Source organism: Novosphingobium arvoryzae (assembly GCF_014652615.1).
Taxonomy (GTDB): Bacteria; Pseudomonadota; Alphaproteobacteria; order Sphingomonadales; family Sphingomonadaceae; genus Novosphingobium; species Novosphingobium arvoryzae.
Map to the genome: position 1 here is coordinate 1 of NZ_BMZD01000003.1, position 56,504 is coordinate 56,504.

Consider the following 56,504-nt stretch of genomic DNA (forward strand, 5'->3'; position numbering starts at 1 on the left):
CGTCATAGATCATCTGAGCGTGGGAGGGGCTCACGGACGGCACGTAAATGGCCTGATCCTTGGGCGTGATGTCGTTTTCAATGTGGTTTGCGTACCGAGGGAACGGCCATGCGGCATCGTTATGGATTTCACGGTCCATTTTAGGTCTCCGGAATTTGGGTAAATCAAGAAATTGATCAATGTTGGGATGCTGACTGGCAGCATCCCAACAGGGTCAGTTCAAGCCTAGCAGGCCGGGGTGAGCGTGGTCAGGCAACGGTCCTTGACCACGCCCTTGTCGTTGAGGGTCGGCAGGTAGACGCGGTACTCCCCGTACTTGTCGTACCAGCCAACATGGAAAAGGCCCTTGGGGTCAATCGACAACACGAAGTCAGTGGCGTTCTGTTCTGCGAGCAGTGCAAACAGGTCAGCAATGTCACGCGGGCGCATCAGCACGGTCACGACAGGCCCGAGGTTCGAGCCATGCGAAATCGTGAACGTCTTGTGCTTGTCGTGCTCGAAAGTCAGCGTCCGGCCGTCACTGGACACAATGATCGGAAGAAAGGTCTTCTTTTCATCCTCCTTGGCCTTGGCCCACTTGCAGACATAGTCCTCATGCACTTCCTGCACCTTGGCCTTGGAGAGAGTGCCGCAAGCCTTCGAGGTGAATTCGTCAATGCCCACCGGAAGGTGCTTGTGATTGGCCATGCGCTGCCAGACAAAGCGAGGGTCGATGGCGCAATCTTCCAGCGGCTTGTCATTCGGAACGACCTGCCAGATCAGCGTATCGATATCATCGACTGCTTCCATGCCGAACATGACGCGATCACCGATGCTGCCCAGCTGCTTGATGAGATCCTTGCCAGTCTTGGTGACGTTGTCATCCGAACCGCGCTCAGTGGGCAGCATCAGGAACCGGCCGGGCTCGGACAACTGACCGATATTGATGCCCTTCGCAGGGCGAGCAACGATCACTGCCGAAGTGTCCGTATAGCGGCCCGAAACATGCAGATGCGTGCCACGCTCATCGTCGCACAGGGCAAAGGCGCGAGTGACCTTGTGCTTTTCGCCAGAGCTCGAGCCGTCAACGGTATAGATGCTGCTCTTGCCTTCGCGAACAAGGCTGCTGATCTCACAGACCTTGGCGACGAATTCAGACATCGGGTCAAGGCCGGCGAGTGCTTCGGTATCCACCTTGAGCACCAGTGCCTTGGCTTCATTTGCCGAGACATCCAGTTCGCCGATCATGGACACCTTGTCGTTCTGCTTGTGGCCAACCATGAACACGTAGCCATCGCGGGCAAACTTGGCATCGTAATCGATGGTATCGAGCGGTTCGGTCAGATCGATGGCCTTCTTGATGGCAGCAACCTTGGCGTCACGCTTGGCTTCGTTGTCGGCGTTGCCATTTTCCGTGTCATTGCCGCCATCCGTCTTGGCAGCATTGGGATCATTGCCACGGGCAATGTCGAGCGCGGCTTCGAACCCGCCAGCCTTCTTGAGCAGCGCAACAATCGCATCCTCGGTCATGCTGTCGAGCTGGTCACGGTGCTGGTCAATGTATTCCAGCACCTTTGCATAGCGCGAAACATTCGAGGCATCGGAAGCGCGGGCAAACGAGAACACGAACTTGACCACAACCGTGAACGGGCTTGCGCCTTCACGGGCTTCGGCCTTGAGCTTGGCAGCCTTGTCCCAGTCTTCCTTGGAATAGCCGAGATAGTCCTCGATCTTGGCGAACTCCTCAGCGGAAATGTCCTTGCTGTCGCCCGCGAGATAGGCAGCAACACGGGCTTCGAGATCGGGAAGGGCGTTGTTGAAGCGGTCAACTTCGGCGTTGTAGTCGTCAAGCTGCGAGGCAAACCATGCGCGGGCAAAATCTTCGGCAGCTTCGGAAGCCGCGAAGTGCCAGAGCAGGTAGCAGTTTGCAGCGGATTCCATTGCCGCCGTCTTGTACAGCTTGTAAGCCGACTGCGCCTTGCTCACAAAGGCAGTGAGCTTGGCAGCGTCAATGCTGGTTTCGAGGGTTTCATTTGCGATATTCATGACGTGTTTCCCTTCGTCAGTAGAGCGTGTCACTCGGATCACGCATCAGGCCGGTTGGCGCTGACGGGGGCACAATTCTCATAAGGAGCCGCTTGGATTCTTGTGCGACATTGACCTTTGGAAGATGCTGTTCGTAACGTTGGGGCCAATGGTTTCGCTGCAACGGGGATGGGATGGCTGGGCAATGATCCGTTACGATAACGAGCTGTATTATTTCCAATATGCGCCGCCAACGGATCGTTTGGAGGATGCAACTAAGGGCAAGCGGCCCTCAGTGCCGTTTACGGGTGCGCAGCCTTGGCAATGCTCGGTGTACTACTTTTGGTGGCTTTTTCTGCGTGAAAACGAAGCCTATCGAACGGCCTGCGAGACCCGTGGCCAAAGTGAGCTTCGTGCACTGTATTTTGATTTCGGAGATGTTCACGACACTGATTTTCCAACATGGTGGTTGGAAACTGGCCGTGATCTGTTTTGCGAACCTCGCTCGGAAAGCGTTCAAATCGTCAAGCAGGGAGAGCTGCGTTACAGCTACGATGCAGATGACCGGCTGCTCCTAACCATTGATCGAGGCAGCGATATTGAGCGTGTTTTGGCAGAAGTGCGTAGCCTGTTGCGCAAATCTGAAAATAAATTACGCAACAAGGGAGCAAGCCAAGCTCTCTACCAGGTCTTCACGAAACCCGTACTTACGTCACTGTACCAGCATCATAAGGTGTACACTCTGCGCAAATCAAAACCTGATGCTGCGCTATACGAAATAGGCGATGAAGCTGGCGTTATGACCTCTCTCTCACCCAGCGACACCGAAGCCAAAGCAATGTTGGCATCAGTGACAGGGCGCATCGTCCGGCAGGCCGAAAGGATAATTGAATACGTGGGGCAAGGTGTTTTTCCGGTGATCACGGAGGAGCATGAGAAGCTTGTGCCTGCATTTCGTGAGGCCCTCAAAAAATCTAGCCAAAAGCGTGTTCAAGAGGTCACTGCCGGGCCTTATGAAACGACCTTTGGTATCCGACGTCAATTCCTGTGACATTTGAGCGAGCTCTATAACTCGGTTGTCCATATCAGCCCCTGACCATACAATGGGAATGGTCAGGTCCAAATCCATAACACCTTAAGGAACTCAAGATGAGCAAACTTGCTGAGCTGATGGCCAAGAAGGCCGAGCTGGAAAAGCAGATTGAAGCTGCCAAGCAGGCTGAGCAGGCCGATGCGATCAAGCAGATTGTCGAGCTCGCAAAGGCCTATGGTATTTCCTACGCAGACCTGAAGCCGCACATGACCAAGCGCCGCAAGCGCCGTGCTGTTATGGACGCAAGCTGATAACGGATGAACACTGAACGGGCGCTGTAGTCTGCGATTTTAAGCGTCATACAGTGCCCGCAACCCTTGCCTCGCTGCTCGTGTAGCGGGCCCACAGCACACCCAGCCTGCTCGCCGCTGTAAACGCAGATTTGACGGTGGACCTTTAATTGGGCTTGTCGTTGAAGGTCCGGGGAGGGCTATCTGGGCACGGACTTTTATGCCTTAGATGGCAACGGTGCTGTAGCATGGAGCAAGATAATCCAAGGTTATCAGATGCTTGGAATATTTTAACTACACACAAAATCTACACACATTATAAAAAGCTATTAATATCAAATAATTAGATAAAAACGCTATATACTCAAAATCGGTTGGAGAGATCCGTGCCAGTTCGAGTCTGGCCAGGGGCACCAGTCGCCGATAGCGTTGCAGCGGGCGCGATTGCGCTCTAGCGTGCGCGCCATGATCAAGCCTATCTTCACCCCCATCGCCCTTGGTGCCGCCGCGCTCGTCGCGCTTGTCTCGACCCCTGCCGCCGCCGATCCGGTGCGCGCCAAGGTTCAGGCCGACCTGCCGGAGCTGATGGCGATCTATCGCGACCTGCATCAGAACCCGGAACTGTCGTTCCAGGAAGTTCGCTCTGCCCGGATCATGGCCGATGCTGCGCGCAAGGCCGGGTTCGAAGTGACGGAGAAGGTCGGCAAGACCGGCGTGGTCGCGGTGCTGAAGAACGGTCCCGGCCCGGTCGTGCTGATCCGCGCCGACATGGACGGGCTGCCGGTGGTCGAACAGACCGGGCTGGCCTATGCCTCGAAAGCGCGCGGGGTTTCGACCGCGGGGGTGGAAAGCGGGATCATGCACGCCTGCGGGCACGATACCCACATGGCCGGATGGATCGGCGCGGCACGCGCTCTGGCCGCCAACCGCGACCGCTGGTCGGGCACGCTGGTGATGATCGGGCAGCCGGCAGAGGAGATAAATTCCGGCGCAGAAGCAATGCTTAAGGACGGATTGTTCACGCGCTTTCCCAAGCCGGATTTCGCGCTGGCATTCCACGATACGGCGGACCTGCCCTCTGGCACGATCGGGGTGAAGCCAGGGTTCGCGCTGGCCAATGTCGACAGCGTGGACATCACGGTCAAGGGGCTGGGCGGCCACGGCGCCTATCCGCACACCACCAAGGACCCGATCGTGCTGGCCAGCGCCATCGTGATGCGGCTGCAAACGCTGGTCAGCCGCGAGGCCAGCCCGTTCGACCCCTCCGTGGTGACGGTGGGCAGCTTCCACGGCGGGGCCAAGCACAACATCATTCCCGATGAAGTGAAGCTGCAACTGACCGTGCGCAGTTATTCCGACGAATCGCGCAAGCTGCTGCTGGACGGGATCAAGCGCATTGCTGCGGGCGAGGCGCAGACGGCGGGCGTTCCGGCAGACCGGATGCCGGTGGTCACGGTCGATCCCAATCCGGGCCTCGCCACCTGGAACACGCCCGATTTCAGCGAGCGGATGTCCACCTTCTTCAAGGGCCGGTTTGGCGCCGCGCGCGTCGTGGAAACCCCGCCGTCGATGGCGGGTGAGGATTTCGGCGCGTTTGCCCGCACCGATCCCGAACGGATCAAGACGCTGATCTTCTGGGTGGGAGGGCGTCCGCAGGAGGAATTCGACGCGGCCAAGCGGGAAGGGCGCGTGCTGCACGGGTTGCACAGCCCGTTCTGGGCGCCAGAGGCGGATCAGGTCGTCGCGACCGGGGCCGAAGCGCTGGCCAGTGCGGCGATGGAGCTGATGCCCAAACGCTGAGGGCAGTTTTGCGAATTATTCTCATTAAGTTGATCGCTTTTGGCGATTAATCTTCGCGGAATTTCCTGATGGAAAGGACCGGCGGCGCGGCCCATCTAGGGTGCGTCGAATTTCCACCAACAGGAGAGTTATCATGGGACTCAAGGGCTCCAAGACCGAGGAAAACCTCAAGGCCGCGTTCGCTGGTGAAAGCCAGGCCAACCGCCGTTACCTGTACTTCGCCCAGAAGGCCGACATCGAAGGTCACAACGACGTTGCCGCCGTGTTCCGCTCGACCGCCGAAGGTGAAACCGGCCACGCGCACGGCCACCTCGAATACCTCGAAGAGTGCGGCGATCCGGCCACCGGTGAACCGATCGGCGACACCGTTGCCAACCTGAAGGCGTCGATCGCCGGCGAAACCCACGAATACACCGACATGTATCCGGGCATGGCCAAGACCGCGCGCGAAGAAGGCTTCGACGAAATCGCGGACTGGTTCGAAACCCTGGCGAAGGCTGAAAAGAGCCACGCCGGCAAGTTCCAGAAGACGCTCGACGGCCTGCTCGCCGACGCGTGATCATGACTGCGGGCGGCGGGGGCAGCAATTGCACTCGCCGCCCGTAATCTTTTTTGACTGAACGATCTGATCGTTGTCGTGAAATTTACAGGGGAATTCCGCGATGGAAGGCAGCCTTGAAGCGCCCACCCGCCACCCGATTCCGTGGCAGGACGAATCATGGTACGACGAAGCCGCGCTCGAGGCCGAGCTGCGCCGCGTCTATGACATTTGCCACGGCTGCCGTCGCTGCTTCAACTTGTGCGACAGCTTCCCGATCCTGTTCGACGCGATCGACGAGGCGCCCAACGAGGAAGTGGAGGACCTGACCCCGGTCCAGCTCAAGGCCGTCGTCGATGCCTGCACGCTGTGCGACATGTGCTTCATGACGAAGTGCCCCTATGTGCCGCCGCACAGCTTCGATCTGGATTTCCCGCACCTGATGCTGCGCTACCGCGCGGTCGAGCATCGCAAGGGGCAGACCTCGTTCGCCGATACCCAGCTGGCCGAAATGGACCGCAACGGGCGGCTCGGCACGGCGCTGGCGGGCCTCGCCAACTGGGCGACCGACCAGGACAACGGGTTGACCCGGCCAATCATGGAAAAGGTCGCCGGGATCGACCGGCGCGCGCACCTGCCGCCGTTCATGGAAACGCCGCTGGTCAACCAGGCCGCCGGGATCATCCCCGCGCCGAACCCGGATGGCCCGGCGTTTGGCAAGAAAGTGGCCGTCTATGCGGGCTGCCATGACAATTTCAACGACGGCACCCCCGGCCTCGCGCTGGTGAAGGTGCTGGCGCACAACGGCGTGCGCGTGCGGATCGAGCATCCCGATTGCTGCGCCATGCCCAAGCTGGAAAATGGCGACCTGGCCGCTGTCGCCAGCGCTGCCCAGCGCATTTCCGCGCATTTCGCGCCGCTGATCGCGGATGGCTGGGATGTCGTGCCGCTGACCACCAGCTGCGCGCTGATGCTGAAGTTCGAATGGCCGCTGATCGAGGTCGGCAACGACGCCGTCACGCAGCTGTCGAAGCACACGTTCGACGTGTCGGAATACATCGTCGCGCTCTCGAAGGAGACCGGCCTTGCCCCGATCGAGGCGATGCCGGCGTCGATTGCCGTGCATTTTGCCTGCCACGCCCGCGCCCAGAACATGGGGCCGAAGGCGATGGAAATGCTGCGCCTGATCCCCGAAGCCAAGCCCGCGCTGACCGAGCGCTGCTCTGGCCACGGCGGCAAGTGGGGCATCTTCAAGGAAAACTTCGACCGTGCCGTGAAGGTGGGCAAGCCCGCCGCGCGCAACCTGGTCAAAGGCAACCCGGACATGATCGTGTCCGAATGCCCGCTGGCCGGTCCGCACCTGAAGCAGGTGATCGCTGCCAACGGCGGTGAAGTGCCGGAGCGTATCGGTCATCCGATTGAAATCATGGCGAAAGCCTACGGTCTGTAAAGAAATTTACGCAACCGAATGAACTTGTAAGGATAATTGCAATGCCCCGCGATCAGCGTAGCATCACCGCTGCCGACATCATGCCGCTGGACCAGTACGAGCTGATCCGCGCCGACAAGAAGCAGGAAGCGATCGAGCGCAAGAAGCTCACGCGGCTGGCGGTCGGTCCCTATGCCACGGTCCTGTTCGAGAACTGGGATTCGATGTGGCTGCAGATCCAGGAAATGCTCCGGATCGAGAAGGGCGGGGACGAGCAGCTGGTCGACGAGCTGGCGGCCTATGACCCGATGGTGCCCAAGGGCAGCGAGCTGACCGCGACGGTGTTCTTCGAAATCGGCGATCCCGAACGGCGCGATGCGTTCCTGCGCACGATTGGCGGCGTGGAAAACCACATCAAGATCCAGGTCGGCGGCCATGAAATCGCGGCGCGCGCCGAAGGCGATACCGAACGCACCCGCGCCAGCGACAACAAGGCCAGCGCGGTCCACTTCTTCCATTTCGATTTCACGCCGGAAGCCATCGCCGCGTGGAAATCGGGCGAGGGCAGCGCGCTGTTCGTGATCGACCATCCGAACTATGGCCACGCCGCGCTGATCAGCCCGGACGCTCGCGCGTTCCTGAGCCGGGAATGCTTCTGAACTAGTCCACGTCTCCGGAGCCGCCAGAGCGCGCCCTTGACGATTCCAGCAGCGCGGCGGCCTGATCGGCGGTCGGGCTGGTGGGGGCGGGGGTTCGGCTGGAAGCATCTTCCCGCTCGTCGTTCACCGGAATGCCGCGCAGCCTGGCACTGCTGCCGGCCGCGCCGGGTGGCGGCGTAAGGTAGGGCGGAGATCCGCGCATCGGCCCGACCTGCGGGCCGCGCGGCGGCCGGCCTGCCAGCATCGGCGGTGGATTGGGGTCGGTCGATGCGCCGCTGTAACCGGAATTCTCTGGACCGTCGCTGCCCCAGCTGCCCTTGGTGCGGGTGGTTTCCGGCTGGCCGACGTCCTGCGTGCCGATCACTTCGGCTTCGGTTTGCTCCAGCTGGTTGCGGGCTTCGCGCTCGGCCAGTTCCTGCGCGATCTGCGATTGCTCCCCGCCCGCGAACAACGCGATCAGCCCGGTCAGCACGACCGTGGCTGCGGCGAAGTGCTTGAGCAGCTTGGGTGAAATCGGCAGGGGTTGAACCGGACGGCGCATGCGAAAGCTTATCGCACCAACAGGTTAACCATGCGTCGCGCGCTTATGGTTACCATGAAATTAACGGCCGCCGGCGCGAAAGGGGCGCGCCGACGACCGTCGTTACTCCTCCCCAGGAGTTGGTAGTGGCCCAGGAGTTTAGTGGGCGTCAGGCGTAGGAGCCGAGCCGATGATAGAGCGCGCTGATCCGCGCGAGTTCTTCGGGTTCCTCGGTCGAGCGGGCGTGGCTGGCGAGCGCCTGGCGGAGCAGGCGGAAATCGTTGTTGGAGAGCAGCGCGCGGGCCCGGCTCGGCTCGCGGATTTCGTTCATCTGCGCGGTTTCCATGGGGGTATTCCTTCGTTGCTGCGGAGCGGACCCTCTTGTCCGCCTCCCCATCCTGATAGGCCTGGGTGGGCTGGATTGAGTAGTGAAAATTACAAATCATGTTGTGTGGATGGCGCTGAAAATCCAATATTTCTTGTCAAGTTGTAAATAATATGACAAATGGGCGGGATGAGCGATCCGACCATCCTTGCCGGACCCAGCGTTCGCCGCCTGCGCCGCCGCGAAGGGTTGACCCAGGCCGCCATGGCGTCGCGGCTCGGCATTTCTCCCAGTTATCTCAATCTGATAGAACGAAATCAGCGCCCGCTGTCGGCGCGGTTGGTGGTGGTGCTGGCCGAGCAGTTCGACTTCGATCCGCGCAGCCTGCGGCAGGACGAGGCGGTGGGCGGGGTTGACGGGCTGCGCCGCCGTCTGGCCGACGAACGCTTTGCCGATCTGGCCATCGACCGCGACGAGATTGCCGAATGGCTGGCGGCCGCACCGCAGGCAGCGCTGGCCTTTGCCCGGCTGTTCGATGCCAGCGGCAAGGATGTGGCGGCGGCCTCGACCGATCCGATGGACCTTGTCCGGCGTGAAATCGAGCGCTGGCGCAACCACTTTGCCGACCTCGATGCCGCGGCCGAGGCGCTGGCCGACGAATTGCGCCTGTCGAACGCCGATATCGGTGCGGCGCTGGCCGAGCGGCTGCGCCAGAAGCATCAGCTTTCCGTGCGGATCCTGCCGGCCGACGTCATGCCGGATGCCTTGCGGCGGCTAGACCTGCACGCGCGGCAATTGCAGCTGTCCGAAGTGCTGGACGGCCCTTCGCGCAATTTCCAGGTCGCGGTGCAGCTGGCGCTGCTGGAACAGCGCGACGAGATTGCCGCGATTGCCAATGGTGCCCAGTTCACCGACCGGGCGGCCTGGCGGTTGTTCCGCCGCCATCTGGCGGCCTATTTCGCGGCCGCGCTGCTGATGCCCTATGGCCGGTTCATGCGGGCGTGCGAGGCGACGGGGTATGACCTTGACCTGCTGCAGCGCCGCTTTGGCGTGGGCTTCGAACAACTGGCCCATCGCCTGACCACGCTGCAGCGGGTCGGCCAGCGGGGCCTGCCGTTCTTCATGGCCCGGATCGACCGCGCCGGGCAGTATTCCAAGCGTTATGCCGGGGCGAGCGGAACGCTGCTGCTGGAAAGCGAGACGAGCTGCCCGCTGTGGGCCGCGCATGAAGCGTTCGAGCGGGCGGGGCGGACTTGTGTGCAACTGGTCGAGGTGCCGGACGGGGCGGGCCAGCCTTCGCGCTGGCTGACGCTGGCGCAGACCGTGGAGCGCAGCGGGACGCTGGGGGCCGGAACGGCGCGCTTTGCCGTCGTGCTGGGGCTGGAAGCGCGGCTGGCCGGGCAGCTGGCGCAGGCCCGCGGATTGTCGCTGGATCCGGTTCATGCGGTGCCGATCGGGCCGGGCTGCGCGCAGTGCCACCGCGCGTCGTGCCTGCAACGCGCCCTGCCGCCGCGCGGCGCGGCGCTGGAATTCGATGAGCGGATCAGGGGCCTGACACCGTTCAGTTTTCGCGGATAGGTTTCGGCAACCAAGATCTGTAAAATTTACCGACATTTCACCCTTGGCCATTAGGCCGGGGCGGACCATTCACACCGAAGGCCGCCCAAGGGACGATGATCCGCCTATTCAAACACTATATCCCGCACGCGGTGATCCTGCTGGGACTGATCGACCTGGTGCTGCTGTGCCTGGCTGGTGAGATTGCCTGGCGGGTCCGCGCCGGCCAGATCGGGATCGATGCGGGCGAGACACTGACCCGTCTGTGGCAGCTCTCGGCGTTCTCGGTCATTATCCTGACCGCGATGATCGCGGTGGGGGTCTACGGTTCGGACGCGCTGCGCTCGATGCGGTTCGCCACGGCGCGGCTGCTGGTAGCGATCTCGCTGGGGGTGATCGGCCTGGCCTTTGTCGATTTCCTGCTGGGCGGGCACAATTTCTGGCGCTCCACGCTGGCCTATACGATGGGCATCGCGATTGTCATGCTGGTGCTAAACCGGCTGGTGATCGGCGGATTGCTGGGCACGGCCGCGTTCCGGCGCCGGGTGCTGGTGCTGGGGGCCGGGGCGCGGGCGGACCGGCTGCGCAAGCTTTCGGAACGGCCGGAGAGCGGGTTCGTGATCGTCGGCTATGTGGCGATGACCGATAGCCCGCCGGTGGTCGAGGAATCCATTGCGCGCGGGGCGATCCACAACCTGACCCGCCATGTCGAGAACCTGGATGTCAGCGAAGTGGTGCTGGCGCTGGAGGAGCGCCGCAACGCCTTGCCGCTGGCCGACCTGTTGCGGATCAAGACGACCGGGGTTCACGTCAACGATTTTTCCAGCTTCATCGAGCGCGAGACGGGGCGTGTGGATCTCGACACCGTCAATCCCAGCTGGCTGATCTTTTCGGACGGGTTTTCCTCAGGGCGGGCGCTGTCGAGCGCGGCGAAGCGGATTTTCGATATCCTGGCCAGCGCGCTGCTGCTGGTGCTGACCGGCCCGGTGATCGCGCTGTTCGCGCTGCTGGTGAAGCTGGACAGCAAGGGTCCGGCGTTCTTTCGCCAGACCCGCGTCGGGCTCTACGGCCAGAATTTCGACCTGATCAAGCTACGCTCGATGCGGACCGATGCCGAGGCGAACGGGGCGCAGTGGGCGCAGAAGGACGATCCGCGCGTCACCCGGCTGGGCAAGTTCATCCGCAAGGTCCGGATCGACGAGTTGCCGCAGGCCTGGGCGGTGCTGAAGGGCGAAATGAGCTTCGTCGGCCCGCGCCCGGAACGGCCGGAATTCGTGGCCAATCTGGAAGAAAAGCTGCCTTATTACGCCGAACGCCACATGGTGAAGCCGGGGATCACCGGCTGGGCGCAGATCAATTACCCGTATGGCGCCTCGATCGAGGATTCGCGGCACAAGCTGGAATACGACCTATACTACGCCAAGAACTACACGCCGTTCCTTGATCTGCTGATCCTGTTGCAGACGCTGCGCGTGGTGCTGTGGCACGAGGGCGCGCGCTAGGATGACGCTGGCGGGTTCCATCTGGCCCGGCGTTGCGGCGCTGTTGTGGCTGCTGGCCGCGGCGGCGTGCGGCGTGGTCGCGACCTGGCTGTGGCGGCTGGTCGAGCGGTTCGGACCTGCCGCCCGCGCCCTTGCGGTCGCGCTGGCCGCGACCGGGTTCTGGGCGCTGGGGTGCGGTCTGCTGGGGCAGGAAGCGGCGATCACCGCTATGGCCGAATCGGGTCGCAACCTGGGTTGGCTGTTCGCGCTCTATCGCCTGTTCGCGGTCGATGGCCGGCTGGCCAGCGTGCAGCCGGTGCGGCCGATGCTCTATGCGCTGGGCTTCGTCGAACTGGTGCAGGCCTTTGCCCACGCGCTGTTTGGCGCGGCGAGCGCGGACCAGGCGCCGCTGGCGGCTTATGCCTTCCAGTCGCTGACGCTGCTGCACCTGCTGCTGCAGATCGGCGGGCTGGTGCTGGTGCACAACCTCTATGTCGGCGCGCGGGCGGAAACGCGGCTGCTGCTGCGCTGGCCCGCCGGGGCATTGCTCACGCTCTGGGGCTTTGACCTCAACTATTACACGGTCGCCTATCTGTCCCATGGGATGCCGGAAATGCTGGGGGCGCTGCGTTCGGTCGCAGTGCTGGCGGCGGCGTCGACGCTGGCTATCGGGGCCTTGACGGGCCGGGCGCAAGTCAACCTGCGGCCCTCGCGTGCGGTTACGTTCCAGTCGCTGTCGCTGATGCTGATCGGGGGCTACCTGATCGCGATGGTGGCGCTGGCCCAGTGGCTGTCATGGTCGGGCGGGAACCTGGCGATGTCGTTGCAGCTGGGCGTGGTATCCGCGGCGACCGTGCTGGGCGTGGCGGTGATCGCCTCGGCCCGGATGCGCGGATGGATGCGGGTGATGGTGGCCAAGCACCTGTTCCAGCATCGCTATGACTACCGCAGCGAGTGGCTGCGCTTTACCCGCACGATCGCCAAGCCGGGCGGCAGCGATGCCAGCCTGGACCAGCGTGTGATCCGCGCCGTGGCCGACATGACAGACAGCCCCGCCGGCCTGCTGCTGACCGCGGGCGAGGGCGGGCGGCTGGAATTGGCGGCGCGCTGGCAGTGGCCGACCGCCGAAGTGCCGGGACTGGCCCTGTCGGCGGCGCAGTGCCGCTTTTTCGAGCAGCAGGGATACGTGGCCGACCTGGACGAGCTGCGCGCGGGCCGCGCCAGTGCGGAGGCCACGGCAGCCGTGCCGCAATGGCTGCGCGATGAGCCGCGCGCCTGGGCGCTGGTGCCATTGCTGCACTTCGAGCAGCTGGTGGGGATGATCGTGCTGGCCCGGCCACCCCATCCGCGCAAGCTGGACTGGGAGGACTTCGACCTGCTGCGCGTCGCCGGGCAACAGCTGGCCAGCTATCTGGCCGAGCACGCCGGACAGGCAGCACTGGCCGAAGCGGGGCGGTTCGAGGACTTCAACCGCCGTATCGCCTTTGTCATGCACGACATCAAGAATCTGGCCAGCCAGCTCAGCCTGCTTGCAAGGAATGCGGAGCAACATTCTGATAATCCTGAATTCCAGCGGGACATGATGATCACGCTGCGAAATTCGTCGGACAAGCTGCACGCGTTGCTGTCGCGCCTCTCGCGCTATGGTTCCAGTGCCATCGAAACGCTCCAGCCGGTCGCTGCCGATCAGATTGCGGCGCGGGTCGCGGCGCAGTTCCAGGCGTTGCACAACGTCCAGCTGGTGGAAGCCGCGCCGTGCCGGGTGGCCGCGCAGGCGGATTCGCTGGAACAGGTGCTGGTCCATCTGGTCCAGAACGCGATCGATGCCAGCCCTGCCGGCGCGCCGGTGTTCGTGCGGGTGGCCTGCGAAGGGCTGGGCGGGGTGATCGAAGTGCTCGATTCCGGCACCGGGATGAGCCCCGAATTCATCCGCACCCGCCTGTTCAAGCCGTTCGACAGCACCAAGTCCGGCGGGTTCGGGATCGGCGCCTATGAAGCGCGCGAACTGATCCGGGCGATGCGCGGGCGGCTGGACGTGGAAAGCTGCGAAGGGCTGGGCAGTCGCTTCACAATTCACCTGCCGCTCTACGATGCCGCCGAACTGATCGACACCCTTGCCGCGAAACGAGTTGCCTGAAATGTCCGATGCCAAGTCCAAGGTGCTGCCCAAGCTGCTGATCGTCGAGGACGATCCGGGTCTGCAGGCGCAGCTGAAATGGGCCTATCCCGAATTCGACGTGGTGATCGCCGGCGACCGCGCCAGCGCGCTGGCGGCGCTGCGCGCGGACGAACCGCCGGTGGTGACGCTGGACCTGGGCCTGCCGCCCGATGCCGATGGCACCAGCGAGGGCTTTGCGGTGCTGGATGAAATCATGGCGCTGAAACCGGACACCAAGGTGATCGTGGCCAGCGGCCACGGCGCGCGGGAATCCGCGCTGCGGGCCATCGCCAAGGGGGCCTATGACTTTTACCAGAAGCCGGTTGATATCGAGGCGCTGGGCCTGATCGTCCGTCGCGCGCTGGAACTGCACCGGATCGAGGCCGAAAACCGCCAGCTTGCCGCGCGATCGGGTGAGGACAACCGCGTGCTCGGCCGGATGATCACGGGCGCGCCGGAAATGGTCAAGGTGGCCCGCACGATCGAACGGGTGGCCAACACCAACGTCTCGGTCATGCTGCTGGGGGCCAGCGGCACCGGCAAGGAATTGCTGGCGCGCGGACTGCATGACGCCAGCGACCGCGCGGGCGGCGCGTTCGTGGCGATCAACTGCGCGGCGATTCCCGAAAACCTGCTGGAAAGCGAGCTGTTCGGGCATGAGAAGGGCGCCTTTACCGGGGCGGTCAAGACCACCGAGGGCAAGATCGAGCTAGCCCACGGCGGTACGCTGTTCCTTGACGAAGTGGGCGACATTCCGCTGCCCTTGCAGGTCAAGCTGCTGCGGTTCCTGCAGGAACGCGTGATCGAGCGGATCGGTTCGCGCAAGTCCATCGCGGTGGACACCCGGATTGTCTGCGCCACGCACCAGGACCTCGAAGCGATGATCGGCGACGGGCGGTTCCGCGAGGACCTGTTCTACCGCCTGGCCGAAATTGTCATCCGGATCCCCAGCCTGGCCGAGCGGCCGGGCGATGCGGGGCTGCTGGCCCGCGCGTTCCTGACCCGCTTCGCGCGGGAAATGAACCCGGCGGTCAAGGGCTTTGCCGCCGATGCGCTGGCCGCGATCGATGCCTGGCAATGGCCGGGCAATGTGCGCGAACTGGAAAACCGGGTGAAGCGCGCGGTCATCATGGCCGATGGCAAGCTGGTGTCGGCTGCCGACCTCGACCTTGCCGAACCGGACGAGGCGGGCGAGGCAGTGCTGAACCTGAAGGCCGCGCGCGAGGCGGCCGACCGGCGCGTCATCCGCCATGCGCTGGCCCGCAGCGAGGGCAACATCTCGCAGACGGCCAAGCTGCTGGGGATCAGCCGCCCGACGCTCTACGACCTGCTCAAGCAATACGACCTGCAGGCCTGAACCGATGCGCCTGGCCCGCTTCCTGACCGTGCTGGGCCTGGCGGCGGTGCTGATCGCGGCACCGCTGGCGGCCCTGCCGGACGTGCAGCAGGGCCCGATCAATGCCGCGCGCTCCGCCCTGCAAAAGGGCGATGGCATCGCGGCGGAAGCCGCGCTGCGCAATGCCATCAAGGCCGGCGCCCCGCGCGCGGCCATCGCGGCGTGGATGGGCGAGGCGTTCCTCTATCAGGGCGAGCTGCTGAAAGCGCGCGAATGGCTGGGGCCGGGGCAGTTCACGCCCGAATCCGCCGGGCGCGGCTGGCGGGCGCTGGGGCGGCTGGAGCGGCTGGAAGGCAATCTGCCGGCAGCGGGGAAGGCCTATGACCGGGCCTTGTCCTACACGCCGCGCGATGCGCAGCTGTGGGTCGATATCGGCCGCCTGCGCTATCTGGGCGGCGAACAGATCCAGGCCGTCGACGCGGCAGAGCGCGCGCTTGTGGCCGAGCCGGACAATGTCCGCGCGCTGGAATTTCGCGCCCAGTTGCTGCGCGACCAGTCCGGCTGGGCCGCCGCGCTGCCGCTGTTCGAACGCGCGCTGGAACTGGCGCCGGAAGACCTTTCGCTCCTGAGCGGCTACGCCGCCACGCTGGGCGAACTGGGCCGCACGACCGAGATGCTGGCCGTGACCCGCAAGATGATCGAGGTTGCTCCCAAGCACCCCTATGCCTTCTACCTGCAGGCCGTGCTGGCGGCGCGGGCGGGCAAGATCGACCTCGCCCGCAATCTGCTGGCCCGCACCGGCGACCGCTTGCAGGCCATGCCCGCCGGGCTGGAATTGCAAGGCCTGCTGGAACTGGAAGCGGGCAACGCCAACGTCGCGGCCGGCTTGCTGGAGCCATTGGCCCAGCGGCAGGGCGCGAACCAGAAGCTGCAATTGCTGCTGGCCCGCGCGCTCTATGAGGCGGGCGACTATGGCAAGCTGCACGAACGCTATGATGCGCTGGCCGCGCGCCCGGATGCGCCGGCCTATTTGCTGGTGTTGCTGGCCCGCGCGCACGAAGAGCAGGGCAACCGCGCCGCTGCCGCTCCGCTGCTGGACCGCGCCGCCGCCGCGACGATCCCGGCGCTGATGCCAATCCCGGAGCGCGATCCCATTGGCGTGCTGGCGCTGCGCTGGAACAGCGCGCCCGGCGTGCCGGAAACGGCGGTGCCCTATGTCCGCAGTCTGCTTGCCGCGCGTGATATGCGCGGCGCCGTGGCCGTGGCGGAGCGGTTCCGGCAACTGCACCCGGGTTCGTCCGAAGCGCTGGCGCTGTGGGGGGACGTGGCGCTGGCGAGCGGACAGGCGGGTGCGGCGCTGCAGGCGTACGACCAGTCGGCGCAAGTCCGCTTTCCCGAAACGCTGCTGCTGCGCATGGGCGAGGCCTTCGACAAGGCCGGGCGCGGGCGGGACGCGATGATCGTGACCGCCAACTATCTCGCCGCCTTCCCCGGCAGCCGCCTGGCCGCGCGCATGGCGGCCAGCCACCGGGCGTTTACCGGCGATTGGGCCGGCGCGCGCGCGCTGCTGGAAAACCTGCGCCAGCGCGGCGGCAACCGCGACGTACGGTTGCTGGCGGACCTCAGCCTGGCGCAGCTTCGCACCGATGACGTCAAGGCCGCGCGCGAGAGCGCCGAGCGCGCTTATGCCCTGCAACGCGGCAGCGGCGTGGCGGCGCAGGCGTTGGGAATGGCGCTCGCCGCCGCCGGAGAAGAGCCGCAGCGCGCCCGCGACCTGCTCGACAAGGCGCGGCGGATCGGCGGCGACAACCCGTTGCTGGCCGAAGCGCGGACGCAGCTGGCCAAGTAGGCGCGTAACTGACCAGAATGGCCAGACCGGCATCGCCTGACCGGAATTGTTACGCATAAGTCTCGACAGCGCCGCCAAGGCGATTTAATCGAATGATTAAATTCTGGATCAACAGACAAAGGCGAGGCTGCGATGGCGGGTGTTCTGCAAGGCGTGACGGTGATCGAACTGGCGGGGATCGGACCCGGCCCGTTCTGCGGGATGATGCTGGCCGACCACGGCGCGCGGGTGATCCGGGTGGAGCGCCCCTCGAAGGCCGGGCGGTTCGGTGATGGCGGCAACCGCGACATCCTCAACCGCAACCGCGAGCGGATCGAGCTGGACCTGAAGGATCCGGCCGCGATCGCGCAGATCAAGGAACTGGCCAAGACCGCCGACGCCCTGATCGAAGGCTATCGCCCCGGCGTGCTGGAACGGCTGGGGCTGGGGCCGGACGTGCTGCTGGCCGTCAATCCCAAGCTGGTGATCGGGCGGATGACCGGCTGGGGCCAGGACGGGCCGATGGCGCCGCTGGCGGGGCATGACATCAACTATATCGCGCTGTCGGGCGCGCTCCATTCCTATGGCCGCAAGGGCGAAAAGCCCAGTTTCCCGGTCAACGCGGTGGGCGATTTCGGCGGCGGCGGCATGATGCTGGCGTTCGGGGTGGTGTCCGCCATCCTCCATGCGCGCAGCGGCGGGCAGGGCCAGGTGGTCGATTGCGCGATGGTCGATGGCGCGGCGATCCTCTCGGCCATGACCTACACCTTCCTCGGCAATGGCCAGTGGAAGGACGAACGCGGGGTCAACCTGCTCGATTCGGGCACGCACTTCTATGACACCTACGAAACCAGCGACGGCAAGTGGATCTCGCTCGGCTCGATCGAGCCGCAGTTCTATGCGTTGCTGCTGGAAAAGACCGGGCTGGCCGGAGATCCCGATTTCGCCCAGCAGATGAACCCGGCCAAGTGGGACGAGCTGAAAGAGCGCATGACCGCGCTGATCCTGACCAAGACCCGCGACGAATGGTGCGCGATCATGGACGGAACCGACATCTGCTTTGCCCCGGTGCTGAGCCTGAAGGAAGCGCCGCAGCATCCGCACAACGTGGCGCGCGGGACGTTCGTGGAGGACGGCGGCATGGTCCAGCCCGCACCCGCACCGCGCTTTTCCGCCACGCCCGCGCCGCCGGTGTCGCTCGCCGGTCGTTAAGGCGCAAAGCCCCTTTCCAAACCGTGTCATTCCCGCGAAAGCGGGGATGACAAACGGGGGGCGAAGTTGTGAATTTCCTGACACGGCTGGATTTGCTGGTCCGGGTGCTGCTGCTGGCCATCGCGCTGGCGGTGGTGGCCCCGGTTTCGGGCGCGATGCGCGAAGTGGTCCAGTTCATCGCCAACGCGGCGGTGTTCATCCTGTTCTTCCTCAATGGCCTGCGCCTGCCGCGTGATGAAGTGCGCGCGGGACTGACCAACCACCGGCTGCTCTGGCCGCTGACGGCCTGGGTCTATGGCGTCATGGCGCTGTCGGGCTGGGCGGTCTGGCAACTGGGGCAGGGCTGGATGCCGCCGATGATCGCGCTGGGCTTTCTCTATCTGGGCTGCATGCCCTCGACCGTGCAGTCGGCCACCGCCTACAGCTCATTGGGCGGCGGCAATGTCGCCAGCTCGGTGATCGCCGCGGCGCTGCTCAACATCATGGGCGTGTTCGTCTCCGCGCCGCTGTTCTCGCTGCTGGGCGGGGGCGGCGCGGCGGAGTTTCACACCGACAGCCTGATCAAGGTGATTGGCATGCTGCTGGTGCCGTTCACTGCCGGGCAGCTGATGCAGGACCGGCTGGGCGGCTGGGTCAAGGGCCACCGCGCGCTGGTGACGGGCATGGACCGGGCGGCGATTGCCATCGCGGTCTATGTCGCGTTTTCCGGCGCGGTGGAGCAACGCTTCTGGACCCGGATCGACGCGCAGGGCTGGCTGTGGCTGGTGGCGGGCACGGCCGTGCTGCTGGTGATCGGCCACCTTGGCGCGTGGTGGCTGGGCCGGGCCGTGGGGCTGGACCGCGCGAACCGCGTGTCGATGCTGTTCGCGGGCGGGCAGAAAAGCATCGCGATGGGTGCGCCAATGGCGACCGTGCTGTTTCCGCCCGCCGTTGCGGGGGTGATCCTGCTGCCGATCCTGCTGTACCATCTGGTCCAGCTGATCATTGCCGCCCCGATCGCGGTGCGGCTGCGCGGCGGCTGATCAGTCCGCGCGCACCGCGCTTTCGATCTCGCCATCGGGGAACTTGCGCTTGTGGCGGACCGACCACCACAGCGACAGCCCGATCAGCACCGCGCCGATCAGCCCGGTCACGGTTTCGGGGATGTGGAACTTCGCCGAGATCAGCATGATCCCGCCCAGCGCGATGATCGCCCAGAACGCGCCGTGTTCGAGATAGCGATACTCCGCCAGCGTGCCCTTCTGCACCAACATGATGGTCATCGAACGCACGAACATCGCGCCGATCGACAGGCCCAGCGCGATCACGACCATGTTGTTCGACAGCGCGAACGCGCCGATCACGCCGTCAAAGCTGAAGCTGGCGTCGAGGATGTTGAGGTAGAGGAACCCGCCAAGCCCCGACCGCACCACCGCGCCCTGCGCCGCGAGCGCCTGCTCGCGCATTTCCAGCAGCGTGCCCAGCGCCTCGACCGCGATGAAGGTGACAATCCCCAGCGTGCCCGAAACCATGAAGGTCAGCGCGTCAGCCGGGTCCAGCAGCCCCGAAATCAGGTAGATCACCACCAGCAGGATCGCGATTTCCGCCGCCTTGACGTTGGAAAAGACGCTCAGCTTCTCTTCGATCCAGGCGATCCAGTGGACGTCCTTTTCTCCGTCGAAGAAGAATGACAGGCCGACCATCGCCAGGAACGCGCCGCCGAACCCGGCGATGCCGACATGGGCGCTGGACACGATCTCCTCGTACCGCTTGGGATCGTTGAGCGAGAGGTTCACCGCCTCCATCGGCCCCAGTCCGGCGGCAATCGCGACGATGGCCAGCGGGAACACGATGCGCATCCCGAACACCGCGATCAGCATGCCCCAGGTCAGGAACCGGCGCTGCCAGATCTCGTCCATCTCGTCGAGCACCGAGGCGTTGACCACCGCGTTGTCGAACGACAGCGAGACTTCCAGGATCGACAGCACGACCACGATCCACAACAGGCCCAGCGTGCCGGCGATGGTGCCGGTCTGCATCCAGCCATACCAGACGGCAATGGCCAGACAGACGAGGGTGAACAGGATCGAGCCCTTGTAATAGCGCAGCACGGTGTATTCCCTGTTTGGTCGCCCGGAGAGACCGGGCAAGAGCCGCGGCCCTTACTTGGGTTGATAGGTTTGTTCCACCCCCGGAAACGTGCGCGCGCGCACTTCGGCGGCATAACGCTCCGCCGCCCCGGAAATCGTCTCGGCAATCGCTTCATAGCGCTTCACGAAGCGGGGGACGCGCTCGAACATGCCCAGCATGTCCTCGGTCACCAGCACCTGCCCGTCGCACTGGGCGGACGCGCCGATGCCGATGGTCGGGCACTTGATGGCCTTGGTCACGGCAATGGCGATCGGTTCGACCACCCCTTCGACCACCACGGCAAACGCGCCTGCTTCGTCCAGCGCCTGCGCATCGGCGACGATCTTGGCGGCTTCGGCCTCGCTGCGGCCGCGCGCGTTGTAACCGCCCAGCACGTTGACCGCCTGCGGGGTCAGCCCGACATGGCCCATCACCGGGATGCCGCGCGCGGTGAGGAAGGCGACCGTTTCGGCCATCGCCGCGCCGCCTTCCAGTTTCACCGCCGCGCAGCCGGTTTCCTTGAGCAGCCGCGCAGCGCTTTCGAAAGCCTGCTGGGGCGAGGCTTCATAAGCGCCGAACGGCATGTCGACCACGACGGCGGCGTGATAGCTGCCGCGCACCACCGCCGCGCCGTGGGCGGCCATCATGTCCAGCGTGACCGGCACGCTGGAGGGCAGGCCATAGATCACCTGGCCCAGTGAATCCCCGACCAGCAGCAGATCGCAATGCGCGTCGAGCAGCTGCGCCTGCCGCGCTGTATAGGCGGTCAGCATCACCACCGGTTGCGCGGTGACGCCATCCACCTTGCGCTGGCGGATCGCGGGGATGGTCAGGCGCTTCATCGGCGCGGGCGTGGGATTGGCGCGGCTGGTCGCGGTATCGAGCTGGAAGGTCGTAGACATCGAGCCGGTCTAGCGCCTCCCGCAAAGCTGGGGAAGGGGCACGAGTTATCCCTTGCCAATGCGTGGCTTGGCGCTAGCTTCCGCGCCAGGGAATAGCGGCGGCCTGTCCATGCGGCGGGTCGCCCATAAAGTTTAGGGGAACCGCATGTTCGGTCGCGTCAAATCACTCGACGCCATTCTGGCAACTGCCGAAAAGAAATCACTCCACCGCTCGCTGGGGGCATTCCAGCTTACCATGCTGGGCGTCGGCGCCATCATCGGCACCGGCATCTTCGTGTTGACCGCCGAAGCTGCGCAAAAGGCCGGTCCGGGGATGCTGATCAGCTTCATCATCGCCGGGTTCGTCTGTGCCGTGGCCGCGCTGTGTTACGCGGAAATGGCATCGATGGTCCCGGTTTCGGGCTCGGCCTATACCTACAGCTATGCCTCGATGGGCGAAATCGTCGCCTGGATCGTCGGCTGGGCGCTGATCCTCGAATATGCCATCGCCGCCTCGGCGGTGTCGGTCGGCTGGTCCAACTATTTCGTGGGGCTGGTGCAATCCGGGCTGGGGCTGGAACTGCCAACCTTCTTCACCAAGGGCGCGTTTGCGGCCGTGGGCGGCGGGATCAACCTGCCGGCCGTGGTCATTGCGCTGCTCGTCACCGGGCTGCTGGTGCTGGGCACCAAGGAATCGGCCATGTTCAACGCCGTGCTGGTGGTGATCAAGGTGGTGGCGCTGACCGCGTTCGTCGTCCTGGCTGTGCCGGTGATGAAGATGGAAAACTTCGAACCCTTCGCGCCGCTGGGCTTCGGCGGGATTTCGGCGGCCGCGGCCTCGATCTTCTTCGCTTATGTCGGGTTTGACGCGGTTTCGACCGCGGCCGAAGAAACCAAGAACCCGCAGCGCAACATGCCGATCGGCCTGATCGGCAGCCTGGTGATCTGCACCATCTTCTACCTGCTGGTCGCCTCGGGCGCGATCGGCGCGGTCGGTGCGCAGCCGGTGTTCGGCGCGGCGGGCGAAGCGCTGGCGGCAGGCAGCAAGGAACTGCAGCAGCAGTGCGCCGCGCTGGCCGGTGCCGGCAACGTGCCGCTGGTCTGCTCGGACGAGGCGCTGGCTCACGTCCTGCGTGAAATCGGTTACGTCAACGTCGGCAACCTGATCGGCCTGGCCGCGTTCCTGGCGCTGCCCTCGGTCGTGCTGATGATGCTGTTCGGCCAGACCCGCATCTTCTTCGTGATGGCGCGTGACGGCCTGCTGCCGGAAGGCCTGGCCAAGGTCCACCCGAAGTTCCACACCCCGCACATCGTGACCATGATTACGGGCGTGTTCGTGACCATGGCGGCGGCGTTCTTCCCGGTTGGTCAGCTGGCCGACATCTCGAACTCCGGCACGCTGTTCGCGTTCATGACCGTGGCCATCGGCGTGCTGATCCTGCGCCGCACCGCGCCGGATCGTCATCGTCCGTTCCGCACCCCGATCGTCTGGCTGGTCGGCCCGGCGGCGATCCTGGGCTGCGCCTACCTGTTCTTCAACCTGTCGGGCTATACGGAACTGATGTTCCTGGGCTGGGCGGCGGTGGGCCTGGTGGTCTACTTCTCGTACGGTCGCCGCAAGAGCCACGTCGGCCGCGGGCTGGTGGAAGTGCACGAGCGCGATACCGATGCGCCGCCGCAGCCGGTGGCACCGCTGCCGGGCGGGATCGATCTGAACGACTGATCCCGGCCGCACGGCTGACGCACAAGAGGGCCGCTTCCCACCGGGAGGCGGCCCTTTTTGCTGGCCGGGAAGGACGCATAGCCCCGCGCGGCGCACGCGCGCGGAAACGCCCGCCGGGACCGGCAGGGGCGAAAAGGGCAATGCTGCTGTGAAGGGAAGTGGTGGTGACCCCTACGGGACTCGAACCCGTGTTTCAGCCGTGAAAGGGCCGCGTCCTAGACCGCTAGACGAAGGGGCCAAAAGCCAGTTCGCCACGGTGCCAGATGGTGACCCCTACGGGACTCGAACCCGTGTTTCAGCCGTGAAAGGGCCGCGTCCTAGACCGCTAGACGAAGGGGCCATTCCGGCTGGCACCGGAGGCGAGCCGCGCGTTTAGGCAAGCGTTTCGAGAGGGTCAAGCCCCCCGCGCATGATTCTTTCGCAACCCGCCCGATCAGTCGGCCCAGGCCGCGTCTTCGATATGCAGTTCGGCCTGCGGGCGGCTCGACCAGTCGTCGATCTTGGCCCGGCCCGCCAGCCACAGCCGCCGGTCGCGCGAGCGATGGAGCAGCGCCTGCCCCAGGTCCGTGCTGGCGGCGCGAAAGGCGATGGCCTTGAAGCTGCCGCCATCCTCGCCCCGCACGATCAGGCGGACGTGGTCCGTGCCGACCAGATCGGCCTTCACCAGCCGCACCGGCCCCACCGCGATTCGCGGTCCCGGCCAGCCCATGCCGAACGGCCCGGCGGTTTCCATCGCGTCAACCAGCGACGGCGCCAGTCCGCGCGGGGCGAGGGCAAGGTCCAGCAGCATGGCCTGATTCGCCATGGCTGCCGTCACCGTCGCTCCCAGCCGCTCATCCAGCCAGTCGGCCAGCGCATCCAGCCTGTCGGGCGCGATGGTCAGCCCCGCGGCCATGGCGTGCCCGCCGCCCGCCACCAGCAGCCCGGCTTCGCGGGCGGCGATGATCGCGGCGCCCAGGTCGACCCCGGCAATCGAGCGGCCGGACCCCTTGCCGTGGCCGGCCTCGTCGGCGTCGAGCGCGATCACCAGCGTCGGCTTGCCGGTCTTCTCCTTGATCCGCCCGGCGACAATCCCGATCACGCCCGGATGCCAGCCCGATCCGGCGACGCAGATCACCGCGCGGTTGTGCTGGGCGGCCAGCTGCGCCTCGGCGGCTTCCTGCACCGCGGCCTCGATCGCGCGGCGCTCCTCGTTGAGGGCGGAAAGCTGCGCGGCGATCATCTGCGCTTCGTCCGGGTCTTCGGTGGTCAGCAGCCGCACGCCCAGGGTCGATTCGCCCACGCGCCCGCCCGCGTTGATGCGCGGGCCCAGCGCGAAGCCCAGGTCCGAACAGGTCGGCGCGCGGCTGAGGCGGCTGGCGTCGATCAGCGCGGCCATGCCGATGTTCTCGCGCCGGGCCATCACTTTCAGTCCCTGCGCCACCAGGGCGCGGTTCAGCCCATGGAGCGCGGCGACATCGGCCACGGTGCCCAGAGCGACGAGGTCCAGCAGCGAGAACAGGTCCGGCTCCGCGCGGTTCCGGAAGAAGCCCTGCGCGCGCAGGGTCCGCACTGTCGCCACGGCCAGCAGGAAGGCGACGCCGACGGCGGCCAGGTGCCCGTGCGCCGCGCCGATATCGCTTTCATCCAGCCGGTTGGGGTTCACCAGCGCCATTGCGGCCGGGAGCACGGCGGCGCACTTGTGGTGATCGACCACCACCACGTCCACCCCCGCACCCTGCGCCATGTCCAGCGCTTCATAGGCCATCGCGCCGCAATCGACGGTGACGATCAGGCTGGAGCCTTCCTCCGCCAGCCGCACCAGCGCCTCGCCGGATGGGCCGTATCCTTCCAGCAGGCGGTCGGGGATGTAATAGCGCGCCGCGTGGCCCAGGTCGCGCAGCAGCCGCACCAACAGCGCCGCGCTGGTCGCGCCATCGACGTCATAGTCGCCATAGATCGTCACCTGCTCGCCCGTCAGCACGGCCTGCGCCAGCCGCTCGGCCGCCGCGTCCATGTCGCGGAACACCGACGGATCGGGCAGGAACGCGCGCAGCGAAGGGTTGCGGTGCCGCTCCAGGTCTTCGGGCGGAACCCCGCGCGAGAGCAGCAGCTGGGTGACCAGATCGTGTTCCAGCGTGGCGGGATTGGCACCCTGGCCCAGGTCCATGTTCCCGCCGCGCCAGCGCCAGATCCGGCCGGAAAGCGAACGGTCGATGCCGAGGATCGATGGGGATGCGGTGGACATGGCACCCGGCTAGCCCATCGCGGCGGGGAACGGAAGTTTCGCGCGCGCCCTTTCGACAATTGACAAGCGCGGCGGCGAAGGGTCGGTTAGGGGGCAAGCGAAAGGACCCCGCCATTGGCCGCAGACCTGCTGATCGTCTGGCACAGCCGCACCGGCGCGGCCCGTGCGCTGGCCCATGCGGCGCACGCGGCGGCCGGGCAGGGCGCGCGGCTGATCGCGGCGGCGGACGCGACGATCGACGACTTGCTGGGGGCGGGCGGTTACCTGTTCGTTTGCCCGGAAAACCTGGGCGCGCTGACTGGCGCGATGAAGGACCTGTTCGATCGGTCCTACTATCCGTTGCTCGGCCGGGTCGAAGGGCGGCCCTATGCCACAGTGATTGCCGCTGGCAGCGCCGGGCAGGGGGCAGAAACGCAGCTGGACCGGATCGTCACCGGCTGGCGCCTGAAACGGGTCGCCGAAGGGGTGATCGTCAACCTTGGGGCTCAGACCCCGGAGGCGATCATGGCCGAAAAGACGGTTCCGGCCGCAGCGCTGGCGCAGGCGGGCGAACTGGGCGCGGCGCTGGCCGAAGGTCTGGCCCATGGGATTTTTTGACAGGTGCATCCGTTATGGCGGCTTTTACCCTGTCCGGACTCGACTTGTTTGTTCAAAAAATGCCAGTGGTTAAAGGGTATAGGGCGCGTGGGGGGCTATCATCGTTGCAGCGCATGACATTGCGGGCGGGCCCGGCGTAGCAGGCTCTGGCGGAGCGATCCTGTCGCTGCTGTTCGCTCGTGGTCAACGCCCCGATGCCGCGGCGATCGCGGCGCTGGCCGCCGCGAGTGTTGCAAATGACGCACGCTTCCCGGTCGCGTTCCAGGTCACCGCGCAGGGGGTGGAGGAAGAAGGCTGGTTGGAACTGCTGGCCATGGGGCTGGCGTTCGATTGCCTCGAACTGGCACCGCGCCGGGCGATCCACCATGCCGTCCCCGGTCACCCGCTGGGGCTGGAGAGCGTGCCGGGCGGCGAAGTGGTGGTGCTGCAACCCGGGCCGCACCTGATCGACGGGGCGGGCATGCTGCCGGTGGTGCGGATGCTGGCTGGGCTGGGCGCTGCGCTCAGCACGCTGCCCGGTGCGCTGGCGGTGTGCTGGGGACCGGCGGGAACCTGCATGGCCCCCGATTATTATCAGCGGGTGGTCGGCAACTGGCTGGCGGGCGGGGCATTTCCCGCACTGGGGCTGACGATGCTGCACCGGACCGCGGATGGCGCGATGGAATCGCGCGGGCTGGCCTTCATGACCGGGCAGGAACTGCGGTTTGAACCCGCAGCGGGCATTTCGCCGCAACAGGCCGGACAGATCGCGCTGCGGCTGGTTCACGTGCTGGTGGAACATGGGCCGGTGCTGACGGCGCAGGCCCTGTCCGGCCCGGCTGGCGAACATCTGCGGGCAGAGCCTGACGGACCGGTCCTGCGGGTGCGGATGTGAGTGTTCCGGCGGTTCCGGGCAAGCGGGCGCAGCTGTCGTTCCGGGCGGTGAACCAGCGCGACGCGCCCGGCTATGATCCCGGGCTGCAACGCCACCACATCCTCCCGCGCCAGGTGCTGACCCGGCCCAGCCTGACGCCGATGCTGCGCGAACTGGGCAAGGACCGGATCGGGTTTGACGATTTCCGCCGCAATGGCCTGTTGCTGCCCGCGAATGACCAGGCGGCGGTGCGGATCGGACTGCCGCTGCACCGGGGGCCGCACCGGACCTATAACGAGCTGGTGCTGGAACGGATCGGCCAGATCGAGGCGGGCTGGTCCGTGCAGCGCCGCCGCGCGCCGGAACTGGCGCTGGGCGACGCGCTGATGCGGCTGGAGCTGTTGCAGCGGGCGCTGCGCCGGCGCCTGCTCGACCAGCGCCGCCGGATGCGGCTCAACACCCGCGATCCGCTGGGGCAAGGCCCGCTGGGGCAGGGCGTGGACTTTACCGAGCTGGACGCGATGGCCGCGCTGCTCTGGCCGGAAACCGCAGAAGAGTAGCGCTCCCGCCCCGTCAGGAGCGGGAGCAGTGCCGGATCACGCCAGCGTCATGCGGGCCTTGGCGGCCAGTTCCTTGCGGGCTTCGTTGTATTCGGCTTCCAGCCGGTCGACGCGCTGGGCGACGGTTTCGACCGACTTGACCGCGCCGATGCCCTGGCCCGAACCCCAGATGTCCTTCCACGCCTTGGCTTCGGTGTTGCCGCCAGAGCCGAAGTTCATCTTGCTGGGGTCGCTCTGCGGCAGGTTGTCGGGATCGAGGCCAGCGGCGACGATCGACGGGCGCAGGTAGTTGCCGTGAACCCCGGTGAACAGGTTGGAATAGACGATGTCCGAGGCGCTGCCCTGCACGATCGCGTCCTTGTAACGCTGGTCGGCATTGGCCTCTGCCGTGGCGATCCAGGCCGAGCCGATGTAGCCGAAATCCGCGCCCATCGCCTGCGCGGCAAGGACCGAGCGGCCACACGCGATCGAGCCAGACAGCGCGATCAGCCCGCTGAACCACTCACGGATTTCCTGCATCAAGGCGAAGGGTGAGAGCGTGCCGGCATGGCCACCAGCCCCGGCAGCGACCGGGATCAGCCCGTCCGCGCCCTTTTCGATGGCCTTGCGGGCAAATCGGTTGTCGATCACGTCGTGCATCACGATCCCGCCCCACTTGTGGACGGCGGCGTTGATGTCTTCCCGCGCGCCGAGCGAGGTGATCGTCAGCGGCACCTGCCACTTGGCGCAGACTTCCATGTCCTCCTCAAGCCGGTTGTTGGACTTGTGGACGATCTGGTTGACGGCAAACGGTGCGGCGGGGCGATCCGGATTGTCGCGGTTGTGGGCGGCCAGTTCCTCGGTGATCCGGTGCAGCCATTCGTCGAGCACGCCGGAGGGGCGGGCGTTGAGCGCCGGAAAGCTGCCGATGATCCCGGCCTTGCACTGGGCAATCACCAGATCGGGGGTGGAAATGATGAACAGCGGCGATGCGATGACGGGCAGGCGCAGGCGATCAAACGGAGCGGGCAGGGCCATGAAGTTCCTCTCAAAACATGGTTTGGGTTTTAGTATGAGACGTAATGCGGCCTGTCGAGCGGACTTTGGTCCCGCCCCGGCTGCACTTTGGTGTCAGTCCCACGCCTGCGCATAGAGCGCCGCGATCTCCGCCGCGTCCGGCACGCGCGGGTTGTTGGCGGGCGAGCCGGAGGCCAGCGCCTGCGCCGCCATCAGCGGCACCAGATCGTCCCAGCGATCCCTGGCGATGCCATAGGCGGCGGGGGTGGGGACGGATAGGTCGGCGTTGATCCGGTGCAGCGCCTCCACCAGCCGGCCCACGGCAGACTGGTCGCTTTCGCTGTCGTCGGCGATCCCCATGGCCCGGGCGCAGGTGGCATAGCGCGGCAGCGCGGCGGGGGCGGACCACTGCGTCACTACCGGCATCAGCATCGCGTTGGACAGGCCGTGGCTGACATGGAAATGCGCCCCGATAGGCCGGCTCATCCCGTGGACCAGCGCGACCGAGGCGTTGGAGAAGGCGATGCCCCCTTGCAGCGCGCCCAGCATCAGCGCCTCGCGCGCAGGCCGGTTGCCGGGATCGGCGCAGGCCAGCGGCAGGTTGGGCCAGATCAGCCGCATGGCCGAAAGCGCGGCGGCGTCCGAGAACGGATTGGCGCGGCGCGAGACATAGGCTTCGACCGCGTGAACCAGGCTGTCGATCCCGGTATCGGCGGTCAGCCGCGCGGGCTTGGTGAGGGTCAATTCGTAATCGAGGATCGCGATGCTGGGCAGGTAGGCCAGCCCCATGCACAGCATCTTCTCGTCGGTCGCGGCATCGGTGATGACGGTGACGCGGGTTGCCTCCGATCCGGTCCCGGCAGTGGTCGGGATCGCGACGATGGGCAGGGCGGGCGCGTCTTCCTGATGCGGGGCTTTGAGCGCGGTGATGGGCAGATCGCGTGCGGCCTTTACCGCGACGACTTTGGCGGTGTCGATCGAACTGCCGCCGCCCAGGCCGATCACGCAGTCATGGTCGCCTTCGCGCAGAAAGGCCGTCGCCGCCTCGACCGAAGTGACGGTCGGGTCGGGCACGACGCCGGTGAAGGCGCGGGGCTGCAATCCGGCGGCGGTGAGGATCGTCTCCACCCGCTCCAGCACGCCGGACGACGCCATCCACCCGTCGGTGACGATCAGTGGGCGCGACAGGCCGAACTGGGCGAGCGCCTCTGGCAACTCGTCCAGCGTCCCGGCGCCGATCCGCATCGCGCGGGGCAGGTGGATGGCGGCCATCGGCGTTCAGTCCAGCAGGTCTTCGATGCCATAGAACGTGGCCGCGGTCCCGGCGTAGAGCGCGCGCTTTTCGTCTGCCGATGCGCCCAGCGTCAGGCGCTTGAAGGCATTCCACAGGACCGGATAGCTCGCCCCCCACTTGTCGACCGGGTAGTTGCTTTCGAACATCGCGCGGGTCGGACCGAAGGCCTCGATGCAGGTTTCGATATAGGGCCGCCACATCGCCGCCAGCGTTTCCGATGGCAGGCCCGCTTCTGGGCCGTGGTCCGGCATCCCCGCGAACGACATGGCGAGACCGCCCAGCTTGACCGTCACGTTGGGGCAGGCGGCCAGATCGTGGATCGCCTGCCGCCAGCCATCGAAGCGTTCGTGCAGCTTGCCGTGATACGGCCCCATGCCCAGCGGGGTGCCGCAGTGATCGAGCACGATCGGCTGGTTCGGGAAGGCGCGGGCCAGGTCGATCACGTCGGCCAGCTGCGGCTCCAGCACCCACGCGTCAAACGTCAGGCCCAGATCGCCGAGGTGCTTGAACCCTTCGCGGAACGTGGCGTCGCGGTAAAGACCCGGCGGGGCATGGAACGGCGGCCCCAGCGTATCCGGGTTGGCATCCCACGCGCCCTGATGACGGATGCCCTTGAACCGCGCGGTCGTGGCCATCAGCGTTTCCAGCACATCCCGCACGCCGTCGCCCAGCTGCAGGTCGGCGTGGCCAATGATCGCGGCGCAGAGGCGCTGGTTGCCATAGAGCCCGCTGGCGCTCTGCGCGGCGACGCCATTGACGTATTCCACCTCGCCCACGACCTTCAGCGCGTCGCCCGCGCCGCTGCGATAGAATGCGCCGCATTCCATGAACACGGTGCCGATCACGTTATGACCGCTGGTGGTATCGGCGTGGAGCTCGTTGAAGGTGTAGTAGGGGGAGCGCGCGACGGCGGCGATGAACGGGTGATGCGGTTCCGGAAACGCCCCCATCATCGGACGCAAGTCCCACAAGTGGTGGTGCGGATCGATGATGGGCAGATCGGGTTCCAGGATCGCTTCGGTCATCTGTGGCTTCCTCTCTCGGTGTGGCCTCTGTCGGGCCGATGTGGTTTCAGCTTATGGCGGTCATGCGTCCCACTCAAGCATCGCGGCAAGGCTGCAGGCGATGCGGGTGAGGGTGGTGTCGCTGCTCCACATCGGGTGCGGGCGCGACTGGTCGGCCAGTTCGCTCTCGCGGCTGGCCAGGATGCCGCCCAGCGCCGCACCCATGAACAGCAGCCGCTGGTTGAGCAGCGGGCGCGAAACGCCTGGCTTCAGCCGCCGGATATGCTCGAAGCAGCGCAAGTAGCCAGAGTTCCAGCGCCCTTCCAGCGCGTCCATGAACAGCGCGCGGTGCGACAGGCCCAGCACCACGACGAAGCGATTGTAGCACTCACCCCACGGCGGCGGAGCGGGGTTGAGCGAGGTGCGCACCAGCCCTTCCACCACTTCCAGCACGCTGCGCGGGCCGCCCTGCGCCTCGGCCTCGTCCAGCCAGCGGTTGCGCTGGTCGTCGATCAGGCGCGCGCCATCGACGATCAATTCGCGGACCAGGTCTTCCTTGGACCCGAAGTAGTAACCCACCGCCGCGTGGTTCTTCTGCCCGGCGGCCTCGGCGATCTGGCGCACGGTAACGCCATCGATCCCGCGCTCCGCAAACAGCTTGAGCGCCACCGCTTTCAGGTGCTCGGCCGCTTCGGTGCGGAGGGGCGGGGCGGGGTCGGCCATGCCCGATTCATAGTTTGACTCGGGGATACGTCAAATGCATTATCCATCTGGATAAACAAACAGAACGAGAGGATGACCGGGTGGACCTGGGTGTCGACCTTGCCGCGCTGGCGCGCTGGATGGATGGGCGCGGCCTTGGCGCTGGTCCGCTGGAGCGGGCCGAGCGCCTGTCCGGCGGAACGCAGAACATCCTGCTGCGCTTCACGCGCGCCGGCCGGGACTATGTGCTGCGCCGCCCGCCGCCGGTGCTGCGCGCCAATTCGAACGAGACGATGCGGCGCGAGGCGCGCGTGCTGGCCGCGCTGGCGGGCAGTGCGGTGCCGCATCCCGGCCTGATTGCGGCGTGCGAGGACGACAGCGTCATCGGCGCGGCGTTCTACCTGATGGAGCCGATCGAAGGCTTCAATGCCACGGAAGGGCTGCCCGCGCTCCACGCCGGGGATGCTGCCGTGCGCCACCGGATGGGACTGGCGATGGTGGAGGCCATCGCGGCGCTGAGCACGGTCGATTACCGCGCGGTCGGGCTGGAGGGTTTCGGCAAGCTGGACGGCTGGCTGGAGCGGCAGGTCGGGCGCTGGGCGGCGCAGCTTGCCAGTTATGCGGAGCTGCCGGGCTGGAGCGGCCCGGAGGCGATTCCGGGCGTGGAGAAGGTCGCCCGCTGGCTCGACGCGCACCGCCCGGACACGATCCAGCCGGGGATCATCCACGGCGACTTTCACTTCGCCAACGTGCTGTTCCGGCCGGACAGCGGCGAACTCGCCGCCGTGGTCGACTGGGAGCTCAGCACGCTGGGCGATCCGCTGCTCGATCTGGGCTGGCTGCTGGCGACCTGGCCAGAGGGCGACGCGCCCCATGCCACCGATGTGGCGATCACCCCGTGGGACGGCTTTGCCACCCCGGCGGAACTGGCCGCGCATTATGCCGCGCGGACCGGCCGCGACCTTGCCCACCTCGACTGGTTCGCGGTGCTGGCCTGCTACAAGCTGGGGATCATCCTGGAAGGCACCCACGCCCGCGCCTGTGCCGGCAAGGCCCCGCGCGAGGTGGGGGACCGGCTCCACGCGCACACCATCCACCTGTTCGAACGCGCGCTGCGGCGCATTGCCTGAGGGGAATTTCATGCACAGCGATACCGATTTTACCGGCAAGACGGTGCTGGTCGTGGGCGGGTCCAGCGGGATCGGCAACGGCATTGCCCATGCCTTCCGGGAGCGCGGCGCGCAGGTCCACGTCTGGGGCACCCGCGCCGATCCGGCCGATTATGACCCGGCGGACGGGTCCGACCTCAGCGGGCTGGGCTATACCTGCGTCGACGTTGGCGATCCCGACGCGATCGAGGCCGCGTCGCTGCCGTTCGGCACGCTGGACGTGCTGGTGCTGTGCCAGGGCACGGTCGTCTACAAGCGCGGCGAGTTCGAGCGCCCCGGCTGGGACCGGGTCATGGCGGTCAACCTCGACAGCCTGATGCACATCGCGCGGAAATTCAAACCGCAGCTGCTGGACAGCCGGGGCAGCGTGATCGTGGTCAGCTCGATCTCCGGGTTGAAGGCCAACATCGGCAATCCGGCCTATGCCGCGTCAAAGGCTGGCGCGATCAGCCTGACCAAGACGCTGGGGCAGGCCTGGGCGCCAGAGGGCATTCGCGTCAACGGCCTTGCCCCCGGCCTCGTCGATACCAAGCTGACCAAGGTCACCACCCAGAACCCCGAACGCATGGCCGGGGCGCTGGCCAGCATCCCGCAGCGCCGGATGGGCACGCCCGCCGACATGGCTGGGGCCGCCATTTTCCTCGCCTCTCCGCTCGCCTCCTATGTCACCGGTCACACGCTGATCGTCGACGGCGGGCTTTCCCTCTGAAAGGACCGGACGACATGAACTTTGAACACAGCGACAAGGTGAAGGGCCTGCTGGCGCAGATCCAGGCCTTCATGGATGAGCATATCTATCCCAACGAGCAGGCCTACCACGACTTCGTCACCGATCCCGCCAACCAGTGGCAGGAATGGCCGGGGATGGAGCCGCTGAAGGACAAGGCCCGCGCGCTGGGCCTGTGGAACCTGTTCCTGCCGCATGAATACGGCGCGTTTTCGCCCGGCCTGACCAACCTTGAATATGCCCCGCTGGCCGAGTTGATGGGCCGCGTGCCGTGGTCCAGCCAGGTGTTCAACTGCTCCGCCCCCGATACCGGCAACATGGAAGTGCTGGCCAAGTATGGCAGCCCGGAACAGCAGGAAAAGTGGCTGAAGCCGCTGCTCGCCGGCACGATCCGCTCGGCCTATGTGATGACCGAGCCGCAGGTTGCCTCGTCCGACGCGACCCAGCTGGAACTGTCGATCACCCCCGATGGTGACGAATATGTCATCAACGGGCGCAAGTGGTGGATTTCCAACGCGATGCACCCGCGCTGCGACATCTGGATCGTGATGGGCAAGACCGATTTCGATGCCCCGCGCCATGCCCAGCATTCGCAGATCCTGGTCGAACCCAACACCCCGGGCATCACCATCGTGCGCCATCTGACCGTGTTCGGCAGCCACAATTCGCCGGGCGGAGAGGTCGAACTGCGGTTCGACAACGTTCGCGTGCCCAAGGGCAACCTGATCCTGGGCGAAGGACGCGGGTTCGAGATCGCGCAAGGGCGCCTTGGGCCGGGCCGCATCCACCACTGCATGCGCTCCATCGGTCAGGCCCAGCGCGCGCTGGAAATCATGGCCCGCCGCGCCGACAGCCGCGTCGCCTTTGGCAAGAAGCTGTCCGATCAGTCGAGCATCCGGCAGGACATCGCCAAGAGCTTCTGCGAGGTGGAAATGACCCGCCTGCTCACGCTGAAAGCCGCCGACGCGATGGACCGCTATGGCAACAAGGTCGCCAAGGACCTGATCGCCGCGATCAAGGTCGTCGCCCCGCAGATGGCCCAGACCGTCTGCGACCGGGCGATTCAGGTTCACGGCGGGATGGGCGTTTCCGACGATACGCCGGTCGCCCGGTTCTTCACGCTCAACCGCTTCGTGCGCATCGCCGATGGCCCGGATGAAGTGCACATGAGCCAGCTCGGCAAGCAGAAGATCAAGGAATACGTCGCGATGAACGAGCGGTAGGTCGGGGGAGAGGTCGGCATGGGCTGGATCAAGAGCGGCAACCGCACTGTCACCGCGGAGCAATTCGATGCCCGCGCCCGCCGCGCGGCGAACGTGATCGCCGGGTTCGGCGTGGCAAAGGGCGATGGTATCGCGCTTTACCTGCGCAACGACATTGCCTATTTCGAGGCGGTGTTCGGGGCGGGGATGCTCGGGATCTATCCCGTGCCGGTGAACTGGCACTACACCCCTGACGAGGCGAATTACCTGCTGGTCGACAGCGGCGTGAAGCTGCTGCTGATCCACGCCGACCTCTATGAACCGATCAGGTCGGCCATTCCGCCGGGCCTGCCGGTGGTGATTGTCGAGACGCCCGAGGAAGTGCGCAGCGCCTATGGCTTGCCCGATGTGCCGCCGCCCGCCGACTTTCCGCTGTGGCGCGAACTGGTCGATGCTGCCGCGCCGTGGGCGGGGGAAGCGGGCATCGCGCCCAGTTCGATCATCTATACTTCCGGCACCACCGGCCGCCCCAAGGGGGTCAGGCGCCCCGCCTTTACCGAGGAGCAGAACGCCGCCGTCAGCACGATGCTCGGCTGGTCCTATGGCTATACCGACGTGCTGGAAGGGCGGCGCGATCCGGCCAGCATCACGACGGCGGTGATCGGCCCGGTCTATCACTCTGCGCCCAATGCCCATTCGGCATTTTCGATCCGGGTCGGCGCGAACGTGGTGATCTGCCCGCGCTTCGATGCGGAGGAACTGCTGGCGCTGATCGAGCGGGAGAAGATCACTCACCTCAACATGGTGCCGATCATGTTCAACCGCCTGCTGCGCCTGCCCGAGGCGGTGAAGCGCAAGTACGACCTTTCAAGCCTGCAATTCGTCACCCACGCCGCCGCGCCATGCCCCCCGCCGGTCAAGCGGGCGATGATCGAATGGTGGGGGCCGGTGATCTGGGAATATTACGGCTCGACCGAGATGGGCAACGTCACCTGCCTGTCATCGGCGGAATGGCTGGCGCATCCCGGATCGGTCGGGCGGGTCATGCCGGGCGTGACGCTGCGCGTGGTCGATCCAGCGGGCAACGACGTGCCGCCCGGAACCGTGGGCGAAGTGATCGGCAAGGGCCGCCACGGCACCGACTTCACCTATCAGAACGCGCCCGAAAAACGCGCCGCGATGGAAAAGTATGGCCTCGTGACCCCCGGCGACATGGGCTATTTCGACGCCGACGGGTTCCTCTACCTGTGCGACCGGATCAACGACATGGTGATTTCCGGCGGGGCGAACATCTATCCGGCGGAGATCGAGGCGGAACTGCACAAGCTGCCGGGCGTCGCCGATTGCGCGGTGTTCGGCATCCCGGACGAGGAGTTCGGCGAGAGCGTGATGGCCGTGGTCCAGCCGATGCCGGGGGCGGAGCTGACCGGCGATGGCCTGAAGGCGGAACTCAGGAAAGTGCTCACCAGCTACAAGGTGCCGCGCCGGATCGACTTTGCCGACAGCCTGCCGCGCGAGGATTCCGGCAAGATCTTCAAGCGCAAGCTGCGCGAACCCTTCTGGGAAGGGCGCGAGCGGCGGATCTGAACCGAGAGAGGACACACGATGAAAGCCCTGCGATACTATGGCGCGCGCGATGTGCGGTATGAAGGCATGGACGATCCGGCCCCGCAATCGGTCCGCGATGCGGTGGTCAAGGTGGAAGCCTGCTCGATCTGCGGGTCCGACCTGCACATCTATCACGGCCACGGCTTTTCCGAGGATATCGGCTTCTGCGTGGGGCATGAGGCCGTGGGCGAAGTCGTCGAGGTGGGCAGCGGCGTTCACCGGTTGAAAGTGGGCGACAAGGTGATGATCCCCGCTGCCGTGGGCTGCGGATCGTGCCGCGCCTGCCTGGCGGGGGTCGTCAACTTGTGCGAGTTCGGCCAGGGCTCGTGCTATGGCCTGTCGGCCAAGCTGCAAGGCTCACAGGCCGAGGCCGTGCGGGTGCCCACCGCCGATGCCAATGCGGTGAAAGTGCCGGACGGCGTCAGCATGGAACAGGCGCTGATGATGACCGACGCGCTGGCGACGGCCTGGTACGGCGTGCGCAACGCCGATGTCGCGCCGGGTTCCAGCGTGGCCGTGATCGGGCTTGGTCCGATTGGCCTGATGGCCGTCGACAGCGCCTTCGTGATGGGTGCGCACGTGGTCTATGCGATCGACCCGATCCCCGAACGCCGCGCGCTGGCCGAGGCTGCCGGCGCGATTGCGCTCCACCCGGATGAGGCGCTGGACCGGATCAGGCAGGATACCAAAGGCCGCAAGCTGGACTGCGCGGTGGAAGTGGTGGGCAGCGACGCCACGGTCGATTTCGCGCTGCGGCTGGTTCGCCCGCGCGGGACGGTTTCGGTGATCGGCGTGCAGCAATCGCGCCGGTTCCCGTTCCCGCTGGAACGCGCCTTCGCGGCGGGGCTGACGTTCCGGACCGGCACTTGTTCCGTGCCGGAAGAACTGCCCGCGCTGTTCCCGCTGGTGCAGTCGGGCCGCCTCAAGCCCGAAAAGTATATCAGCCACCGCATGCCGCTGAGCGAGGGGGCCGAAGCCTATCGCCTGTTCGAGGCGCGCGAGGCGGGCGCGCTGAAAATGGTGCTGGTGCCGGATTGACCGGGCTTCCCCTCCCGCGCCGGCGGGAGGGGCCACCGTTGTTGTTACCCCGCCACCGCGTTCGCGGCGCTCAGCACGGCGCGGACGCTGGCGGTGGCAACGTCTTCATCGATGCCGACGCCCCAGATGGTCTTGCCTTCCGGGGTGACGCATTCGACATAGGCCGCCGCGCGGGCGTCCGACCCGGCGCCCATCGCGTGCTCGGAATAGTCGCGCACTTCCAGCGCCACGCCAAAGCTGTCGGCAATGGTCGAGACGACTGACGAGATCAGGCCATTGCCCCGGCCCGAAACGCTGCGCTCGGTGCCGTCCAGCTCGATCTTCCCGGCGAACACGCGGGTGCCATCGGCCGCGCGCTTTTCGTCGAAATCGACCAGCTGGAAATGCTGCGGGGTGTTGAGACGATAGACCCGTTGGAACACGTCCCAGATGTCTTCCGCCACCAGTTCGCGGCCCAGCTCGTCGGCCAGTTCCTGCACGTGCTTGGAGAAGTGCGCCTGCATCTTCTTGGGCAGCTTCAGCCCCTGATCCTGTTCGATCACCCAGGCGAACCCGCCCTTGCCGGACTGCGAATTGACGCGGATCACCGCTTCATAGCTGCGGCCCAGGTCCGCCGGGTCGATCGGCAGGTAGGGCACCGACCAAAGCTGGTCGTTGCGGCTTTCCTGCGCGGCGAAGCCCTTCTTGATTGCGTCCTGATGGCTGCCGGAAAAGGCCGTGAACACCAGTTCGCCGCCATAGGGATGGCGTTCCGGCACTTTCAGCTGGTTGCAGTATTCAACCGTCTGGATCACCTCGTCGATGTTCGAGAAGTCCAGCTCAGGGTTGATGCCCTGCGTGTACATGTTCAGCGCGACCGTCACCAGGCAGCAGTTGCCGGTGCGTTCGCCATTGCCGAACAGGCAGCCTTCGACGCGGTCCGCGCCCGCCATCAGCCCCAGTTCCGCCGCCGCAACGCCGGTGCCCCGGTCGTTGTGGGTGTGCAGGCTGATTACCGCGCGGTCGCGGTTCGGCAGATTGCGGCAGAAATACTCGATCTGGTCGGCATAGATGTTGGGCGTTGCCGCTTCCACCGTGGCCGGCAGGTTCAGGATGATCGGATGCTGGGTCGTGGGCTGCAGCACTTCCATCACCGCTTCGCAGCATTCGATGCTGAAATCGACTTCGGCGGTGGAGAAGGTTTCCGGGCTGTATTCGAAATGCCAGTCGGTCTGCGGGAAGCGGGCCGCCTGATCGCGCAGGAACATCGCGCCCTGGCGGGCGATTTCCTTGATCTGCGGCTTTTCCAGCCCGAACACGACCTGCCGCCACAGTGGCGACACCGCGTTGTAGACGTGGACGATGGCCGATTTCGCACCCGCCAGGCTTTCGAACGAGGTCTTGATCAGATCCTCGCGCGACTGGGTCAGGACTTGCACCATCACATCGTCGGGAATGCGGCCGGAATCGACCAGCCCGCGGATGAAATCGAACTCGGTCGCGCCCGCGCTGGGGAAGCCGACTTCGATTTCCTTCAGGCCAACCTTGACCAGCAGGTCGAAGAACCGGGTCTTCTTCTCCGCGCCCATCGGATCGATCAGCGCCTGGTTGCCATCGCGCAGGTCGGTGGAGAGCCAGCGCGGGGCCTGCGTGATGACGCGGCCGGGCCACCGCCGGTCGGGCAGGTTGATTTGCGGGAAGGGCCGGTACTTGGCCGAGGGGTCTTTCAGCATGGTCATAACGGTGTCTCGGTAACTGGCATTGCGACTGTCAGGCGGTGGTTATCCCTTGGGTGCCGCATGACGCGTCACCGGGACACGCCAGCTCACGCCCAAGGGCGGATAAGTCGCAGGGTAAGGCCGGTCCGGAGGATCATGCCCTTGCCTATGGTGACTCACACCGCACTTGTAAAGAGGGAGAGCGCCGTGCCACGATGCGATACGACAACTGGATAAATCCGGACGGGAGAGGGAATGAGCAACGCAGATGCCGCGCAGGATGCGCTGTACGAAACGATGGGGCTGGTGCGGATCGTCACGATGGACCCGGCGGGCCGCGCGGTGCTGGAATATGAGGCGCGGCCCGGCATGTGCCATTCGGGCGGGGTGGTGCAGGGCGGGTTCGTCTCTGGCTGGATCGACGCGGCGATGGCCCATGCGGCGATTGCGCTGAACGGAACGAACGTCACGCCGATGACTCTGGAACTGAAAGTCAGCTTCTTCGCGCCCGCGCGCCCCGGCCGGGTGTTCGCCGAAGGCTGGGTGGAGCGCAACGGACGGCGCACCTGCTTTTACGAAGGCTGCCTGAAGGACGGCACCGGAACCGTGCTGGCCAAGGCCACGACCACGATGCTGCTGATGGACAAGGCCCGCGTGGAGCGCGCCTCTGCCGCCGCGCTGGAGAGTGCATGATGAGCGAAGTTCGCCCCTTCACGCTGGCTGTCCCGCAAAGCCAGCTCGATGACCTGAACGCCCGGATCGACCTTGCCCGCTGGCCGGAGCAGGAAACCGTCAGCGACTGGTCGCAAGGCACGCCGCTCGCCGCGCTGCAGGATTTCGTCGGCTATTGGCGCCACCACTATGACTGGCGGCGGTGCGAGGCGCGGCTCAATGCGCTGGGGCAGTTCATCACCGAAATCGACGGGCTGGACATCCACTTCCTGCATGTCCGCTCATCCCATCCAGAGGCCGCACCGCTGATCATGACGCACGGCTGGCCGGGGTCGGTGATCGAGTTCATGGGCGTAATCGAGCCGCTGACCGATCCGGTGAAGTTCGGCGGCAAGGCGGAGGATGCGTTCCACGTGGTCGCGCCGTCGCTGCCGGGGTTCGGGTTTTCGGGCAAGCCCACCAGCACCGGTTGGGGCGTGGAAAAGATCGCCCGCGCGTGGGGCACGCTGATGGCGCGGCTGGGCTATGACCGCTGGTTCGCGCAAGGCGGGGACTGGGGCAGTGCCGTCACCACCGCGATTGGTGTGCAGCAGGTGGCCGGGTGCGCGGGGATCCACCTCAACATGCCGATCGGGCGGCCGGAGCCGGAGGACCTCGCCAATCCCACGCCGCCGGAACTCAAGGCGCTGGCGGCGCTCAAGCACTATCAGGACTGGGATTCGGGCTATTCCACCCAGCAGCGCACCCGACCGCAATCGGTGGGATACGGCCTGGTGGATTCGCCGGTCGGGCTGGCCGGCTGGATTTACGAGAAGATGTGGGCGTGGACCGACAACGCGGGTGCGCCGGAAGATGCGCTGACCCGCGATGCGATGCTCGACAATCTGATGCTTTACTGGCTGCCCGCGACGGGGGCGTCATCAGCGCGGCTCTATTGGGAGAGCTTCGGAGCCTTCGCGCCGCAGCAGATCGAGCTGCCGGTGGCGGTCAGCGCGTTCCCCAGGGAAATCCTGCCGACCCCGCGCAAGTGGGCGGAACGGAACTTTCCGAACCTGGTCCACTGGGGCGACATGGACAAGGGCGGGCACTTCGCCGCGTGGGAACAGCCCGATGCCTTCGTGGGCGAACTCAGGGCAGCGTTCGCGCTGATGCGCTGAGGAAGATCAAACCAAACCTCGTCATTGCGAGCGCAGCGAAGCAATCCAGAGCGGCTTGCATCAAGGCCCTGGATTGCTTCGCGTTGCTCGCAATGACGAACGGTTGGGGGCGCCTGGCCGTTTACTTCACAAACGCGGCGGCGATTTCCAGCTCGACCGCGTCGGACACCAGCGGGATGGCATAGGTGATGCCGAAATCGCTGCGCTTGATCGTGGCCCGGGCGGTGAAGCCGACGTTTTCCTTGCCGCCCATCATCGCCGGAGCCTTGCCCGCGCCGTAGAACGCGGCGTCCAGCACGACCGGGCGGGTGACGCCGTTCAGGGTCAGGTTGCCCGCGATCTTCGCCTTCAGCTTGCCCTGCGGGGTGACCTTGGTGGAAACGAACCGGGCCGGGGCGGGGTTCGATCCGAAGAAATCGGGCTTGCCGCCCGCTTCCTTGGCATCGCGCAGCATGTGCGCGGTGAGGCCGGCACTGGCGGTGGCCAGCTTCGACAGCGGAATGGTCACATCGACGCTGGCGGCAGCGGGCTTTTTGGGATCGAGGTTCAGGGTGCCGGTGATGTCACCGAACAGCCCGGTGTAGGGCGAGAAGCCGAAGTGATCGACTTTCCAGGCGATCAGGGTGTGGCCGGCATCGGCCTGATAGGTGCCGCCGGAAATCGCGGCGACCGACTTCGAGCCGGGCAGGGTGGGGGCGGGCTGTGCGCCGATCGGCAGGGCGGCGGCAGCCAGCGCGGTGGCGGCAAGGCCGAGAATCAGGTGCTTTTTCATGAATGCTCCGGGGGAAGGTTGCGAATGGTTCGCAATCTTCCCCCAAAGCGGCAGTCAGGTCAATTCTTGCTCTGGTCGACCAGCTTGTTTGCACCGATCCAGGGCATCATGGCGCGCAGCTTGGCGCCGGTTTCCTCGATCTGGTGACGCTTGGCCAGGCCGCGCGCCGCCTTCAGTTCCGGCTGGCCGGCGCGGTTGTCGAGCACGAAGTCCTTCACGAAGCGGCCCGACTGAATGTCGGCCAGAACGCGCTTCATTTCCTTCTTGGTTTCTTCGGTGATGATGCGCGGACCGGTCTTGATGTCGCCGTATTCGGCGGTGTTCGAGATCGAGTAGCGCATGTTGGCGATGCCGCCTTCATAGAGCAGGTCGACGATCAGCTTCAGTTCGTGCAGGCACTCGAAATAGGCCATTTCCGGGGCGTAGCCGGCTTCGACCAGGGTTTCGAACCCGGCCTGGATCAGCGCGGTGGTGCCGCCGCACAGCACGGCCTGCTCACCGAACAGGTCGGTTTCGCATTCCTCGCGGAAATTGGTTTCGATGATCCCGCTGCGGCCGCCGCCGACGCCCGAGGCATAGGCCAGCGCCACGTCGTGCGCGTTGCCGGTCACGTCCTGGTGCACCGCGATCAGGCAGGGAACGCCGCCGCCGCGCTGGTATTCGCTGCGGACGGTGTGGCCGGGGCCCTTGGGGGCGATCATGATGACGTCGATATCGGCGCGGGCTTCGATCAGGCCGAAGTGGATGTTCAGGCCGTGGGCAAAGGCCAGCGCCGCGCCCGGCTTCATGTTGGCGTGCAGGTCATCGGCATAGATCGCGGCCTGGTGCTCGTCCGGGGCGAGGATCATCAGGATGTCGGCCCACTTGGCAGCATCGGCGTTCGCCATGACCTGGAAGCCGGCGGCTTCGGCCTTCTTGGCGCTGGCCGAACCGGGGCGCAGCGCGATGGCCACGTCCTTCACGCCGCTGTCGCGCAGGTTCTGGGCGTGGGCGTGGCCCTGCGAGCCATAGCCGAGGATGGCGATCTTCTTGCCAGTGACCAGATTGAGGTCGCAATCGGCGTCGTAATAAACCTTCATGTCAGTCCCGTTCTCTTGCAATGTGGCCCCGTTGGACAGGGCAAGATTTCAGTTCAAAAAATCCGTCAGGCCGCTTCCGCGCCGCGCATCATGCCGACCACGCCGGTGCGGCCCACTTCCACCAGTCCCAGCTCACGCATCAGGCTGACGAAGCGGTCGATCTTGTCCGGCGTGCCGGTCAGTTCGAACACGAAGCTGCTGGTCGTGGTGTCGACCACCTTGGCGCGGAACACGTCCGCCAGCCGCAGCGCCTCGACCCGCGCGTCGCCCGTGCCGGCCACCTTGACCAGCGCCATCTCGCGTTCAACGTGCGCGCCCATTTCGGTCAGGTCGACGACCTTGTGCACTGGCACCAGCCGGTCCAGCTGGGCATGGATCTGGTCAATCACAGCGGGCGGGCCGTGGGTGACGATCGTGATCCGGCTGATCGAGTGGTTCTCCGAAATGTCGGCCACGGTCAGGCTGTCGATATTATAGCCCCGCGCGGTGAACAGCCCGGCGATCTTGGCCAGGATACCCGCTTCGTTATCGACGGTGATGGTCAGAACGTGGCGTTCCGACTGCTCTTGCTTGATCTTCATCATCGGTCCGGATCCCTTACACCAGCGCCTTGGCTTCATCGTCCATGGTCCCGGCAACGCTGTCGCCGTAAAGGATCATGTCCGTGTGCGCCGCGCCCGACGGGATCATCGGGAAGCAGTTGGCTTCCTTGGCGACCAGGCAATCGACGATCACCGGGCCGGGATGGTCGATCATCGCCTGAATGCCGGCGTCCAGCTGGCTTTCGTCCTCGATGCGGATGCCCTTCCAGCCATAGGCTTCGGCCAGGCGGACGAAATCGGGCAGGCTGTCGGAATAGCTTTCCGAATAGCGGCTTTCATAAGTCAGCTCCTGCCACTGGCGGACCATCCCCATCCATTCGTTGTTGAGGATGAAGACCTTCACCGGCAGGCGGTACTGCGTGGCGGTGCCCAGTTCCTGGATGTTCATCTGGATCGAGGCATCGCCCGCGATGTCGATGACCAGGCTGTCCGGATTGCCCAGCTGCGCGCCGATCGCGGCGGGCAGGCCATAGCCCATTGTGCCCAGACCGCCGGACGTCAGCCATTTGTTCGGGCCAAAGAAGTGGAAGTGCTGCGCCGCCCACATCTGGTGCTGGCCGACTTCGGTGGAAATCACCGGATCGAGGTGCTTGGTCAGCTCGAACAGGCGCTCGATCGCCAGCTGCGGCATGATCGCCTGCGGGTCACGCGGATAGGCCAGGCTCTTGCGAGTGCGCCAGCCGTCGATCCGGGCCTTCCAGTCCGACAGGTTCTGCGGCTTGCGGTTGCCCCAGGCGGCGATCAGCTGTTCCAGCACTTCGCCGCAGTCACCGATGATCGGCAGGTCGACCGTGACGGTCTTGTTGATCGAGCTGCGGTCGATGTCGATGTGGATCTTGGTCGAATGGGGCGAGAACGCATCCAGCCGGCCCGTCACGCGGTCGTCGAAGCGCGCACCGATGCAGACCACCAGGTCGGCCTGGTTCATCGCCATGTTGGATTCATAGGTGCCATGCATGCCCAGCATGCCCAGCCAGTCGGCATGATCGGCCGGAAACGCGCCCAGGCCCATCAGCGTGGAGGTAACGGGCGCGCCAGTCAGCTCCTGCAGCTGGCGCAGCAGGTCCGCCGCATGCGGGCCGGAATTGATCACGCCGCCGCCGGTGTAGAAGATCGGCGCGCGGGCATTGGCCAGCAGCTCGATCGCGCGGGCGATGTCCTTGTCGGACCCGCGCGTCTGCGGGTTGTAGCGGCTTTCCTTCTGGGGCGGCGCGCCGTTCCACTGGGCCGAGGCGATCTGCACGTCCTTGGGAATGTCGATCACGACCGGGCCGGGGCGGCCGGTGGTGGCGATGCGAAACGCCTCGTCGATGATCCCGGCCAGTTCCGCCGGGTCCTTCACCAGGTAGTTGTGCTTGGTGCAGTGCCGCGTGATGCCGATGGTGTCGGCTTCCTGGAACGCGTCGGAGCCGATTAGCCCGGTGGGGACCTGACCGGTGATGACGACCAGCGGAATCGAATCCATGAACGCATCGGCAATGCCGGTGACGGCATTGGTCGCGCCGGGGCCGGACGTGACGAGCACCACGCCGGGCTTGCCGGTGGACCGCGCATAGCCTTCGGCCGCGTGCGCCGCGCCCGCTTCGTGGCGGACCAGGATGTGGCGAATGCGGGCATCGTTGAACAAGGCGTCATAAATCGGCAGCACCGCCCCGCCGGGATAGCCGAACACGAATTCGACGCCCTGACGTGCCAGGCTTTCGACCAGAATAACGGCGCCGCTGCGCTCCTCGCTCACGTCCATTCCTTTCGAATTTCGGGCGCTGTCCCCAGAAAGGACCGACCCGGCACAGGGGGCTGTGCCGGGTCTCCCTCTCCAACTCGCGCAAAAACCGCAAGAGCGGTTGTTGCATTTGCCTCTATGCGACGAAAAATAACGTGTCAACCATCAACTGCGCAATAAATGAACAAACGCATCCTCGATTGCGAAATTATCTCCATCGGTGCGCGGCCATTCGGGCGGGGGCTGGCGGCGGAACCAGGTGTATTGGCGCTTGGCATAGTTGCGCGTGGCCTGTGCCGCCGCGGTTTCGGCTTCGGCCAGCGTTGATTCCCCGCGCAGGAACGCCGCGATTTCGGGCACGCCGATGGCGCGCATCACGGGCAGGGCGGGATCGAGCTGGCGCGCCAGCAGGGCGCGAACCTCGTCAATGGCGCCGCGCTCCAGCATCAGGGCAAAGCGGGCATCGCAGCGGGCGTAAAGCGCGGCGCGGTCAGGCAGCAGGATCAGCGGGTGCAGGGCGATGGCATGGCCGATCCCGCCCGTCTTGCGCGTCTGCCAGTCCGCGATCGAGCGCCCGGTAGAGCGCACGACTTCCAGTGCGCGCGCGATCCGCGCCGCATCCGCCGGGGCGAGCAGGGCGGCGCGGGCGGGGTCTTCGGCCTGCAGCGCGGCATAGGCGTCCGCGACGGGGAGGGCACGCACCGCCTCGCGCACCGCCGCGTCTATCGGCGGCACGGGGGCGATCCCGTCGAGCAGGGTGCGGATATAGAGGCCGGTCCCGCCCACCAGGATCGGCACGCCCCCGCCGGCATGGACTTCGGCAATCACCGCGCGGGCGGCAGCGGCCCAGTCGGCAGCGGAGCAGGCGCGCGCGCCGTCCCAATCGCCAAACAGGCGGTGCGGCACGCCCTGCATCTCCTCTGCCGAGGGGCGTGCGGACAGCACCGCCAGATCGGCATAGACTTGCGCGCTGTCGGCGTTGATGACGGTGGCGGCGCGGCCCTGTGCGCCAAGCGCCAGTGCGAGGCGCACCGCGCAATCGCTCTTGCCGCTGGCGGTCGGCCCTGCGATGAGCGCGACCGGCGGAAGGCCAACTACCGATTCAGGGAATTCAGACGTGTTCATTGCCCGCTTGATAGCAGAACCCGCGCGGCTTGCCGCAAATTGTGACGCGGCGATCCATGCGCTGGAAGCGGCGGGGATGAAAGTGCACCGGGCCGAGCCGCTGAAAGTCCACGACGACGTGCTGGAAGTCGCCGCCGATCACGGCACTGCCGCCACCTTGCGCGGCGTGCTCGACGCCCAATTCTCTCCGGTTGACCTGCTGGTCAGCGATCATGCGCCCGGCGTGCCGGGGGTGTTCGTGTCGGACATGGATTCGACCATGATCTCGGCCGAATGCATCGACGAGCTGGCCGATTTCGCGGGCCTGAAGGACCAGATTGCCGACATTACCGAACGCGCGATGCAGGGTGAGCTGGACTTTGCCGAGGCGCTGACCGAGCGGGTGCGGCTGCTGGGCGGGCTGGGCGAGGACGCGATCCAGCAGTGCCTGGATGAACGCATCTTCGACATGCCCGGCGCGCGCACGCTGGTCGCCACTCTTAAGGCCCACGGCACCGAAACGGTGCTGGTGACCGGCGGCTTTCACCAGTTCGCCGATCCCGTGGCGGAACGGCTGGGGTTTGAGCGCGTCGTCGGCAACCGGCTGGCGGTTGCGCATGGCAAGCTGACCGGCGGGCTGGTCGGCGATATCGTCGACAGCTCGGTGAAGGAGGCGGTGCTGCGCGCCGAAGTCGCCCGCCGCGATGGCGCGGCCAGCCTGGCCACCGGCGACGGGGCGAACGACATTCCGATGCTGATCGCGGCCAGCTATGGCATTGCCTATCACGCCAAGCCCAAGGCCCGCGCAGCGGCGCACGGCTGGGTGGAGCAGGGCGACCTGACCTCGGTGCTCAAACTGCTGGGCGTTGCGCGGGGGGACTGGGTTTCCGTCTAAGCGGCAACCTTGCGCCGGGCCGCGATCCGCAGGCCCAGCGCGGCCAGCGCCAGCGCGGTGCCGATCACCCCTTCGACCCGCGTTTCGACATCGAGGATCCGCACCGCATAGGCCAGCGTGAAGATCAGCCACAGGTAGTGAATGCCCAGGCTGTGCAGCCGCTTCCAGTTGCGTCCCAGCTTGCGCATCGCCGCGTCCGTGGAAGTGGCCGCCATCGCATAGAGCAGCGCATAGGCGAGGGCGCCGGGAATGAGCGCGGCAATTGGCCGGGTCTCGTCACCCAGTTTCAGGAACACGGCCAGTGCGAACAGGTGCACGGTGTGGCAGGCGGCAAAGCCCAGGCCCCAGAACCGGCGGTCGCGCAGGACGGTCCGGCGCCAGCCGCCCGGCCACAGCCGCACCAGCGACGAGGCCAGATAGACCAGCAGGAACAGCGGGAACCCGACCCGCGCGGTCCAGCGCGCGGCCAGTTCCCAGCCGTCGACCGGCAGGATTGCCGAAGCCATCCCGGCCAGCATTGCCGCGAGCCCGATAATCAGGCCGATCAGCAGCGGCCATTGACTTGGTAGTGGCATGAGAAACCCGTAAAAACCCGCATGGTTTGATTCGACTGCCCGATTATCAAAGCCGCGCCGCGATCGCTACTGTATCGCAGTATTGACACCAGTGTTAGTAATTCGCATATTCACCTTCATGGATATGCACGCCGCCCCCATGTCGCCCGTCCTCGACACTGTCGCTGGAACCTCGCCCGCTGCCGACCTGCCGGTGATGGACCCGGCCCGACCCGCACTGCGCTATGACTTTGCGAAGGCCTGGCGCCATTTCAAGGAGCTGGTGAAGGACAAGGAAAACACCGCCGAAGTCGCGCCGATCTTTGAAGCGCTGCCCTGGCGGCAGGGCTATGACGCGGCCAAGGCGTTTCTGGCGACCGAGCAGGGCCAGCGCCTGCGCGCGACCGAGCCGTTCCTGCCGACCTTGCTGGATGACCACGACACGCTGCGCAAGTTGCCCAAGGGCAGCCTGGCCCACGTTTACTGCGATTTCATGGAACGCGAAGGGCTGACCGCGCACGGGCTGGTCGAGGATCTGGCGAAGTATCGCCGGGCGGACCAGTATTACAGCGATCAGGTCGAATGGTATTTCAACCGGATGCGCGACACGCACGATCTGCAGCACGTGCTGTCCGGCTATGGCCGCGATGCGCTGGGCGAACAGTGCGTGCTGGCATTCACCTATGGCCAGCAGCCCGCGCTGGCGCATCTGTTCCTCGGCTATGCCGGGGCGCTGGAAATCCGCAAGCGGATCAAGAGCAAGGCCCCGATCCTGCGCGCCGTGCGCAAGGCGCAGCGCATGGGCAATACCTGCCGCCGGATCATCGAGCAGCCGATCCGGGAACTGCTGGCGATGCCGTATGAAGAGGCGCGCAAGGCCGTGGGGATCACCACGCCGCACTATTACCAGGCGGTGCACAGCCAGTGGCGGAGCGAAGGGATCGATCCCTATGACCTGCTGGCGGCGGTGAAAAAGGCGGCCTGAGACAAGGCCCCACCCGACAAGCCCCTTCGTCATGCTGAACTTGTTTCAGCATCCAACCGTCAGCCCACGCTGATTTGACCGGCTTAGCGCTGCCGTTCAGCTTGAGGCCGGCTACGCGCTGCGCTTCCGGCCCGATGGATGCTGAAACAAGTTCAGCATGACGGTTTTTTCAGAGGCTGTGCCTTACCCTTCCATCCAGTCGCGGAAGAACGCGTCGTTGGCTTCGCGCAGTTCTGCGAGTTCCACCGAGAAGCCGGGACCAGCCACCGCGGTGCCGCCGGTGGTGCCGACGCGCAGCATCGGAATGCCGGCCGCCTGGATCTGGTCCGCGACCGCGCTGGTCACGACATAGCGGGCCTGGTCTTCCCCGAACGCGGTGAAGTGATCGCCGATTTCCTCCAGCGTGCAACCGATCCCGCCCGCCAGCGCCATTTCGGCCAGCGCGACCAGCAGGCCGCCGTCCGACACGTCATGCACGGCCGAAACCTTGCCATCCGCGATCAGCTGGCGGACGAATTCGGCGTGGGCGCGTTCCTTGGCCAGATCGACCGGCGGCGGCGCACCGTCTTCGCGGCCGTGGATTTCGCGCAGCCACAGCGACTGGCCCAGATGGCCGTTCGACTGGCCGATCACGAAGATCGCCTCGCCCGCCGACTTGAAGGCCACGGTCGCCATCGCGCCATAGTCCTGCATCAGGCCGACGCCGCCGATGGCCGGGGTCGGCAGGATCGCCGAGCCGCCGCCGGTGGCCTTGCTTTCGTTGTAGAGGCTGACGTTGCCCGACACGATGGGGTAGTCCAGCGCGCGGCAGGCATCGCCCATGCCTTCCAGGCAGCCAACGATCTGCGCCATGATTTCGGGGCGCTGCGGGTTGGCGAAGTTCAGGCAGTTGGTGATCGCCAACGGCGTCGCGCCGACCGCGCTGATGTTGCGATAGGTTTCCGCGACCGCCTGCTTGCCGCCTTCATAGGGGTCGGCATAGCAATAGCGCGGGGTGCAGTCGGTGCTCATCGCCAGCGCCTTGCGGGTGCCGTGGATGCGCACGACGGCCGCGTCGCCGCCGCTCTTCTGCAGGGTGTCCGCGCCGACCTGGCTATCATACTGCTGCCAGATCCAGCTGCGATTGGCGAGGTCCGCGCAGCCCATCAGCTTGACGAGGTCCGCGCCGAGATCGGCCGAGGGCGGGACGTTACCCAGCGGCGCGACATTGGCCCACGCGGCATAGTCCGCGCGGCTGGCGGCGGGCCGGTCATAGAGCGGCGCGTCTTCGGCCAGCGGGCCAAGCGGGATGTCGCACACGGTTTCGCCCTGCCAGGTCAGCACCATGTGGCCGGTGTCGGTCACTTCGCCGATCACGGCAAAGTCCAGCTCCCACTTCCTGAAGATCGCCTCGGCCATGGCTTCCTTGCCCGGCTTCAGCACCATCAGCATGCGTTCCTGCGATTCGGACAGCATCATTTCATAAGGCGTCATGCCCTCTTCGCGGCACGGCACCTTGTCCATGTCGAGCACGATCCCGGCCTTGCCGTTGGTCGCCATTTCGACCGAGCTGGACGTCAGCCCCGCCGCGCCCATGTCCTGGATGGCAACGATCGCGTCGGTCGCCATCAGTTCCAGGCACGCCTCGATCAGCAGCTTTTCGGTGAAGGGATCGCCCACCTGCACGGTCGGGCGCTTTTCGTCCGACTTCTCGTCGAAGTCCGCCGACGCCATGGTGGCGCCGTGGATGCCGTCGCGGCCGGTCTTGGAGCCGACATAGACGATCGGATTGCCGATGCCGGTGGCGGCGGAATAGAAGATCTTGTCGGTATCGGCGATCCCCACGGTCATCGCGTTGACCAGGATGTTGCCGTCATAGGCCTTGTGGAAATTGGTTTCCCCGCCGACCGTCGGCACGCCCACGCAGTTGCCATAGCCACCGATGCCGGCGACCACGCCTTGCACCAGGTGCTTCATCTTGGGGTGGTCGGGCCGGCCAAAGCGCAGCGCGTTCATGTTCGCCACCGGGCGCGCGCCCATCGTGAACACGTCGCGCAGGATGCCGCCAACGCCGGTTGCCGCGCCCTGATAGGGCTCGATGTAGCTGGGGTGGTTGTGGCTTTCCATCTTGAAGATGGCGGCCTGACCGTCGCCAATGTCGATCACGCCCGCGTTCTCGCCCGGGCCGCAGATCACCCACGGTGCCTCGGTCGGCAGCTTCTTGAGGTGGATGCGGCTGGACTTGTACGAGCAATGCTCTGACCACATCACCGAAAAGATGCCAAGTTCCACCATGTTCGGCTCACGCCCCAGCGCGTGCAGCACGCGGGCGTATTCTTCCTCGGACAGCCCGTGGGCGGCGACAACTTCGGGAGTGATTTCGGCCATGCGCGGCCCTTAGCGCCGCCGGGCGAGTCCCGCTAGCCCGTTCTGGCCGAATTTGCGGCGCTTTTCCCCATCCACCACGCCGCCAGCGTCGCCGCGCCATAGGCGAAGAAGGCCAGCAGGCTGGTGCCGGTGGTGACGTGCGGCTCCACCGGGCCGAACCAGTTGACCGCTTGCAGCGCCAGCAGGACCGCCGCCAGCACGCCGACGCGCAGTGGGGCGGGGCGTTTGCGGCGAACGTAAAGCCACAGCGCGCCAAAGGTCAGCCCCAGTTCCAGCGGCATCTCGATCGTGGGGTAGTTCCACAGCGCAAGGCCCAGCTTGGGCGGACTGCCTGCCAGCGTCAGGTCCGGCACATGGACCAGCAGGTCGAGGAACCAGTGCGACAGCAACACCAGCGCGGCGATCCCGGCAGCGGCGCGGCTTTTCGTCAGGCCCAGCACCAGCGCGCCGAACGCGGCGGCAAACACCGCGCTGCCCAGCAGGCTGTGGGTATAGGGCATGTGATAGAGGTCCATCGGGTTCATCACGCTGACCCCGGGGCGAAACCGCATCGCTTCCGTCCCCGTCAGCAGCAGCCCGAAGAACGCCCAGTCGACCAGCTGCCCGGCCACAAACAGCGTGCCAAGCCCCGGCGCTTTCGGCCGGGCGGCAAGGGCGAGGGCCGGGGCCCAGTGGCCGATGAACATGCGCCGGGTCTCCTCAGGCCATCTGCCGGACCGCGAAGGCCGCGATCCCGCAGGCCAGCGCGGTGGCGGACGCGCCCCACGCGATATCGACCAGCGTGACGTGCACCGGCCAGACCTTCAGCGTCGCCTGGTTGGTCAGGTCATAAGTGGCATAGGCGATCCCGCCCAGCAGCGCGCCGTTCAGCACCGCGTGCGGCACGCCCAGAGCGATCCCGGGGCGCACCGCGAACCACACCATGGCCGCGATGTAGAGCAGGTAGAACACCAGCGCCGGTCCCATCCGGAACTGCTCTGCCAGCAGGTCGCCCAGCGCGGGGCGATAGAAGTTCGGCCCGGCCCAGCGCAGCCACAGCGCATCGAGGATGCCAAAGGATACTCCGGCGGCCAGATAGGCGATAATCCACTGCATCGATTGCTCCCACGGTTTGTCGCAGCTTGACCCTTGGCCGCTGGACGGTCAATGCTTGATCCCATGAGCGAGACTGCTGCCGATATCGCCGCGATGAGCTTCGAAGATGCGCTGCGCGCGTTGGAAGATGTGGTGCGCAAACTGGAAAGCGGCGAAGTGCCGCTGGACGATTCCATCACCCTGTACGAACGCGGCGAAGCGCTGCGCAAGCACTGCCAGGCCCGGCTCGACGCGGCGCAGACCCGGATCGAGAAGATCGTGGCCGGACCGGACGGGCAGGCCGCCGCCGTCCAGCCGTTCGATGCCGAACCGGGCCGCTAGGCGATGAGCGCCAGCCCGCTGCTGAAGGACGCGATGGCGCGCATCGCTGCAGACGTCGCATCCATGTTCGATGCCCTGCTGCCGGTGCCGACCGACCCGCGCGCGCGGCTGATGGAGGCGATGCGCTATGCCGTGCTGGGCGGGGGCAAGCGGCTGCGCCCGCTGCTGCTGACGGCGGTTGCCGACATGTACCGGGTGGACCGCGCCGCCGCGCTGCGCGCCGGGATCGCGATCGAATCGATCCACGTCTATTCGCTGGTCCACGACGATCTGCCTTGCATGGACAACGACGCGATGCGCCACGGCAAGCCGACCGCGCACCTTGCCTTTGACGAGGCGACGGCCGTGCTGGCTGGCGATGCGCTGCACGATTTCGCGTTCGAGGTGCTGGCCGACACCGCGACCAGCAGCGATCCCTTCACCCGCGCCGAACTGATCCTGACGCTGGCCACGGCCAGCGGTTCGAACGGCATGGCGGGTGGGCAGATGATGGATATCGTCGCCGAAACCAGCCAGTTCGATCTACCCACCATCACCCGGCTGCAACAGCTGAAGACCGGGGCGCTGCTGGGCGCGTCGGTGGAAATGGGCGCGATCCTGGGCAAGGTCCCGGTCGAGGGGCGGGCGCACCTGCGCGGCTATGCCCGCGACATCGGGCTGGCCTTCCAGATCGCCGACGACCTGCTCGATTACGAAGGCGATGAAGCCGCTGCGGGCAAGGCGCTGCGCAAGGATGCGGCGGCCGGCAAGCAGACCTTCGTGTCGCTGCTGGGGCCGGACCGCGCGCGCGAACAGGCGCGAATGCTGGTCGAACAGGCGGTTGCGCACCTTGCCTCGCACGGGCAGGAAGCAGACTTGCTGCGCGACATCGCGCGCTACATCGTGGAGAGGGACCACTAAATGGCATCGCGCATCGGGGTCTATCCCGGCACTTTCGATCCGATCACGCTGGGCCATGCCGACATCATCCGGCGTGGGGCCAAGCTGGTCGACAAGCTGATCATCGGCGTCACCACCAACCCGTCGAAAAACCCGATGTTCACGCCGGACGAGCGCATGGCGATGGTCACGCGCGAAGTTGCGGCGATGGGCATCGACAACGTCGAAGTGGTCGGCTTCAACGCGCTGCTGATGAAATTCGCGCAGAAGCAGGGCGCCAACGTGATCGTGCGCGGCCTGCGCGCCGTGGCGGACTTCGAATACGAATACCAGATGGCCGGAATGAACCAGCAGCTCAATTCCAGCATCGAAACCGTGTTCCTGATGGCCGATGTCAGCCTGCAGCCGATCGCGTCGAAACTGGTCAAGGAAATCGCGATGTTCGGTGGCGAGATCCACCGCTTCGTCAGCCCCGCCGTGCGCGACGACGTGATGGCGCGAATTGCCAAGACAGGGACGCTGGGCGACTATTAATCTCGCCGTTCATTGCCACGACAGCGTTGCGGGCGTATCCGCCCACTCAGCGCATTTGCCGCCTTTCAGTTCGAGTATGCACCGCATGATCCGTCGTACCTTCGTTTCGCTTGCTCTGGGCCTGTCGCTGGCCGCCGTTCCGGGTTTCGCCAAGGACAAGCCGCCGGTCACGCCGCCCGCCCCGGTGCTCAGCGCCGCGATCAACCCCGATCCTGCGGTGGAGCCGGAAAACATCCTGGTGCTGGACCTGTCGAATGGCGGGCGCGTGCTGATCCGGCTGATGCCGCAGTGGGCACCGGGCCATGTCGAGCGGATCAAGACGCTGACGAGCCAGGGGTTCTACAACGGGATCGTGTTCCACCGCGTGATCGATGGCTTCATGGCCCAGACCGGCGACCCCACGGGGACCGGCGGCGGCGGCTCGCAGCTGCCCGACCTGAAGGCCGAATTCAACAAGCTGCCCCACGTGCGCGGCAGCGTGTCGATGGCCCGCACCGATGAACCGGACAGCGCCAACAGCCAGTTCTTCATCGTGTTCTATCCGCGTTTCGCGCTGGATAACCGCTACACCAATTTCGGCCGCGTGATCGCGGGGATGGATGCGGTGGACACGATCGAGCGCGGCGAACCGCCGGTGAACCCGACCAGGATCGTGCAAGCCTCGCTCTTGTCCGAAAACAAGCCGCGCCCGGTGATTTCCGCGCCGGTCGCCGCGCCGGAGATGCTCGCGCCGGGGGCTACCGCGCCGGGCACCACGGGCGAGTAATTTCGCAAGCCAGTTCCCGTCACGCCGGACCTGACCCGGGATGACGGTGGGACGAAGTTCCCCTAAGGGCAGTGCCCATGCGCGTTGACCTGTTCGATTTCGACCTTCCGCCGGAAAACATCGCCCTGCGCCCCGCGCGGCCGCGCGATGCGGCGCGAATGCTGCTGGTACCGGGCAGCACCGGGCCGCTGGTCGATCATCACGTCCGCGATCTGCCCGGCTTGCTGCGCGCGGGCGATGTGCTGGTGTTCAACGACACGCGCGTCATTCCCGCCCAGTTGGAAGGCCGCCGGGGCGAGGCAAGGATCGGCGCGACCCTGCACAAGCGGATCGACCTGCGCCGCTGGCAGGCCTTCATCCGCAATGGCAAGCGACTGCGCGCGGGCGATGAAATCCAGTTTCCCGCCGATGTCACCGCGCTGGCCGAAACCCGCCATGCGGACGGCAGCTGGACGCTGGCGTTTGGCGGGGACGAGCCGGTCGAAGTGCTGCTGGAACGTGCTGGACGGGTGCCGCTGCCGCCCTATATCGCGGGCAAGCGCGATTTGGACGAGGCCGACAAGCAGGATTACCAGACGATGTTCGCCGCCCGCGACGGCGCGGTTGCCGCGCCCACGGCGGCGCTGCACTTCACGCCGGAACTGATGGCAGCGCTGGCCGAAGCCGGGATCGGCCACGAAACGCTGACTCTGCACGTCGGCGCGGGCACGTTCCTGCCGGTCAAGGCCGACGATACCACCGATCACCAGATGCACGCCGAATGGGGCCGGATCGACGCCGCCACCGCCGACCGCCTCAACGCCGTGCGCGCGCGCGGCGGGCGCGTGATCGCGGTTGGCACCACGTCACTGCGCCTGCTCGAAAGCGCGGCAGGGGACGACAAGGTGATCCGCCCGTTCGAGGGCGACACCGCGATCTTCATTACCCCAGGCTACCGCTTCAAGGGCATCGATGCCCTGATGACCAACTTCCACCTGCCCAAATCGACGCTGTTCATGCTGGTCAGCGCGCTGATGGGGCTGGAGCGGATGCAGCAAGTCTATGCCCATGCGATTGCGACGGGCTATCGGTTTTACAGCTACGGCGATTCCAGCCTGTTGCTGCCGGAAGGGTAGGGCGCGGGGGCCTTATTGCCCCGGCTGCACCGTCTTCAGCTTGATCTGCTGGCTGTCCAGCTTGTGCTGGTCGCTCTTGAACTTGCCCTGCACGGAATCGAGCTTGTGCTGCCGGCTTTCCACCTTGTGCTGCAAGCTGTCGTGCTTGTGCTGCATGCTCTCGGTCTTGTGCTGCAAGCTGTCATGCTTGTGCTGCATGCTTTCGACGTTGCCTTGGGCGGTCTCCAGCTTGTGCTGGTGGCTGGCGGCGGGGTCCTTGGCGTGGATCGTCGGGCCGGGCGTGGGCGGAGCGGCTTCGGCGCTCATCCCCAGCGAAGCGCTGAGCAGGGTGATCGCCGAGGCGATGGTGGCGCCGGATGCACTGCGCTTGCTGTCGGTCTTGGCCATGCCAGTCGCTCCTGTCCCGTCACGCCTGTGACGAAAGCTTGTCCAGCTGTGCATACAGCAAGGCCAGATGGATGTCCAAACGCTTCGCCGGATCGGCTGGCTCCTCTGCGCCGGTCGCGGCGCAGTGCGCGGCAACCGCTGCGTCGAGGTCGAGCAGGTCGAACACCGCCGCGCCCCCGGCAGTGCCACCGGGCAGCGGCGCCATCGCGTCGCGAGCCACGTTGACCCATTCGGCATAGGCATCCGCCGCCGCAATGAACGGCTGCGCGCCCTGCGCCTCCACGTAGTCCGCAATCGTGCCGTCCGTGCCGAATGTGCCGGCGGAGAGGGGATGCGGATCGAGCCGCAGCCAGTGCTCGGTCCCGTCGCCCGCCCGCCGCCGCCCCAGCGGATAGAGCCGGCAGACCAGCGGCCGCGCCGGGTGCACGGTGCAGCCCTGATCCCCCAGGAACACGCAGACATCCGCCTCAGTCCTCGCCAGCGTGGTTCCCGCGCCGCCTTCGGTCCAGTGCTCGCGGAACTCCGCCGCCGAAACGCCCTTGAATGCCGCCAGCCGCGCGATTTCATAGGGGTTGGTTTGGATCACCTTGTGATGACAACACCGCGAACACGCCGCGCAATGAAACGCGAACGGCTCGCTCCGCGCGGCGGCATGCTGGGCGGGCAGGGCGGTCAACGCCGTCTGCCAAATAATGTCGCCGGATCGATCACCTGGTCGATCAGCGCGTCGTCAGGGGGCAACTGGCCGTCCAGCATCAGCATGGCGAGTCCATGCACCACGGCCCAGGCCTGGACCATCAGGCGGCGGGTTTCAGCCGGATCGCCGCCGGTCGCGGCGGCGGCCTTTTCCTGCAGCAGGCGCGCGGCAAGGGATTCGCCGAACACCGTGTCGCCGGGCGGGGGCAGGTGCGTGAAAATCAGTCGGAACAGGGCCGGGTGG

General features: G+C 66.0%; 54 protein-coding genes and 2 tRNA genes (1 of these 56 running past the window's edge). 31 read left to right on the plus strand and 25 right to left on the minus strand.

Translation table 11 applies throughout. The features are described 5' to 3' along the window. Positions 1-225 precede the first annotated feature (225 nt). Positions 226-2,025, minus strand: coding sequence for a hypothetical protein (locus tag IE113_RS06560; protein WP_189539696.1), 1,800 nt, complete (start codon positions 2,023-2,025; stop codon positions 226-228). 148 nt (positions 2,026-2,173) lie between these two features. On the opposite strand from IE113_RS06560, the gene IE113_RS06565 reads away from it, so the two are divergent. The 6 genes from IE113_RS06565 (at position 2,174) to IE113_RS06590 (ending at position 7,753) form a co-directional block, all read left to right on the plus strand. Then, entirely contained in the window at positions 2,174-3,055 is an 882-nt protein-coding gene (locus IE113_RS06565; RefSeq protein WP_189539698.1) for a hypothetical protein, read from the plus strand. 98 nt (positions 3,056-3,153) lie between these two features. Next, entirely contained in the window at positions 3,154-3,348 is a 195-nt protein-coding gene (locus IE113_RS06570; protein ID WP_189539699.1) for an H-NS family nucleoid-associated regulatory protein, read from the plus strand. 444 nt (positions 3,349-3,792) lie between these two features. After that, positions 3,793-5,127: a M20 metallopeptidase family protein gene (locus IE113_RS06575; RefSeq protein ID WP_189539701.1), complete on the plus strand. Its 1,335-nt coding sequence runs from the start codon at positions 3,793-3,795 to the stop codon at positions 5,125-5,127. 133 nt (positions 5,128-5,260) lie between these two features. Continuing rightward, positions 5,261-5,686 carry a rubrerythrin family protein gene (locus tag IE113_RS06580; protein ID WP_189539703.1) on the plus strand — a complete coding sequence of 142 codons (426 nt, stop codon included), beginning with the start codon at positions 5,261-5,263 and terminating at the stop codon, positions 5,684-5,686. A 103-nt stretch (positions 5,687-5,789) separates the two neighbouring features. Continuing rightward, complete coding sequence (locus tag IE113_RS06585) at positions 5,790-7,115, plus strand: heterodisulfide reductase-related iron-sulfur binding cluster (protein ID WP_189539704.1); 1,326 nt, start codon at positions 5,790-5,792, stop codon at positions 7,113-7,115. A gap of 41 nt (positions 7,116-7,156) precedes the next feature. Beyond that, the gene (locus IE113_RS06590) at positions 7,157-7,753 is read left to right on the plus strand and encodes a DUF3501 family protein (RefSeq protein ID WP_189539706.1); all 597 of its coding nucleotides are present in this window, start codon (positions 7,157-7,159) and stop codon (positions 7,751-7,753) included. Position 7,754: 1 nt separating this feature from the next. Here the strand turns inward: IE113_RS06590 and IE113_RS06595 are convergent, their stop codons facing one another. Together IE113_RS06595 and IE113_RS06600 are read right to left on the minus strand one after the other, a co-directional pair. Then, positions 7,755-8,294, minus strand: coding sequence for a hypothetical protein (locus IE113_RS06595; protein ID WP_189539708.1), 540 nt, complete (start codon positions 8,292-8,294; stop codon positions 7,755-7,757). Between the two features lie 148 nt (positions 8,295-8,442). Beyond that, positions 8,443-8,619, minus strand: a complete 177-nt coding sequence (locus IE113_RS06600) for a hypothetical protein (protein WP_189540720.1) — start codon at positions 8,617-8,619, stop codon at positions 8,443-8,445. A gap of 168 nt (positions 8,620-8,787) precedes the next feature. On the opposite strand from IE113_RS06600, the gene IE113_RS06605 reads away from it, so the two are divergent. The 7 genes from IE113_RS06605 (at position 8,788) to IE113_RS06635 (ending at position 19,192) form a co-directional block, all read left to right on the plus strand. Beyond that, a complete protein-coding gene (locus IE113_RS06605; RefSeq protein WP_189539710.1) occupies positions 8,788-10,176 on the plus strand; it encodes a helix-turn-helix domain-containing protein in 1,389 nt (462 codons plus the stop codon). Between the two features lie 95 nt (positions 10,177-10,271). After that, the gene (locus IE113_RS06610) at positions 10,272-11,657 is read left to right on the plus strand and encodes a TIGR03013 family XrtA/PEP-CTERM system glycosyltransferase (protein ID WP_189539712.1); all 1,386 of its coding nucleotides are present in this window, start codon (positions 10,272-10,274) and stop codon (positions 11,655-11,657) included. Position 11,658: 1 nt separating this feature from the next. Beyond that, positions 11,659-13,773, plus strand: a complete 2,115-nt coding sequence (prsK, locus tag IE113_RS06615; protein WP_189539714.1) for an XrtA/PEP-CTERM system histidine kinase PrsK — start codon at positions 11,659-11,661, stop codon at positions 13,771-13,773. 1 nt (position 13,774) lies between these two features. Continuing rightward, positions 13,775-15,151, plus strand: a complete 1,377-nt coding sequence (gene prsR / locus IE113_RS06620; protein ID WP_189539716.1) for a PEP-CTERM-box response regulator transcription factor — start codon at positions 13,775-13,777, stop codon at positions 15,149-15,151. A 4-nt stretch (positions 15,152-15,155) separates the two neighbouring features. Beyond that, complete coding sequence (locus tag IE113_RS06625) at positions 15,156-16,979, plus strand: tetratricopeptide repeat protein (protein ID WP_189539718.1); 1,824 nt, start codon at positions 15,156-15,158, stop codon at positions 16,977-16,979. Positions 16,980-17,111: 132 nt separating this feature from the next. Further along, on the plus strand, positions 17,112-18,170 hold the full coding sequence (locus tag IE113_RS06630) for a CaiB/BaiF CoA transferase family protein (protein ID WP_189539720.1): 1,059 nt from the start codon (positions 17,112-17,114) through the stop codon (positions 18,168-18,170). Between the two features lie 68 nt (positions 18,171-18,238). Next, positions 18,239-19,192: a bile acid:sodium symporter family protein gene (locus IE113_RS06635; RefSeq protein ID WP_189539722.1), complete on the plus strand. Its 954-nt coding sequence runs from the start codon at positions 18,239-18,241 to the stop codon at positions 19,190-19,192. Here IE113_RS06635 and IE113_RS06640 read toward each other — a convergent pair whose 3' ends face one another. Then, entirely contained in the window at positions 19,193-20,260 is a 1,068-nt protein-coding gene (locus tag IE113_RS06640; protein ID WP_189539724.1) for a DUF475 domain-containing protein, read from the minus strand. A gap of 51 nt (positions 20,261-20,311) precedes the next feature. Continuing rightward, a complete protein-coding gene (panB, locus tag IE113_RS06645) occupies positions 20,312-21,181 on the minus strand; it encodes a 3-methyl-2-oxobutanoate hydroxymethyltransferase (protein ID WP_189539726.1) in 870 nt (289 codons plus the stop codon). Between the two features lie 145 nt (positions 21,182-21,326). Between panB and IE113_RS06650 the strand changes: the two genes are divergently transcribed. After that, positions 21,327-22,883, plus strand: coding sequence for an amino acid permease (locus IE113_RS06650; protein ID WP_189539729.1), 1,557 nt, complete (start codon positions 21,327-21,329; stop codon positions 22,881-22,883). A gap of 162 nt (positions 22,884-23,045) precedes the next feature. Here IE113_RS06650 and IE113_RS06655 read toward each other — a convergent pair. From IE113_RS06655 to recJ, 3 genes are all read right to left on the minus strand, one after another. Then, a tRNA-Glu gene (locus IE113_RS06655) sits at positions 23,046-23,121 on the minus strand. Between the two features lie 26 nt (positions 23,122-23,147). After that, positions 23,148-23,223: transfer RNA gene (locus IE113_RS06660), tRNA-Glu, on the minus strand. A gap of 93 nt (positions 23,224-23,316) precedes the next feature. After that, positions 23,317-25,110, minus strand: coding sequence for a single-stranded-DNA-specific exonuclease RecJ (gene recJ / locus IE113_RS06665; RefSeq protein WP_189539731.1), 1,794 nt, complete (start codon positions 25,108-25,110; stop codon positions 23,317-23,319). 114 nt (positions 25,111-25,224) lie between these two features. Here recJ and IE113_RS06670 point away from each other — a divergent pair, with 114 nt between their 5' ends. The 3 genes from IE113_RS06670 to IE113_RS06680 all read left to right on the plus strand — a co-directional run bounded on the left by IE113_RS06670 (position 25,225) and on the right by IE113_RS06680 (position 27,120). After that, positions 25,225-25,707 carry a flavodoxin family protein gene (locus IE113_RS06670; RefSeq protein ID WP_189539733.1) on the plus strand — a complete coding sequence of 161 codons (483 nt, stop codon included), beginning with the start codon at positions 25,225-25,227 and terminating at the stop codon, positions 25,705-25,707. A 298-nt stretch (positions 25,708-26,005) separates the two neighbouring features. After that, positions 26,006-26,581, plus strand: a complete 576-nt coding sequence (locus tag IE113_RS06675) for a hypothetical protein (RefSeq protein ID WP_189539735.1) — start codon at positions 26,006-26,008, stop codon at positions 26,579-26,581. Next, on the plus strand, positions 26,578-27,120 hold the full coding sequence (locus tag IE113_RS06680; RefSeq protein WP_229822172.1) for an AHH domain-containing protein: 543 nt from the start codon (positions 26,578-26,580) through the stop codon (positions 27,118-27,120). Before IE113_RS06675 ends, IE113_RS06680 begins: the two co-directional genes overlap by 4 nt. A gap of 36 nt (positions 27,121-27,156) precedes the next feature. Here IE113_RS06680 and IE113_RS06685 read toward each other — a convergent pair whose 3' ends face one another. From IE113_RS06685 to IE113_RS06700, 4 genes are all read right to left on the minus strand, one after another. After that, positions 27,157-28,137, minus strand: coding sequence for an NAD(P)H-dependent flavin oxidoreductase (locus IE113_RS06685; RefSeq protein ID WP_189539737.1), 981 nt, complete (start codon positions 28,135-28,137; stop codon positions 27,157-27,159). A gap of 93 nt (positions 28,138-28,230) precedes the next feature. After that, positions 28,231-29,388 carry an iron-containing alcohol dehydrogenase gene (locus tag IE113_RS06690; RefSeq protein ID WP_189539738.1) on the minus strand — a complete coding sequence of 386 codons (1,158 nt, stop codon included), beginning with the start codon at positions 29,386-29,388 and terminating at the stop codon, positions 28,231-28,233. A 6-nt stretch (positions 29,389-29,394) separates the two neighbouring features. Further along, positions 29,395-30,435 carry an amidohydrolase family protein gene (locus IE113_RS06695; protein WP_189539740.1) on the minus strand — a complete coding sequence of 347 codons (1,041 nt, stop codon included), beginning with the start codon at positions 30,433-30,435 and terminating at the stop codon, positions 29,395-29,397. Between the two features lie 60 nt (positions 30,436-30,495). Beyond that, a complete protein-coding gene (locus tag IE113_RS06700; RefSeq protein ID WP_189539742.1) occupies positions 30,496-31,137 on the minus strand; it encodes a TetR/AcrR family transcriptional regulator in 642 nt (213 codons plus the stop codon). An 80-nt stretch (positions 31,138-31,217) separates the two neighbouring features. Between IE113_RS06700 and IE113_RS06705 the strand changes: the two genes are divergently transcribed. The 5 genes from IE113_RS06705 to IE113_RS06725 are packed head-to-tail and all read left to right on the plus strand — an operon-like array spanning position 31,218 to position 36,860. Beyond that, positions 31,218-32,246 carry a phosphotransferase family protein gene (locus IE113_RS06705; RefSeq protein ID WP_189539744.1) on the plus strand — a complete coding sequence of 343 codons (1,029 nt, stop codon included), beginning with the start codon at positions 31,218-31,220 and terminating at the stop codon, positions 32,244-32,246. Positions 32,247-32,256: 10 nt separating this feature from the next. Next, positions 32,257-32,994, plus strand: coding sequence for an SDR family NAD(P)-dependent oxidoreductase (locus IE113_RS06710; protein WP_189539746.1), 738 nt, complete (start codon positions 32,257-32,259; stop codon positions 32,992-32,994). A gap of 14 nt (positions 32,995-33,008) precedes the next feature. Continuing rightward, entirely contained in the window at positions 33,009-34,235 is a 1,227-nt protein-coding gene (locus IE113_RS06715) for an acyl-CoA dehydrogenase family protein (protein ID WP_189539748.1), read from the plus strand. Between the two features lie 18 nt (positions 34,236-34,253). Next, on the plus strand, positions 34,254-35,801 hold the full coding sequence (locus tag IE113_RS06720) for an acyl-CoA synthetase (protein WP_189539750.1): 1,548 nt from the start codon (positions 34,254-34,256) through the stop codon (positions 35,799-35,801). An 18-nt stretch (positions 35,802-35,819) separates the two neighbouring features. Continuing rightward, on the plus strand, positions 35,820-36,860 hold the full coding sequence (locus tag IE113_RS06725) for an alcohol dehydrogenase family protein (RefSeq protein ID WP_189539752.1): 1,041 nt from the start codon (positions 35,820-35,822) through the stop codon (positions 36,858-36,860). Positions 36,861-36,904: 44 nt separating this feature from the next. Here IE113_RS06725 and leuA read toward each other — a convergent pair whose 3' ends face one another. Next, a complete protein-coding gene (gene leuA / locus IE113_RS06730) occupies positions 36,905-38,578 on the minus strand; it encodes a 2-isopropylmalate synthase (RefSeq protein ID WP_189539772.1) in 1,674 nt (557 codons plus the stop codon). Between the two features lie 234 nt (positions 38,579-38,812). Between leuA and IE113_RS06735 the strand changes: the two genes are divergently transcribed. Together IE113_RS06735 and IE113_RS06740 are read left to right on the plus strand one after the other, a co-directional pair. Then, positions 38,813-39,250, plus strand: a complete 438-nt coding sequence (locus IE113_RS06735) for a PaaI family thioesterase (protein WP_189539775.1) — start codon at positions 38,813-38,815, stop codon at positions 39,248-39,250. Next, entirely contained in the window at positions 39,250-40,386 is a 1,137-nt protein-coding gene (locus tag IE113_RS06740; protein ID WP_189539777.1) for an epoxide hydrolase family protein, read from the plus strand. The genes IE113_RS06735 and IE113_RS06740 overlap by 1 nt, the downstream gene beginning before the upstream one ends. Before the next feature lie 121 nt (positions 40,387-40,507). Here the strand turns inward: IE113_RS06740 and IE113_RS06745 are convergent, their stop codons facing one another. The 5 genes from IE113_RS06745 to miaA form a co-directional block, all read right to left on the minus strand. Then, positions 40,508-41,158, minus strand: coding sequence for a YceI family protein (locus tag IE113_RS06745; RefSeq protein WP_189539780.1), 651 nt, complete (start codon positions 41,156-41,158; stop codon positions 40,508-40,510). A gap of 59 nt (positions 41,159-41,217) precedes the next feature. After that, on the minus strand, positions 41,218-42,237 hold the full coding sequence (gene ilvC / locus IE113_RS06750; protein ID WP_189539781.1) for a ketol-acid reductoisomerase: 1,020 nt from the start codon (positions 42,235-42,237) through the stop codon (positions 41,218-41,220). A 65-nt stretch (positions 42,238-42,302) separates the two neighbouring features. After that, on the minus strand, positions 42,303-42,818 hold the full coding sequence (gene ilvN / locus IE113_RS06755; RefSeq protein WP_189539789.1) for an acetolactate synthase small subunit: 516 nt from the start codon (positions 42,816-42,818) through the stop codon (positions 42,303-42,305). Between the two features lie 16 nt (positions 42,819-42,834). Continuing rightward, positions 42,835-44,577 carry a biosynthetic-type acetolactate synthase large subunit gene (gene ilvB, locus IE113_RS06760; protein ID WP_189539791.1) on the minus strand — a complete coding sequence of 581 codons (1,743 nt, stop codon included), beginning with the start codon at positions 44,575-44,577 and terminating at the stop codon, positions 42,835-42,837. Positions 44,578-44,727: 150 nt separating this feature from the next. Then, the gene (miaA, locus tag IE113_RS06765; protein ID WP_189539793.1) at positions 44,728-45,687 is read right to left on the minus strand and encodes a tRNA (adenosine(37)-N6)-dimethylallyltransferase MiaA; all 960 of its coding nucleotides are present in this window, start codon (positions 45,685-45,687) and stop codon (positions 44,728-44,730) included. Here miaA and serB point away from each other — a divergent pair. Next, positions 45,680-46,561: a phosphoserine phosphatase SerB gene (gene serB, locus IE113_RS06770; RefSeq protein ID WP_229822173.1), complete on the plus strand. Its 882-nt coding sequence runs from the start codon at positions 45,680-45,682 to the stop codon at positions 46,559-46,561. The two genes, miaA and serB, sit on opposite strands and share 8 nt — an antisense overlap. Here the strand turns inward: serB and IE113_RS06775 are convergent. Beyond that, the gene (locus tag IE113_RS06775; protein ID WP_189539795.1) at positions 46,558-47,136 is read right to left on the minus strand and encodes a cytochrome b family protein; all 579 of its coding nucleotides are present in this window, start codon (positions 47,134-47,136) and stop codon (positions 46,558-46,560) included. The two genes, serB and IE113_RS06775, sit on opposite strands and share 4 nt — an antisense overlap. Before the next feature lie 118 nt (positions 47,137-47,254). Here IE113_RS06775 and IE113_RS06780 point away from each other — a divergent pair, with 118 nt between their 5' ends. Continuing rightward, a complete protein-coding gene (locus IE113_RS06780) occupies positions 47,255-48,100 on the plus strand; it encodes a Coq4 family protein (RefSeq protein WP_268248102.1) in 846 nt (281 codons plus the stop codon). A 183-nt stretch (positions 48,101-48,283) separates the two neighbouring features. On the opposite strand, the gene purL is transcribed toward IE113_RS06780, so the two are convergent. The 3 genes from purL to IE113_RS06795 are packed head-to-tail and all read right to left on the minus strand — an operon-like array spanning position 48,284 to position 51,562. Continuing rightward, positions 48,284-50,467: a phosphoribosylformylglycinamidine synthase subunit PurL gene (gene purL, locus IE113_RS06785; protein WP_189539797.1), complete on the minus strand. Its 2,184-nt coding sequence runs from the start codon at positions 50,465-50,467 to the stop codon at positions 48,284-48,286. Between the two features lie 32 nt (positions 50,468-50,499). Then, positions 50,500-51,153, minus strand: a complete 654-nt coding sequence (locus IE113_RS06790) for a hypothetical protein (RefSeq protein WP_189539799.1) — start codon at positions 51,151-51,153, stop codon at positions 50,500-50,502. 13 nt (positions 51,154-51,166) lie between these two features. Next, positions 51,167-51,562: a DUF2177 family protein gene (locus tag IE113_RS06795; RefSeq protein WP_189539801.1), complete on the minus strand. Its 396-nt coding sequence runs from the start codon at positions 51,560-51,562 to the stop codon at positions 51,167-51,169. Between the two features lie 63 nt (positions 51,563-51,625). Here IE113_RS06795 and IE113_RS06800 point away from each other — a divergent pair, with 63 nt between their 5' ends. The 5 genes from IE113_RS06800 to queA all read left to right on the plus strand — a co-directional run bounded on the left by IE113_RS06800 (position 51,626) and on the right by queA (position 55,177). Continuing rightward, positions 51,626-51,883, plus strand: a complete 258-nt coding sequence (locus tag IE113_RS06800; protein WP_229822174.1) for an exodeoxyribonuclease VII small subunit — start codon at positions 51,626-51,628, stop codon at positions 51,881-51,883. A 3-nt stretch (positions 51,884-51,886) separates the two neighbouring features. After that, positions 51,887-52,783 (plus strand): polyprenyl synthetase family protein, encoded by an 897-nt coding sequence (locus IE113_RS06805; protein ID WP_189539805.1) that lies wholly within the window; start codon positions 51,887-51,889, stop codon positions 52,781-52,783. Then, the gene (coaD, locus tag IE113_RS06810) at positions 52,784-53,296 is read left to right on the plus strand and encodes a pantetheine-phosphate adenylyltransferase (protein ID WP_189539807.1); all 513 of its coding nucleotides are present in this window, start codon (positions 52,784-52,786) and stop codon (positions 53,294-53,296) included. Positions 53,297-53,381: 85 nt separating this feature from the next. Next, entirely contained in the window at positions 53,382-54,062 is a 681-nt protein-coding gene (locus IE113_RS06815; RefSeq protein WP_189539809.1) for a peptidylprolyl isomerase, read from the plus strand. Between the two features lie 77 nt (positions 54,063-54,139). Further along, the gene (gene queA, locus IE113_RS06820; protein ID WP_189539811.1) at positions 54,140-55,177 is read left to right on the plus strand and encodes a tRNA preQ1(34) S-adenosylmethionine ribosyltransferase-isomerase QueA; all 1,038 of its coding nucleotides are present in this window, start codon (positions 54,140-54,142) and stop codon (positions 55,175-55,177) included. Between the two features lie 12 nt (positions 55,178-55,189). Here the strand turns inward: queA and IE113_RS06825 are convergent, their stop codons facing one another. The 3 genes in view from IE113_RS06825 to IE113_RS06835 are tightly spaced (at most 19 nt apart) and all read right to left on the minus strand, a layout consistent with a single transcriptional unit that may run on beyond the window. Next, positions 55,190-55,564 carry a hypothetical protein gene (locus IE113_RS06825; protein ID WP_189539813.1) on the minus strand — a complete coding sequence of 125 codons (375 nt, stop codon included), beginning with the start codon at positions 55,562-55,564 and terminating at the stop codon, positions 55,190-55,192. Between the two features lie 19 nt (positions 55,565-55,583). Beyond that, the gene (locus tag IE113_RS06830; protein ID WP_268248103.1) at positions 55,584-56,240 is read right to left on the minus strand and encodes a YkgJ family cysteine cluster protein; all 657 of its coding nucleotides are present in this window, start codon (positions 56,238-56,240) and stop codon (positions 55,584-55,586) included. After that, positions 56,237-56,504, minus strand: the final stretch of a protein-coding gene (locus tag IE113_RS06835; RefSeq protein WP_229822176.1) for a TetR/AcrR family transcriptional regulator. Its footprint extends 296 nt past the window's final position; only the last 268 of its 564 coding nucleotides appear in the window; its start codon lies off the right edge, out of view; it ends in the stop codon at positions 56,237-56,239. The genes IE113_RS06830 and IE113_RS06835 overlap by 4 nt, the downstream gene beginning before the upstream one ends.

Coding starts and splice junctions, on each gene's coding strand:
- IE113_RS06560 (WP_189539696.1), bottom strand. CDS start 2,025: ATGAATATCGCAAATGAAACCCTCGAAACCAGCATTGACGCTGCCAAG.
- IE113_RS06565 (WP_189539698.1), top strand. CDS start 2,174: ATGGTTTCGCTGCAACGGGGATGGGATGGCTGGGCAATGATCCGTTAC.
- IE113_RS06570 (WP_189539699.1), top strand. CDS start 3,154: ATGAGCAAACTTGCTGAGCTGATGGCCAAGAAGGCCGAGCTGGAAAAG.
- IE113_RS06575 (WP_189539701.1), top strand. CDS start 3,793: ATGATCAAGCCTATCTTCACCCCCATCGCCCTTGGTGCCGCCGCGCTC.
- IE113_RS06580 (WP_189539703.1), top strand. CDS start 5,261: ATGGGACTCAAGGGCTCCAAGACCGAGGAAAACCTCAAGGCCGCGTTC.
- IE113_RS06585 (WP_189539704.1), top strand. CDS start 5,790: ATGGAAGGCAGCCTTGAAGCGCCCACCCGCCACCCGATTCCGTGGCAG.
- IE113_RS06590 (WP_189539706.1), top strand. CDS start 7,157: ATGCCCCGCGATCAGCGTAGCATCACCGCTGCCGACATCATGCCGCTG.
- IE113_RS06595 (WP_189539708.1), bottom strand. CDS start 8,294: ATGCGCCGTCCGGTTCAACCCCTGCCGATTTCACCCAAGCTGCTCAAG.
- IE113_RS06600 (WP_189540720.1), bottom strand. CDS start 8,619: ATGGAAACCGCGCAGATGAACGAAATCCGCGAGCCGAGCCGGGCCCGC.
- IE113_RS06605 (WP_189539710.1), top strand. CDS start 8,788: ATGAGCGATCCGACCATCCTTGCCGGACCCAGCGTTCGCCGCCTGCGC.
- IE113_RS06610 (WP_189539712.1), top strand. CDS start 10,272: ATGATCCGCCTATTCAAACACTATATCCCGCACGCGGTGATCCTGCTG.
- prsK (WP_189539714.1), top strand. CDS start 11,659: ATGACGCTGGCGGGTTCCATCTGGCCCGGCGTTGCGGCGCTGTTGTGG.
- prsR (WP_189539716.1), top strand. CDS start 13,775: ATGTCCGATGCCAAGTCCAAGGTGCTGCCCAAGCTGCTGATCGTCGAG.
- IE113_RS06625 (WP_189539718.1), top strand. CDS start 15,156: ATGCGCCTGGCCCGCTTCCTGACCGTGCTGGGCCTGGCGGCGGTGCTG.
- IE113_RS06630 (WP_189539720.1), top strand. CDS start 17,112: ATGGCGGGTGTTCTGCAAGGCGTGACGGTGATCGAACTGGCGGGGATC.
- panB (WP_189539726.1), bottom strand. CDS start 21,181: ATGTCTACGACCTTCCAGCTCGATACCGCGACCAGCCGCGCCAATCCC.
- IE113_RS06650 (WP_189539729.1), top strand. CDS start 21,327: ATGTTCGGTCGCGTCAAATCACTCGACGCCATTCTGGCAACTGCCGAA.
- recJ (WP_189539731.1), bottom strand. CDS start 25,110: ATGTCCACCGCATCCCCATCGATCCTCGGCATCGACCGTTCGCTTTCC.
- IE113_RS06685 (WP_189539737.1), bottom strand. CDS start 28,137: ATGGCCCTGCCCGCTCCGTTTGATCGCCTGCGCCTGCCCGTCATCGCA.
- IE113_RS06690 (WP_189539738.1), bottom strand. CDS start 29,388: ATGGCCGCCATCCACCTGCCCCGCGCGATGCGGATCGGCGCCGGGACG.
- IE113_RS06695 (WP_189539740.1), bottom strand. CDS start 30,435: ATGACCGAAGCGATCCTGGAACCCGATCTGCCCATCATCGATCCGCAC.
- IE113_RS06700 (WP_189539742.1), bottom strand. CDS start 31,137: ATGGCCGACCCCGCCCCGCCCCTCCGCACCGAAGCGGCCGAGCACCTG.
- IE113_RS06710 (WP_189539746.1), top strand. CDS start 32,257: ATGCACAGCGATACCGATTTTACCGGCAAGACGGTGCTGGTCGTGGGC.
- IE113_RS06715 (WP_189539748.1), top strand. CDS start 33,009: ATGAACTTTGAACACAGCGACAAGGTGAAGGGCCTGCTGGCGCAGATC.
- IE113_RS06720 (WP_189539750.1), top strand. CDS start 34,254: ATGGGCTGGATCAAGAGCGGCAACCGCACTGTCACCGCGGAGCAATTC.
- IE113_RS06725 (WP_189539752.1), top strand. CDS start 35,820: ATGAAAGCCCTGCGATACTATGGCGCGCGCGATGTGCGGTATGAAGGC.
- leuA (WP_189539772.1), bottom strand. CDS start 38,578: ATGACCATGCTGAAAGACCCCTCGGCCAAGTACCGGCCCTTCCCGCAA.
- IE113_RS06735 (WP_189539775.1), top strand. CDS start 38,813: ATGAGCAACGCAGATGCCGCGCAGGATGCGCTGTACGAAACGATGGGG.
- IE113_RS06740 (WP_189539777.1), top strand. CDS start 39,250: ATGAGCGAAGTTCGCCCCTTCACGCTGGCTGTCCCGCAAAGCCAGCTC.
- IE113_RS06745 (WP_189539780.1), bottom strand. CDS start 41,158: ATGAAAAAGCACCTGATTCTCGGCCTTGCCGCCACCGCGCTGGCTGCC.
- ilvC (WP_189539781.1), bottom strand. CDS start 42,237: ATGAAGGTTTATTACGACGCCGATTGCGACCTCAATCTGGTCACTGGC.
- ilvN (WP_189539789.1), bottom strand. CDS start 42,818: ATGAAGATCAAGCAAGAGCAGTCGGAACGCCACGTTCTGACCATCACC.
- miaA (WP_189539793.1), bottom strand. CDS start 45,687: ATGAACACGTCTGAATTCCCTGAATCGGTAGTTGGCCTTCCGCCGGTC.
- IE113_RS06775 (WP_189539795.1), bottom strand. CDS start 47,136: ATGCCACTACCAAGTCAATGGCCGCTGCTGATCGGCCTGATTATCGGG.
- IE113_RS06780 (WP_268248102.1), top strand. CDS start 47,255: ATGGATATGCACGCCGCCCCCATGTCGCCCGTCCTCGACACTGTCGCT.
- purL (WP_189539797.1), bottom strand. CDS start 50,467: ATGGCCGAAATCACTCCCGAAGTTGTCGCCGCCCACGGGCTGTCCGAG.
- IE113_RS06790 (WP_189539799.1), bottom strand. CDS start 51,153: ATGTTCATCGGCCACTGGGCCCCGGCCCTCGCCCTTGCCGCCCGGCCG.
- IE113_RS06795 (WP_189539801.1), bottom strand. CDS start 51,562: ATGCAGTGGATTATCGCCTATCTGGCCGCCGGAGTATCCTTTGGCATC.
- IE113_RS06800 (WP_229822174.1), top strand. CDS start 51,626: ATGAGCGAGACTGCTGCCGATATCGCCGCGATGAGCTTCGAAGATGCG.
- IE113_RS06805 (WP_189539805.1), top strand. CDS start 51,887: ATGAGCGCCAGCCCGCTGCTGAAGGACGCGATGGCGCGCATCGCTGCA.
- coaD (WP_189539807.1), top strand. CDS start 52,784: ATGGCATCGCGCATCGGGGTCTATCCCGGCACTTTCGATCCGATCACG.
- IE113_RS06815 (WP_189539809.1), top strand. CDS start 53,382: ATGATCCGTCGTACCTTCGTTTCGCTTGCTCTGGGCCTGTCGCTGGCC.
- queA (WP_189539811.1), top strand. CDS start 54,140: ATGCGCGTTGACCTGTTCGATTTCGACCTTCCGCCGGAAAACATCGCC.
- IE113_RS06825 (WP_189539813.1), bottom strand. CDS start 55,564: ATGGCCAAGACCGACAGCAAGCGCAGTGCATCCGGCGCCACCATCGCC.